The sequence below is a fragment of the Spiroplasma endosymbiont of Monopis laevigella genome (genome assembly GCF_964019975.1).
In the GTDB taxonomy this organism is placed as follows: Bacteria; Bacillota_I; Bacilli_A; order Mycoplasmatales; family VBWQ01; genus Spiroplasma_E; species Spiroplasma_E ixodetis_A.
In genome coordinates this window covers 57,672-115,342 of sequence record NZ_OZ026473.1, presented here as the reverse complement: position 1 = coordinate 115,342, position 57,671 = coordinate 57,672, and the positions used below count along the sequence as shown (strand labels likewise).

The 57,671-nt window shown below is 25.4% G+C and carries 66 protein-coding genes and 2 pseudogenes (1 of these 68 only partly in view); 15 read left to right on the top strand and 53 right to left on the bottom strand.

Annotation, left to right across the window (positions count from 1 at the left end; translation table 4 throughout):
• The 27 genes and pseudogenes from rpsK to rpsJ form a co-directional block, all read right to left on the bottom strand.
• Window positions 1-218, bottom strand: partial view of a 30S ribosomal protein S11 gene (rpsK, locus tag AACK94_RS00640; protein ID WP_252319229.1) — the 5' portion only. 175 nt of this gene lie to the left of the window's left edge; the window shows 218 of its 393 coding nt (coding positions 1-218); its start codon is at window positions 216-218; its stop codon lies beyond the left edge, outside the window.
• Between the two features lie 17 nt (window positions 219-235).
• Window positions 236-634, bottom strand: coding sequence for a 30S ribosomal protein S13 (gene rpsM, locus AACK94_RS00635; RefSeq protein ID WP_174480910.1), 399 nt, complete (start codon window positions 632-634; stop codon window positions 236-238).
• Between the two features lie 24 nt (window positions 635-658).
• The gene (rpmJ, locus tag AACK94_RS00630; RefSeq protein ID WP_174480911.1) at window positions 659-772 is read right to left on the bottom strand and encodes a 50S ribosomal protein L36; all 114 of its coding nucleotides are present in this window, start codon (window positions 770-772) and stop codon (window positions 659-661) included.
• A 21-nt stretch (window positions 773-793) separates the two neighbouring features.
• Entirely contained in the window at window positions 794-1,114 is a 321-nt protein-coding gene (gene infA / locus AACK94_RS07415; RefSeq protein ID WP_348774424.1) for a translation initiation factor IF-1, read from the bottom strand.
• Window positions 1,114-1,896, bottom strand: a complete 783-nt coding sequence (map, locus tag AACK94_RS00620) for a type I methionyl aminopeptidase (RefSeq protein ID WP_338975787.1) — start codon at window positions 1,894-1,896, stop codon at window positions 1,114-1,116. Before map ends, infA begins: the two co-directional genes overlap by 1 nt.
• Window positions 1,889-2,554: an adenylate kinase gene (locus AACK94_RS00615; RefSeq protein WP_281748525.1), complete on the bottom strand. Its 666-nt coding sequence runs from the start codon at window positions 2,552-2,554 to the stop codon at window positions 1,889-1,891. The genes map and AACK94_RS00615 overlap by 8 nt, the downstream gene beginning before the upstream one ends.
• A gap of 9 nt (window positions 2,555-2,563) precedes the next feature.
• Window positions 2,564-3,922, bottom strand: a complete 1,359-nt coding sequence (secY, locus tag AACK94_RS00610) for a preprotein translocase subunit SecY (protein ID WP_338975786.1) — start codon at window positions 3,920-3,922, stop codon at window positions 2,564-2,566.
• The gene (gene rplO / locus AACK94_RS00605) at window positions 3,923-4,366 is read right to left on the bottom strand and encodes a 50S ribosomal protein L15 (protein ID WP_174480916.1); all 444 of its coding nucleotides are present in this window, start codon (window positions 4,364-4,366) and stop codon (window positions 3,923-3,925) included.
• Between the two features lie 9 nt (window positions 4,367-4,375).
• Complete coding sequence (gene rpsE / locus AACK94_RS00600; protein WP_338975785.1) at window positions 4,376-5,080, bottom strand: 30S ribosomal protein S5; 705 nt, start codon at window positions 5,078-5,080, stop codon at window positions 4,376-4,378.
• Window positions 5,081-5,098: 18 nt separating this feature from the next.
• On the bottom strand, window positions 5,099-5,449 hold the full coding sequence (gene rplR, locus AACK94_RS00595) for a 50S ribosomal protein L18 (RefSeq protein ID WP_338975784.1): 351 nt from the start codon (window positions 5,447-5,449) through the stop codon (window positions 5,099-5,101).
• 30 nt (window positions 5,450-5,479) lie between these two features.
• Complete coding sequence (gene rplF / locus AACK94_RS00590; RefSeq protein ID WP_252319239.1) at window positions 5,480-6,034, bottom strand: 50S ribosomal protein L6; 555 nt, start codon at window positions 6,032-6,034, stop codon at window positions 5,480-5,482.
• Window positions 6,035-6,046: 12 nt separating this feature from the next.
• Window positions 6,047-6,451 carry a 30S ribosomal protein S8 gene (gene rpsH, locus AACK94_RS00585; protein ID WP_338975783.1) on the bottom strand — a complete coding sequence of 135 codons (405 nt, stop codon included), beginning with the start codon at window positions 6,449-6,451 and terminating at the stop codon, window positions 6,047-6,049.
• 13 nt (window positions 6,452-6,464) lie between these two features.
• Window positions 6,465-6,650 carry a type Z 30S ribosomal protein S14 gene (locus tag AACK94_RS00580; protein ID WP_174480921.1) on the bottom strand — a complete coding sequence of 62 codons (186 nt, stop codon included), beginning with the start codon at window positions 6,648-6,650 and terminating at the stop codon, window positions 6,465-6,467.
• A gap of 1 nt (window position 6,651) precedes the next feature.
• Entirely contained in the window at window positions 6,652-7,209 is a 558-nt protein-coding gene (gene rplE / locus AACK94_RS00575; RefSeq protein ID WP_174480922.1) for a 50S ribosomal protein L5, read from the bottom strand.
• Between the two features lie 21 nt (window positions 7,210-7,230).
• On the bottom strand, window positions 7,231-7,578 hold the full coding sequence (rplX, locus tag AACK94_RS00570; RefSeq protein WP_338974153.1) for a 50S ribosomal protein L24: 348 nt from the start codon (window positions 7,576-7,578) through the stop codon (window positions 7,231-7,233).
• Window positions 7,579-7,591: 13 nt separating this feature from the next.
• Window positions 7,592-7,960: a 50S ribosomal protein L14 gene (gene rplN, locus AACK94_RS00565; protein WP_174480924.1), complete on the bottom strand. Its 369-nt coding sequence runs from the start codon at window positions 7,958-7,960 to the stop codon at window positions 7,592-7,594.
• 21 nt (window positions 7,961-7,981) lie between these two features.
• Entirely contained in the window at window positions 7,982-8,260 is a 279-nt protein-coding gene (gene rpsQ, locus AACK94_RS00560) for a 30S ribosomal protein S17 (RefSeq protein WP_252319243.1), read from the bottom strand.
• Window positions 8,260-8,754: a 50S ribosomal protein L29 gene (gene rpmC, locus AACK94_RS00555; RefSeq protein ID WP_281748521.1), complete on the bottom strand. Its 495-nt coding sequence runs from the start codon at window positions 8,752-8,754 to the stop codon at window positions 8,260-8,262. The genes rpsQ and rpmC overlap by 1 nt, the downstream gene beginning before the upstream one ends.
• On the bottom strand, window positions 8,735-9,220 hold the full coding sequence (gene rplP, locus AACK94_RS00550; RefSeq protein WP_281748520.1) for a 50S ribosomal protein L16: 486 nt from the start codon (window positions 9,218-9,220) through the stop codon (window positions 8,735-8,737). The genes rpmC and rplP overlap by 20 nt, the downstream gene beginning before the upstream one ends.
• A gap of 1 nt (window position 9,221) precedes the next feature.
• Complete coding sequence (gene rpsC, locus AACK94_RS00545) at window positions 9,222-9,965, bottom strand: 30S ribosomal protein S3 (RefSeq protein ID WP_281748519.1); 744 nt, start codon at window positions 9,963-9,965, stop codon at window positions 9,222-9,224.
• Between the two features lie 16 nt (window positions 9,966-9,981).
• Window positions 9,982-10,314 carry a 50S ribosomal protein L22 gene (rplV, locus tag AACK94_RS00540; RefSeq protein WP_174480929.1) on the bottom strand — a complete coding sequence of 111 codons (333 nt, stop codon included), beginning with the start codon at window positions 10,312-10,314 and terminating at the stop codon, window positions 9,982-9,984.
• Window positions 10,315-10,326: 12 nt separating this feature from the next.
• Window positions 10,327-10,599, bottom strand: coding sequence for a 30S ribosomal protein S19 (gene rpsS / locus AACK94_RS00535; protein WP_174480930.1), 273 nt, complete (start codon window positions 10,597-10,599; stop codon window positions 10,327-10,329).
• Between the two features lie 14 nt (window positions 10,600-10,613).
• A complete protein-coding gene (gene rplB, locus AACK94_RS00530; RefSeq protein WP_338975782.1) occupies window positions 10,614-11,477 on the bottom strand; it encodes a 50S ribosomal protein L2 in 864 nt (287 codons plus the stop codon).
• 24 nt (window positions 11,478-11,501) lie between these two features.
• Window positions 11,502-11,795, bottom strand: coding sequence for a 50S ribosomal protein L23 (gene rplW, locus AACK94_RS00525; RefSeq protein ID WP_252319250.1), 294 nt, complete (start codon window positions 11,793-11,795; stop codon window positions 11,502-11,504).
• A gap of 1 nt (window position 11,796) precedes the next feature.
• Window positions 11,797-12,426 carry a 50S ribosomal protein L4 gene (gene rplD / locus AACK94_RS00520; RefSeq protein WP_281748516.1) on the bottom strand — a complete coding sequence of 210 codons (630 nt, stop codon included), beginning with the start codon at window positions 12,424-12,426 and terminating at the stop codon, window positions 11,797-11,799.
• Window positions 12,427-12,449: 23 nt separating this feature from the next.
• On the bottom strand, window positions 12,450-13,142 hold the full coding sequence (gene rplC / locus AACK94_RS00515) for a 50S ribosomal protein L3 (RefSeq protein ID WP_338975781.1): 693 nt from the start codon (window positions 13,140-13,142) through the stop codon (window positions 12,450-12,452).
• Window positions 13,143-13,257: 115 nt separating this feature from the next.
• A pseudogene (gene rpsJ, locus AACK94_RS00510) lies at window positions 13,258-13,560 on the bottom strand (30S ribosomal protein S10); the annotation flags it as partial.
• Window positions 13,561-14,038: 478 nt separating this feature from the next.
• On the opposite strand from rpsJ, the gene trmB reads away from it, so the two are divergent.
• A complete protein-coding gene (gene trmB / locus AACK94_RS00505; protein ID WP_338975780.1) occupies window positions 14,039-14,707 on the top strand; it encodes a tRNA (guanosine(46)-N7)-methyltransferase TrmB in 669 nt (222 codons plus the stop codon).
• Between the two features lie 55 nt (window positions 14,708-14,762).
• Here trmB and AACK94_RS00500 read toward each other — a convergent pair whose 3' ends face one another.
• Complete coding sequence (locus AACK94_RS00500; RefSeq protein WP_338975779.1) at window positions 14,763-15,710, bottom strand: ETX/MTX2 family pore-forming toxin; 948 nt, start codon at window positions 15,708-15,710, stop codon at window positions 14,763-14,765.
• An 819-nt stretch (window positions 15,711-16,529) separates the two neighbouring features.
• On the opposite strand from AACK94_RS00500, the gene AACK94_RS00495 reads away from it, so the two are divergent.
• A complete protein-coding gene (locus tag AACK94_RS00495) occupies window positions 16,530-17,009 on the top strand; it encodes a hypothetical protein (protein ID WP_338975778.1) in 480 nt (159 codons plus the stop codon).
• A 143-nt stretch (window positions 17,010-17,152) separates the two neighbouring features.
• Window positions 17,153-17,650, top strand: coding sequence for a hypothetical protein (locus AACK94_RS00490; protein WP_338975776.1), 498 nt, complete (start codon window positions 17,153-17,155; stop codon window positions 17,648-17,650).
• Between the two features lie 70 nt (window positions 17,651-17,720).
• Here AACK94_RS00490 and AACK94_RS00485 read toward each other — a convergent pair whose 3' ends face one another.
• Window positions 17,721-19,115, bottom strand: a complete 1,395-nt coding sequence (locus tag AACK94_RS00485) for a peptidase M17 (protein WP_338975775.1) — start codon at window positions 19,113-19,115, stop codon at window positions 17,721-17,723.
• 145 nt (window positions 19,116-19,260) lie between these two features.
• Between AACK94_RS00485 and pepF the strand changes: the two genes are divergently transcribed.
• The 3 genes from pepF to AACK94_RS00470 all read left to right on the top strand — a co-directional run bounded on the left by pepF (window position 19,261) and on the right by AACK94_RS00470 (window position 24,073).
• Window positions 19,261-21,099, top strand: a complete 1,839-nt coding sequence (pepF, locus tag AACK94_RS00480) for an oligoendopeptidase F (RefSeq protein ID WP_338975774.1) — start codon at window positions 19,261-19,263, stop codon at window positions 21,097-21,099.
• Between the two features lie 129 nt (window positions 21,100-21,228).
• Window positions 21,229-22,218, top strand: coding sequence for a GMP reductase (locus AACK94_RS00475; protein WP_338975773.1), 990 nt, complete (start codon window positions 21,229-21,231; stop codon window positions 22,216-22,218).
• 460 nt (window positions 22,219-22,678) lie between these two features.
• A complete protein-coding gene (locus AACK94_RS00470) occupies window positions 22,679-24,073 on the top strand; it encodes a hypothetical protein (RefSeq protein WP_338975772.1) in 1,395 nt (464 codons plus the stop codon).
• A 64-nt stretch (window positions 24,074-24,137) separates the two neighbouring features.
• Here AACK94_RS00470 and AACK94_RS00465 read toward each other — a convergent pair whose 3' ends face one another.
• On the bottom strand, window positions 24,138-25,379 hold the full coding sequence (locus AACK94_RS00465; protein WP_338975770.1) for a hypothetical protein: 1,242 nt from the start codon (window positions 25,377-25,379) through the stop codon (window positions 24,138-24,140).
• Between the two features lie 290 nt (window positions 25,380-25,669).
• On the opposite strand from AACK94_RS00465, the gene AACK94_RS00460 reads away from it, so the two are divergent.
• Window positions 25,670-27,304, top strand: coding sequence for a DEAD/DEAH box helicase (locus tag AACK94_RS00460; RefSeq protein WP_338975769.1), 1,635 nt, complete (start codon window positions 25,670-25,672; stop codon window positions 27,302-27,304).
• Between the two features lie 12 nt (window positions 27,305-27,316).
• Here the strand turns inward: AACK94_RS00460 and AACK94_RS00455 are convergent, their stop codons facing one another.
• The 3 genes from AACK94_RS00455 to AACK94_RS00445 all read right to left on the bottom strand — a co-directional run bounded on the left by AACK94_RS00455 (window position 27,317) and on the right by AACK94_RS00445 (window position 29,328).
• Window positions 27,317-27,703 carry a hypothetical protein gene (locus AACK94_RS00455; protein WP_338974171.1) on the bottom strand — a complete coding sequence of 129 codons (387 nt, stop codon included), beginning with the start codon at window positions 27,701-27,703 and terminating at the stop codon, window positions 27,317-27,319.
• A gap of 23 nt (window positions 27,704-27,726) precedes the next feature.
• Entirely contained in the window at window positions 27,727-28,347 is a 621-nt protein-coding gene (locus AACK94_RS00450; protein ID WP_281748496.1) for a ribonuclease H family protein, read from the bottom strand.
• 159 nt (window positions 28,348-28,506) lie between these two features.
• Window positions 28,507-29,328 carry a BspA family leucine-rich repeat surface protein gene (locus AACK94_RS00445; protein ID WP_338975768.1) on the bottom strand — a complete coding sequence of 274 codons (822 nt, stop codon included), beginning with the start codon at window positions 29,326-29,328 and terminating at the stop codon, window positions 28,507-28,509.
• Between the two features lie 691 nt (window positions 29,329-30,019).
• Here AACK94_RS00445 and AACK94_RS00440 point away from each other — a divergent pair.
• Together AACK94_RS00440 and AACK94_RS00435 are read left to right on the top strand one after the other, a co-directional pair.
• A complete protein-coding gene (locus AACK94_RS00440) occupies window positions 30,020-30,151 on the top strand; it encodes a hypothetical protein (protein WP_338975767.1) in 132 nt (43 codons plus the stop codon).
• An 82-nt stretch (window positions 30,152-30,233) separates the two neighbouring features.
• The gene (locus tag AACK94_RS00435) at window positions 30,234-31,235 is read left to right on the top strand and encodes a hypothetical protein (protein ID WP_338975766.1); all 1,002 of its coding nucleotides are present in this window, start codon (window positions 30,234-30,236) and stop codon (window positions 31,233-31,235) included.
• A gap of 57 nt (window positions 31,236-31,292) precedes the next feature.
• On the opposite strand, the gene secA is transcribed toward AACK94_RS00435, so the two are convergent.
• On the bottom strand, window positions 31,293-33,677 hold the full coding sequence (secA, locus tag AACK94_RS00430) for a preprotein translocase subunit SecA (RefSeq protein ID WP_338974175.1): 2,385 nt from the start codon (window positions 33,675-33,677) through the stop codon (window positions 31,293-31,295).
• 460 nt (window positions 33,678-34,137) lie between these two features.
• On the opposite strand from secA, the gene AACK94_RS00425 reads away from it, so the two are divergent.
• The 3 genes from AACK94_RS00425 (at window position 34,138) to AACK94_RS00415 (ending at window position 36,937) form a co-directional block, all read left to right on the top strand.
• Window positions 34,138-35,255 (top strand): IS3 family transposase gene (locus tag AACK94_RS00425; RefSeq protein WP_422397388.1). Its coding sequence is split into 2 segments (ribosomal slippage): window positions 34,138-34,408 and window positions 34,408-35,255, totalling 1,119 coding nucleotides; the frame shifts between segments, so codons are not numbered across the junction.
• Window positions 35,256-35,526: 271 nt separating this feature from the next.
• The gene (locus AACK94_RS00420) at window positions 35,527-35,742 is read left to right on the top strand and encodes a hypothetical protein (protein WP_338975763.1); all 216 of its coding nucleotides are present in this window, start codon (window positions 35,527-35,529) and stop codon (window positions 35,740-35,742) included.
• Between the two features lie 370 nt (window positions 35,743-36,112).
• Window positions 36,113-36,937 carry a hypothetical protein gene (locus AACK94_RS00415; protein WP_338975762.1) on the top strand — a complete coding sequence of 275 codons (825 nt, stop codon included), beginning with the start codon at window positions 36,113-36,115 and terminating at the stop codon, window positions 36,935-36,937.
• Between the two features lie 155 nt (window positions 36,938-37,092).
• On the opposite strand, the gene AACK94_RS00410 is transcribed toward AACK94_RS00415, so the two are convergent.
• From AACK94_RS00410 to AACK94_RS00395, 4 genes are all read right to left on the bottom strand, one after another.
• The gene (locus AACK94_RS00410) at window positions 37,093-37,314 is read right to left on the bottom strand and encodes an HMG-box domain-containing protein (protein WP_338975761.1); all 222 of its coding nucleotides are present in this window, start codon (window positions 37,312-37,314) and stop codon (window positions 37,093-37,095) included.
• Window positions 37,315-37,398: 84 nt separating this feature from the next.
• Window positions 37,399-37,629 (bottom strand): hypothetical protein, encoded by a 231-nt coding sequence (locus tag AACK94_RS00405; RefSeq protein ID WP_338975759.1) that lies wholly within the window; start codon window positions 37,627-37,629, stop codon window positions 37,399-37,401.
• A gap of 269 nt (window positions 37,630-37,898) precedes the next feature.
• Complete coding sequence (locus tag AACK94_RS00400; protein ID WP_338975757.1) at window positions 37,899-38,885, bottom strand: IS1595 family transposase; 987 nt, start codon at window positions 38,883-38,885, stop codon at window positions 37,899-37,901.
• 276 nt (window positions 38,886-39,161) lie between these two features.
• Entirely contained in the window at window positions 39,162-39,494 is a 333-nt protein-coding gene (locus tag AACK94_RS00395) for a hypothetical protein (RefSeq protein ID WP_338975755.1), read from the bottom strand.
• Between the two features lie 3 nt (window positions 39,495-39,497).
• Here AACK94_RS00395 and AACK94_RS00390 point away from each other — a divergent pair, with 3 nt between their 5' ends.
• The gene (locus AACK94_RS00390; protein WP_338976298.1) at window positions 39,498-39,806 is read left to right on the top strand and encodes an IS3 family transposase; all 309 of its coding nucleotides are present in this window, start codon (window positions 39,498-39,500) and stop codon (window positions 39,804-39,806) included.
• Between the two features lie 2 nt (window positions 39,807-39,808).
• On the opposite strand, the pseudogene AACK94_RS00385 reads toward AACK94_RS00390, so the two are convergent.
• The 4 genes and pseudogenes from AACK94_RS00385 to AACK94_RS00370 all read right to left on the bottom strand — a co-directional run bounded on the left by AACK94_RS00385 (window position 39,809) and on the right by AACK94_RS00370 (window position 44,960).
• Window positions 39,809-40,923, bottom strand: a pseudogene (locus AACK94_RS00385) (IS3 family transposase).
• Between the two features lie 22 nt (window positions 40,924-40,945).
• The gene (locus AACK94_RS00380; RefSeq protein WP_338975754.1) at window positions 40,946-41,323 is read right to left on the bottom strand and encodes a hypothetical protein; all 378 of its coding nucleotides are present in this window, start codon (window positions 41,321-41,323) and stop codon (window positions 40,946-40,948) included.
• 103 nt (window positions 41,324-41,426) lie between these two features.
• Complete coding sequence (locus tag AACK94_RS00375) at window positions 41,427-43,487, bottom strand: PTS transporter subunit EIIC (protein ID WP_338975753.1); 2,061 nt, start codon at window positions 43,485-43,487, stop codon at window positions 41,427-41,429.
• Between the two features lie 312 nt (window positions 43,488-43,799).
• A complete protein-coding gene (locus tag AACK94_RS00370) occupies window positions 43,800-44,960 on the bottom strand; it encodes an Mbov_0401 family ICE element transposase-like protein (RefSeq protein WP_338975594.1) in 1,161 nt (386 codons plus the stop codon).
• A 72-nt stretch (window positions 44,961-45,032) separates the two neighbouring features.
• On the opposite strand from AACK94_RS00370, the gene AACK94_RS00365 reads away from it, so the two are divergent.
• Entirely contained in the window at window positions 45,033-46,739 is a 1,707-nt protein-coding gene (locus tag AACK94_RS00365; RefSeq protein WP_338975551.1) for a hypothetical protein, read from the top strand.
• Between the two features lie 244 nt (window positions 46,740-46,983).
• Entirely contained in the window at window positions 46,984-47,226 is a 243-nt protein-coding gene (locus AACK94_RS00360) for a hypothetical protein (RefSeq protein WP_281749131.1), read from the top strand.
• A 3-nt stretch (window positions 47,227-47,229) separates the two neighbouring features.
• Here AACK94_RS00360 and AACK94_RS00355 read toward each other — a convergent pair whose 3' ends face one another.
• The 11 genes from AACK94_RS00355 to AACK94_RS00305 all read right to left on the bottom strand — a co-directional run bounded on the left by AACK94_RS00355 (window position 47,230) and on the right by AACK94_RS00305 (window position 57,664).
• The gene (locus tag AACK94_RS00355; protein ID WP_338975552.1) at window positions 47,230-49,245 is read right to left on the bottom strand and encodes a hypothetical protein; all 2,016 of its coding nucleotides are present in this window, start codon (window positions 49,243-49,245) and stop codon (window positions 47,230-47,232) included.
• The gene (locus AACK94_RS00350) at window positions 49,196-50,437 is read right to left on the bottom strand and encodes a hypothetical protein (RefSeq protein ID WP_338975553.1); all 1,242 of its coding nucleotides are present in this window, start codon (window positions 50,435-50,437) and stop codon (window positions 49,196-49,198) included. The genes AACK94_RS00355 and AACK94_RS00350 overlap by 50 nt, the downstream gene beginning before the upstream one ends.
• Window positions 50,438-50,582: 145 nt before the next feature.
• On the bottom strand, window positions 50,583-52,661 hold the full coding sequence (locus AACK94_RS00345) for a hypothetical protein (RefSeq protein WP_338975590.1): 2,079 nt from the start codon (window positions 52,659-52,661) through the stop codon (window positions 50,583-50,585).
• 65 nt (window positions 52,662-52,726) lie between these two features.
• On the bottom strand, window positions 52,727-54,367 hold the full coding sequence (locus AACK94_RS00340; protein ID WP_338975555.1) for a hypothetical protein: 1,641 nt from the start codon (window positions 54,365-54,367) through the stop codon (window positions 52,727-52,729).
• Between the two features lie 14 nt (window positions 54,368-54,381).
• On the bottom strand, window positions 54,382-55,566 hold the full coding sequence (locus AACK94_RS00335) for a hypothetical protein (protein WP_338975752.1): 1,185 nt from the start codon (window positions 55,564-55,566) through the stop codon (window positions 54,382-54,384).
• 17 nt (window positions 55,567-55,583) lie between these two features.
• The gene (locus AACK94_RS00330) at window positions 55,584-55,961 is read right to left on the bottom strand and encodes a hypothetical protein (RefSeq protein WP_338975557.1); all 378 of its coding nucleotides are present in this window, start codon (window positions 55,959-55,961) and stop codon (window positions 55,584-55,586) included.
• A 13-nt stretch (window positions 55,962-55,974) separates the two neighbouring features.
• Window positions 55,975-56,154 (bottom strand): hypothetical protein, encoded by a 180-nt coding sequence (locus tag AACK94_RS00325; RefSeq protein ID WP_338975558.1) that lies wholly within the window; start codon window positions 56,152-56,154, stop codon window positions 55,975-55,977.
• Between the two features lie 34 nt (window positions 56,155-56,188).
• The gene (locus AACK94_RS00320; protein WP_174480523.1) at window positions 56,189-56,347 is read right to left on the bottom strand and encodes a hypothetical protein; all 159 of its coding nucleotides are present in this window, start codon (window positions 56,345-56,347) and stop codon (window positions 56,189-56,191) included.
• 16 nt (window positions 56,348-56,363) lie between these two features.
• Window positions 56,364-57,125, bottom strand: coding sequence for a hypothetical protein (locus tag AACK94_RS00315; protein WP_338975559.1), 762 nt, complete (start codon window positions 57,123-57,125; stop codon window positions 56,364-56,366).
• Window positions 57,094-57,360, bottom strand: coding sequence for a hypothetical protein (locus AACK94_RS00310; protein WP_338975560.1), 267 nt, complete (start codon window positions 57,358-57,360; stop codon window positions 57,094-57,096). Before AACK94_RS00310 ends, AACK94_RS00315 begins: the two co-directional genes overlap by 32 nt.
• A complete protein-coding gene (locus AACK94_RS00305) occupies window positions 57,353-57,664 on the bottom strand; it encodes a hypothetical protein (protein WP_338975561.1) in 312 nt (103 codons plus the stop codon). The genes AACK94_RS00310 and AACK94_RS00305 overlap by 8 nt, the downstream gene beginning before the upstream one ends.
• Window positions 57,665-57,671: the final 7 nt, after the last annotated feature.

Genomic DNA, 57,671 nt, shown 5'->3' with positions numbered 1-57,671 from the left:
TTACCTGCAGCTTCAGCTGCTAACTGTGCTGAGTGAGGAGTTGATTTACGAGTTCCTTTGAAACCTACTGCTCCAGCACTTGATCAAGCAATAACATTACCATTAAGATCAGTAATAGTAACAATAGTATTATTAAAACTTGCTTTAATAAATGCTTTTGCTTTAATAAAATTAGGATTAACTTTAATTTTTTTCTTTACTGTTGTTTTTATATTCATTATTTTTTTCCTCCTAATTAACTTGCTTTTTTCTTGTTAGCAACCGTTTTACGTGGTCCCTTGCAAGTTCTTGCATTAGTTTTTGTTGATTGTCCTCTGGCTGGTAATCCTTTACGATGACGAATACCACGATAACATCCAATTTCCATTAATCTTTTAATGTTTAAAGACACTTCACGTCTTAGTTCACCTTCAGTTTTATATTTCTTTTCAATTAATTGACTAATTGAACTTAATTCTTTTTCTGTTAATTCATTAATTTTTTTAGTTTCTTCAATTTTTAGTTCTTTTAATATTTCTGAAGATTTGCTGCGACCAATTCCATAAATTCTTGTTAAACCAATTACTGTATGTTGATTACCAGGAATATTTACTTGCGCAATTCTTCGACTTGCATTGTTAGTATTTGATGTCATATTTATTTTTCCTCCTTAATATTTCTATCCTTGACGTTGCTTATGTTTAGGATTTTCACAAATGATTACATTACGTTTTTTACGTTTGATTGGTTGACATTTGTCACAAATTTTTTTAACTGATGCTTGTACTTTCATCATTTTCCTCCTGTTAAACTATTAGTTTTCTTTGTTTTCATCATCTTTATTTATCGGTAAATGTGTAGTAGCCATTCTGTTACGAAAAGTAATTCGTCCTTCAGTTAAATTATAAGTTGATAATTCAACTTTTACATGATCACCTTTGATAATTTTAATTTTATGTGTTTGCATACGACCCGATGGTCTTACAATAGGAGTAAAGTCATATTCATTCAACTTTACTTTAAATCTAGCATTAGGTAAGACTTCTATTACTATACCTTCACATTCAATAGTACTATCATTAGTTTTTTTTACTTTTTGAACTTTGGGTTTAACTACTTGTTTTGGTTTAGCCATTAATTACATTCCTCATTATTTTTTTGATTTTCATTAAGTATTGTTAGTACTTCACATCCATCATTAGTTACTAGGATAGTGTGTTCAAAGTGAGCAGTTTGTTGTTTATCAGCAGCAACTACTGTTCACTTATCACTTAAAACCAGAATTTTATCAGTTGTTGTTTGAACCATTGGTTCAATACAAATTGTCATTCCTGACTGCAATTTTATTCCGGTGTTGGGCTTACCAACATTAGGAATAGCTGGGTCTTCGTGGAGTTTTTTACCAATACCATGCCCAGTATATGATGTTGGTAAATAAAAGCCTTCGCTTTCTACATAAGTTTGAATGGTGTTACTAATATCACCAATTCTAACTCCTGGTGCAATAATTGCTATTGCTTTATTTAATGACTCTTTAGTCACATTAATAAGTTTTGCTTGTTCTGGTGTTGGTTTACCACCAACACACATTGTAAAGGCAGCATCTGCATGATAACCATTAACAGCAGCACCAGCATCAATTTTCACAATATCATTCATTTTAAAAGGTTTATCATTAGGAATGCCGTGAATTAATTGTTCATTAACTGAAACACAAATCGTGGCAGGAAAACCATGATAATTTAAAAAAGAAGGTATAGCATTATTTTCTTTAATAATTTGTGCTGCCACTTTATCAAGCATTTTACCAGTTATTCCAACTTTTATTATCTTTGCTAACTCTTTATGAATAAGTGCTACAACTTGACTAGCGGCTTTGATATTTTGAATTTCACTTTGACTTTTAATGCTAACCATTATTTTTATTTCCTTTTAATGATGATAAATATGATTTAATTTGTTTTTTAATATCACTATTATCTTGGTTGGCATCCACCGTTCTTAACAGTCCACGTTCTTGATAAGAATCTACCAATGGTGCCGTTGCTACTTTGTAAGTTTTTAAACGATTGATAATTGTCTTTTCATCACTATCATCAATTCGTTTAATTAATTTTACCCCATCATTATCACAAATACCAGTAATCTTTGGTGGTAGGAAATTAAGATTATAAATTGCTTTACATTGAGGACAAGTAACTCTTGAAGACAAACGTTTAATAACTGTTTCTTCATTAATATCTAGATACAATACCATTGAAAGCGTTTCATTCAAACTTGTTAATACTTTATCTAATGATGCTACTTGTGAAATTGTTCTTGGATAACCATCAAGAATAAAATTATGTTTAATATCTTTTAAAGTATTACTAATAATCTCGTTTGTAATCTCATCAGGAACATATTGACCCTTATTAACATAAGTTTGAGCTTTTTTACCTACTGGTGATTGTTTTGTGATTTCATCACGAAACAAATCACCAGTTGATAAATGCATTAAATTATATTGTTCTTTCAGAAACTGTGACTGTGTCCCTTTCCCTGATCCTGGTGGACCTAAAATAATTAAATTCATCGTTACCCCCTAAGACCATAAGTGTTCTTTAACATCTTTGTTTTCCTTATAATTTAAGAATGAATGTTGAGTAATTCGTCCCTTAATTTGTTTTGTTGTATCTAGTGCTACTCCAACCATAATTATTAATCCAGTTCCACCAACTGCTAATGAAGAAGGTAGATTAGTAAATTTAGAAATTAAAAATGGGGTTACTGCAACAGCAGTTAAGAAAAAGGAACCAATTGTACTTAAACGATTTAACATTCTTTTAATATAAATTTCTGTTTCCTTCCCTGCCTGAACGCCAGGAATATAAGTTCCTGATTTTTGAAAATTCTTAGCCATTTGTTCGGGATTAATTTGCACTTGTGCATATAAAAAGGTAAACATAATCGTCATTATAGCAAAAATACTAATTCCCGGTCACGACTGTAAAGATAAATAATTTCTAGCAAAATTAGCAAAACCACTATTTTGATCAACAATTTGCGCCACTGTCATTGGAGCAGTAATTAGTGCCGAAGAAAAAATAACAGGAATTACTCCAGCTGAGTTAACTTTTAAAGGTAAATAAGAACTTTTATCACCCTTTAAAGTTAAACCACTACCAGTTTGTTGAATTGGTAAGTGTCGCTCTGATTCACTAAAGAATACAACAACAAGAATAATCAGTAGGAAGGCTGCAAAATAAAGAGCAAATTTTAAAGCCCCTTGAAAAATAACACCATTATTAGTATCTGGTCCTACTCAATACTTAAAAGTTGAAGCTAAGTTAAATGGTAAATTAGCAGCAATTCCACCAAAAATAATTAGTGAAATTCCATTACCAATACCACGATTAGTAATCTGATCAGCCATTCATAATGATAACATTGTCCCTGCTAGTAAAATAGCTGGAATCAATACATAATAGAAAACTTCTGGTCCAGCTGCTCCCGATCCCGAACTTCAATCAACACTAATAATATGTTGAGATTGTAAACCAAAGATTGTGGCAAAACCTTGCATAATAGCAAAGGGGACAGTTAATACTCGATTCATTAACTCTAATTTTTTCTTACCTTTTTCTCCTGATTTAGCTCATCTTGTTAAAGTAGGGACAACATCAGTTGATAATAACTGCACAATAATTGATGCAGTAATGTAAGGTGACACTCCAAGTGCAAAAACAGAAAATCTGCTAATAGCACCACCACCTAACATTGAAATTAAATTAAAGAATTCAATACCACTACTATTACTGCTACTTAAATCTTCATTCAAAGTTACTCCTGGAACTGTAATAAATGCTCCAACACGAAAGATAAATAAAATAAAAATGGTAAATAAAATTCTAATTATAACTTCTTTATACTTTTTTATTAATTCACGGGTTGTTGTGAACACTTAGATCACCTGCGCTTTTCCTCCGGCTTGTTCAATAGCAGTAATTGCTGATTTTGAAAATTTATGAGCTTTAATTGTTTTTGGTGTTGTTAATTTACCTTTACCAAGAACTTTAATACCATCTTTTTTACTTCTAATCAATTTTAATTGAAATAAAAGTTCAGGTGTTATTTCATGCTCTTTAATTAAATCAATTTGTTCTAAGTTAATAATACTATAATTGGTTGTAGTAAAGTTAGTAAACCCTCGTTTTGAAATACGACGATATAGTGGTGTTTGTCCTCCTTCAAATCCGGGTCTTGTTCCACCACCGGTACGGGCATTTTGTCCTTTTGTCCCTTTACCAGCCGTTTTACCTTTTCCAGATGAAGTTCCTCTACCTAAACGTTTAATGTCTTTACGAGAACCTGGTGTTGGTTTTAAGTTATGTAATGTTGTTTCCATAATCCACCTCTAACCATTACTACGCTTAGTAGTAAGATTTTTATTTTTTATAAAATATTCTGCTGGTTTAACATTGCCAAGACCTACAATTGTTGCTCTAGCTAAATTAATTTTATTTCTAGATCTAAATGCTTTTGAATAAATATTATGAATACCAGCTAATTCTAAAATATCACGAGCAGATCCACCAGCTTTAATTCCGATTCCTTCTTTAGCTGGTTTTAATAAAATTTCACTTCCACAATATTTACCTTTAACTTCATGAACAATAGAATTACTGTTTTTAGTTATCGTAATTGTTGTTAAATTTTTGTGAGCAGCTTCAATTGCCTTTTTAATTGCATCAGGAACTTCATTGGCTTTAGATATACCAAAACCAACTACTCCTTTACCATTACCAATAGCAACAGCAGCAGAGAAACGCAATCTTCTTCCCCCAGTTGTTACTTTGTTAATTTTTCTGATTCAAATCACTTTTTCAATAAATTCACTTGGAGTTTTTGGTTTACGTTCAAAATTTTTACGTGGTTCACGAACTTTATTTTCTTTTTTATCGTGGCTATTTCTTGGTTGTGATGAATTAGTATGTCTAATTTTATTTTCATTACCAGTAGGATTTTTTACTTCTGCTTTAACAGAAGGTTTTGCTACTGATTTTTGAACTTCAGTATTTTCTTTATCATCAATAATTGTTTTTTTATTTTCTAAACTCATACTTTTAATTCTCCTTTTTTAGAATTCTAATCCAGCACTACGCGCTGCTTCTGCGAATGCTTTCACTTTACAATGATATAAATATCCACCACGATCAAAAACCACTTTTTTAATTTTTTTCTTAATAGCTAAATTAGCAATTGTTTCTCCAAGTTTAGTAGCAGCATCTATATTGCTTTTTGATGCTAAATCTTTAAATGTTAATGTTGATACACCAATAATTGTATTTGAAGCAGTATCGTCAATAATTTGAGCATAAAAACTATTATTAGATTTAAAGATATTTAAGCGTGGTCTTTCACTAGTACCCATAATTTTACTACGAATACGATAATGACGAACTTTACGAGCTTGTTGTTTATTAATCATTTTCTATTCTCCTTAAGTGCCAGTATAAGATTATTTACCTTTACCAGCAGCTTTTCCTTCCTTACGACGAATGTGTTCATTTTTATATTTAATTCCTTTACCTTTATATGGTTCTGGTTTACGGAATTTACGAATTTTGGCTGCAACTTCTCCAATTAATTGTTTATCAATACCACTAATTTGTAATACTGTTGGTTTAGGAGCAACAATGGTAATTCCTTGCGGAATTTCAAACTTAATAGGATGAGAATATCCTAATGTTAAATTTAAGATATTAGCTTGGACAGCAGCACGATATCCAACACCATTTATTTCTAATTCTTTCATGAAACCTGTTGATACACCAACTAACATTCCATTAATTAATGAATTAGTTGTTCCGTGAAGTTGTTTATTTTTTTTGTTATCATCAGGTCTTGTTGTAGTAATTGTTTTTTTCTCTTCATCAACGTTAATTTTAATAACATTTGGTAATAGTTTTTTTAAAGAACCTTTTGCTCCTGTAACAGTTAACAAGTTACTTGCATCTAGCGTTATTGAAGTATTTACTGGAATGGTAAGGATACGGTTACCAATACGTGACATATAGTTTCCTCCTTATCATACATAAGCAAGAACTTCGCCACCAAGACCAAGTTTTTTTGCTTGTTTATTTGTCATAATACCTTTTGATGTAGAAATGATTGCAATTCCATAACCATTTAACACACTTGGTAAGTCTTCACATTTTGCATACATTCTTAATCCTGGTTTAGATATTCTTTTTAAACCAAGAATTGGACTTTTACCAGTATGAACTAATAAAATTTCTAATTTAGGTTTGCTAGGATTTTCTTTAGTAACACGATATTTTTCAATATAACCATTTTTTTGCAAGATATCGGCTATCTTAACTAGTTGTTTTGAAGAAGGTACACTAACTACTCGATGTTTACTGCTATCCGCAGCGCTAATAGCATTACGAATAACTGTTAAAATATTACTTATTGGATCTGTCATCATAATTATATACCTCCTATCATGATGCTTTTCTAATACCAGGAATTTGTCCTTGGTATACTAAACCGCGAAAACAAATACGGCATAACATAAATTTACGAATAACCGCATGAGGACGGCCACACTTTTGACAGCGTGTATATGCTTGCGTACTAAACTTTGATTTACGGGCTTGTCTTACTTTTAATGAAGTTTTTGCCATCTTATGCCACCTGCTTTCCTTGTTTTTTAAACGGTAATCCTATTTTTTTTAATAACAATAATGCTGTTGCATTATTTGATGTTGTGGTAATAATTGAGATTTCCATACCACGAACTTTATCTACTTCTTCATAATTAATTTCAGGAAAAATAATTTGTTCTTTAATACCAACAGTGTAATTACCATTTTGATCAAATGCTTTAACTGATAAACCTTGAAAATCACGAATTCTTGGTAAAGAAATTGAGATAAATTTATCAAGGAAATCATACATTTTTTCGCCACGTAATGTAACTTTACAACCAATTGGCATTCCCGCTCTTAATTTAAAGCCGGCAATTGATTTTTTCGCTTTAGTGATAATTGGTTTTTGACCAGTAATTTTTGATAATTCAGATACTGATTTATCAATGGCTTTTGGATTACTACTTGCATCTCCAACACCAATATTAATAACAACTTTTTCAATTTTGGGTACTTGCATTATTGATGTAAAATTTAATTCTTTTTGCAATTGGGGAATAATAGTTTTATTATATTTTTCTTGTAAACGATTCATTTTTATGCTGTTACTCCTTTATTATCGTAATTCTGTTTCAGATCTTCGTGCAATACGAACTTTTTTGCCATCTTTATCAATTTTATACCCAATTTTTGTTACTTTTTTATCTTTTTTACCATCAAGGATCATTACATTAGAAATGTGAACACTAGTTTTTACTTCCACAATTCCACCTTCTTGATCATTTTGAGTAGGTTTTTTATTTTTCTTAGCAGTAATACCTTCAATAATAACACGATTTTTTTCACGAAGTACTTGGATAATTGGTCCGGTATGACCTTTATGCTTTCCTGCAATGATTTTAATTTGGTCGCCTCTTTTTAATTTAGTATCAAGACTAATAACTGGTTTCTTTTTGCTTGCCATTTATTTCATCCTCCTAAACAATTTCTTCTGCTAAAGAAGCAATTTTATTATAACCACGCTCTTTAACTTCACGAGCCAAGACACCAAATACTCTAGTACCACGTGGCGTTTTATCTTCTTTAATAATTACTACTGCATTATCATCAAATTTTACACAAGAACCATCATTACGTTTTACACCAAATTTACTACGTACGACAACTGCTTTAACAACTTGTCCTTTTTTCATTGCACTATTAGGTGTTACTGATTTTGCTGAACAAACAACAATATCACCAATTTTAGCAAATTTTTTAGTACTACCACCCAAAACTCTAATAACCATAACTTCTTTAATACCAGTGTTATCAGCCACATTGGCTCACGATAGATTTTGTAACATCTTTCTTATCCTCCTGGTTAATTAAGCTTTTTTATTTGTTTTAGATTCAATAATCTTTAACAAACGGAAGCGTTTTAGAGCTGAAAGTGGACGAGTTGAAATGATTTCAACCTTGTCACCAATTTTAGCTTGGTTAGTTTCATCATGGGCATGATACTTTTTAGTTGACTTAAAACTTTTATGGTACATTGGATGTCGTTTTGAAGTTTCAACAACAACAGTAATTGTTTTATCATTTTTGTCAGAACTTACAATTCCAACAAAAGTTTTACGTTGTTTGTTTGGAATAATATTTGTCATTATTCTTTGTCCTCCTTAGCTGGTGTTACAGTTTTCTTAACTGTAGGTTTTTTAGATGGTTTTTCTACTTTAGTAGCAGTAACTTTTTTAACTTCTTTGTTTGATGATTTTGCTTTAGTTGTTTTTTCAGTAACTTCTTTTTTAGCAATTTTATCTGATTCTTTAATAACTTCTGATTTAGTTATTGTTTTAACTTTAATATCTTTTTTATCATCAACTTTAGCAACTTTTTTAGTTTTTTTGCTTTCTTTATTTTCTTCTGGTAATACCATTTTATTAATATGTAATGGTTTGATTTTTTCACCATTATTAATTCTGATAGTTAATTCAGTTTTAATACGAGCAATATCCTTACGAAGATTATTTATCATATGCGGAGTTTCTAGTTTACCTAACGAACTTTGAATTCGTAAAGCAAACAATTGTGCACGAAGAGTTTCTTCGTCTTGTTGTAATTCTAAAGTTGATTTATTTTTAATTACTTGCATTTCCATTTGCTTCACCCAATTCTGTTGTTAAATTTTTAGCAACCTTTACTTCTTCTGTTGGTTTTATTTCTCTAGTAACAATTTTACATTTGATTGGCAACTTGTGCATTGCAAGACGCAATGCTTCACGTGCTGTTGCTTCATTAGGATATGATACTTCAAACATAACTGTTTTTGCTTTTACTACTGAGACTCAATGATCAATTGAACCTTTTCCTGAACCCATACGTACTTCCGCTGGTTTTCTAGTAATTGGTAAATGTGGAAAGATTCTAATTCAAACTTTTCCACCACGTTTCATGTAACGTGTCATTGCTACTCTGGCTGCTTCAATTTGTCTTTCAGTAATGTAAGAACCTTCTTCAGCACGAAGTCCGTAAGTTCCAAAAGCAACTGTTTTACAACCTTTTGCAGTTCCTTCATAACTTAAACGGTGGACGCAAGAGTGTTTATATCTCTTAGGTATAGCCATCTTACTTTACCTCCTTACGTGGTTGTTGTGGGTAATTATTTCGGCGATTGTTATTATTTCTTTGATTATATTTTGAAATAATTTCAGGTTGAGTTGAGTCAGTTCCTGATAAAATTTCACCTTTATATACTCAAACTTTAATACCAATTTGACCAAAAGTTGTTTTTGCCTCAGCAGTAGCATAATCAATATTACTACGTAATGTTGCTAGAGGAACACTACTTTCTGAATAACCTTCAACACGTGCCATATCCGCTTCACCAAGTCTTCCTGAAACACGAGTTTTAATTCCCTTTGCTCCAGCACGAAGTGCTTTACGAATTGCTAATTTTTGTGTTGTACGATGTGACATACGATTGCTTATTTGTTGTGCTAATGTATTAGCAATTGTTTGCGCATCAATATCAGGATTTTTAATTTCAACAACATTAATTCTAATACCTATTTTACGATTTTTAATTGTTTTACGAATTAATGTTGTTAATACTTCAATGTTTGAACCGCCTTGCCCTAAAACTGAACCAACACGAACACAGTGGATAAATAAGGTAATTTGTGATTTAGTTCTTTCGATTTCAATTTTAGAAACACCAGAAGTTTTTAAATGCGCAAATAGTGCTTTTCTAATTTTGTGGTCTTCTAAAATTCATTTTGCTAAATCTTCATTACTAGTTGCATATCAACGTGATTGTCAATCTTTATTGATACCATATCTTAATCCATTTGGACTAACTTTGTGACCCATATTACTTATTTACCTCCTAATTATCGCTAACCACGATAGTGATTTTGCTTGTTCTTTTTAAGATTTGATATGCTCTACCATGAGCACGGGGCATAAATCTTTTCATAGTTGGACCTTCATTTACAAATATTTCCTTAATACGTAATTTGTTGGCTTCCATTCCATAGTTATTAGCAGCATTAGCAACTGCTGAATTAATTAATTTTATAATTGGCTGTGCTGCGCGTTTTTTTTCATGAGCTAGAATTACTAGAGCTTTGGCAACAGCATTATCACGAACTAAATCGGCTACTAAACGCACTTTTCTTGGACTAATGCGTAATTTATCTAAATGAGCTTTTGCTTCCATAATTTCTATCTCCTAACGCTTTTTCTTGTCAGAACCGTGACCACCAAACTTACGTGTGGGTGCGAATTCTCCTAATTTATGACCAACCATATCTTCTGTTACATATACAGGTAAATGTGTTTTGCCATTATGTACACCGAATGTATGTCCAACAAATTGTGGGAAAATTGTTGAACGACGAGATCAAGTTTGAATAATTTTTTTTGATTTATTTTTATTTTGAGTTTCCACTTTGTTTAATAAATGACTATCAGCAAAGGGTCCTTTTTTTAAAGATCTTGACATATATTACTTTCCTCCTACTTTGTTGCATTTCTTCTTCGTACAATTAATTTATTTGATGCTTTTTTACTATCATGAGTTTTTAAACCTAATGCTTTTTTACCTCATGGTGTTACTGGAGCTTTTCTTCCGATTGGGGCTTTACCTTCTCCTCCACCATGTGGGTGATCATTTGGGTTCATAACACTACCACGAACAGTAGGTCTAATTCCTTTTCAACGATTTCTTCCTGCTTTACCAATATTTACTAAGTTATGATCATCATTTCCAACTGTACCAATTGTAGCTCGACAATTACTTAATACTTTTCTAACTTCACCTGATGTTAATTTTAATAATGTATACTTAGCTGTTTCATCACGACCAAGAATTTGAACACTACCACCAGCACTTCGTGCCATTTGTCCACCTTTACCTGGCTTTAATTCAACATTATGAACAACTGTTCCTTGTGGAATCTGTGATAATGGTAAACAGTTACCAACAGTAATATCAATTTTAACAGTATCACTGTTTTCACCACTTAATAACTTATCTCCTACTTTGATTCCTTTTGGTGCTAAGATATAACGCTTTTCACCATCAAGATAAGAAATAAGACAAATGTTAGCATTACGATTTGGATCATATTCAATTGTTTTAACTGTTCCAACTACATTGTCTTTGTTACGTTTAAAATCAATAATACGGTATTTAACCTTATGACCATTACCTTGATGCCTTACTGTAATTTTACCTTGATTATTTCTACCAGCTTGTTTAACTAAATTTACTAATAAAGATTTTTCAGGGCTATTACCAATAGTTAAGTTCTGTTTGTAATCCAGAACGGTCATATTACGTCTTCCTGCAGTAGTGGGATTAATTTTTCTAATTGCCATTGTTTTTTTCTCCTTCCAATCTCATTAGCTTTGTTCTTCAGAACTAAACAAACTTAATTGTTCACCAGGAGCTAATTTAATAAGAGCTTTTTTTACTGCCGATGTTTTTCCAACAAATCTACCAACAGTTTTAGTTTTTGGTTTACTATTAATAATATTAACGTCTGCTACTTTAACTTCAAAAATCTGTTCAAAGGCTTTTTTAACGTGACTTTTATTAGCTTTACGGTTAACAGTAAATGTATAGATACCTTCAGCCATTTGTTTATAAGTTTTCTCAGTTAATACTGGTTTTACTATAACTTCACTTAAATGCATATTAAATTAAAGCCTCCTCAACGATTTTAATTGCCTCAGTAGTAAACAATACTTTTTTAGCATTTAATAAATCGTAAATATTAATACTATTAGCAGCGATTGTTGTTGTTCTAGGTAAATTGCGACCTGATTTAATAACTGTTTCTTTATTGCTTATTCCTGAAACAATTAGTGTTTTATTGTTTGCTAATTCTAAAACTTTTAAAGTTTCTAACATAATTTTAGTTGAAGGTTTTTCAAAGTTTAATTCATCAATTACAACTATGTTTTTATTTTGGAATTTGGCAGCCAATGCTGATTTTATTGCCAATCTTCTTACTTTTTTTGGTAATCCAATTAAATAATTACGATCAGTATTTGGTCCAAAAACAATCCCCCCACCTTTTCATTGTGGTGAACGAATTGAGCCTTGACGCGCATTACCTGTTCCTTTTTGTTTTCATGGTTTTCTACCACCGCCAGCAACTTCAGCACGACTTTTAACAGCGTGTGTTCCTTGACGTTTTGTAGCATTATAACTTAATAAACTATCAAACTGCGCTTGCTTGTGGGGTTCAATTCCTCAAATTTTTTCGTTTAAAGTTAATTCGCTAACTTTTGTTCCAGCGTTGTTAACAACATTAATTTTCATTTTGCTATCCTCCATAATTAACTTTATTGACTATCAGTAACTTCGGTTGTAGTATTTTGATTTCTAACAACTAATGATACTGGGGTTTTGAGAATTGGTTTTTTAACTGCTTGTTTAATAACAAGCAAGCCTTGTTTTGGTCCTGGAACTGAACCTTTTACTAAAAGATAATTATTTTCTTTATCTACTTTAATAACTTCTAAGTTAGCAACACTACGTTTAACATTTCCCATTTGCCCTGGCATTGGTTGTGATTTAAACACACGGTTAGCATTAATAGAACCTGTTGAACCCATTTGACGATGTAAACCTGATCCATGACCCATTGGACCACGTGATTGATTATGACGTTTAATGCGTCCTGTAAATCCTTTACCTTTAGAAGTTCCTTGAACATCAACGAATTCACCTACTGTGAACACGTCAGCAACATTAATAAGATCTTTATGATTAAATCCGTTCATGTTACGAATTTCTTTCACGAAGCGCTTAGGTTGACTGTCGGCTTTTTTAAAGTGTCCGATTGTTGGTTTGTTTGATAAAGTAACACGAAGATCGAACGTTGCAAGTTGTAAACTACTATATTTGTCTTTTACATTTGTTTTAACTTGACTTACTACATTTGGTTGTACTTCGATAATTGTTACTGGAACTAGTTGTCCGTTGTTTAAGAAAACTTGTGACATTCCTAGTTTCTTACCTAAGATTCCTTTCATAATTTCCTCCTTGGAATATGTTGTAAATAATTAATATTTATCGATTTTAATAATTTTTTTTATTAATCTTTTTTGATACTTGATTTAAAGTTGATTTTTTTTCATCTTTAGATTCGATTATCAAAGAGATACTAACACTATTAGGGATAGTAAGTCCACTTAGAGCATTTAAAGATTTTGGTGATAATTGAGCACCAATAATTCTTTTGTGAGTTCTCTTTTCAAATTGTTCACGTGAATCTTTATGTTTATGCGGTGAACGAAGAATAGTGAAAATTTCTTTATGAGTTGGTAATGGAATTGGACCTACCACTTCAGCACCTTCTTTTTTTAACACATCTTTAATTTTCTGTGCTATTTGGTCAATAGCTGAGTGATCATAACTTTCTAAACGAATTTTTACTTTGTCTCCTATGATTGCCATTGGCTATATCCTCCTTAGAACGATTTTTAATAAAATAAAGAACAAAACATGTGATATAATGACAACTGATATCAGTGTATCAGCATTTATACATAACAATCACGCCTTGTAAGTATAACATAGTGTAATGGTAAAAGGGAATAGCAAAATACAAAAAAACAAAAAAAATAATGGGTTTTTTGCTCATAATCTTTTAACTATTAATTTAGTTGTAAAAAAATAAAAATTTTTATTAAAAAAATAATAAAATACCATTATTTTTTTATTATTTTCTTACTTTAAAAAAGTAAAAGGTAATATATAATTATAATATTTCACAAAATTTATTTAAATAAAAATATTACATGATATAAATATAATAATGAAATTCTTTTAGCAAAAGATATTTAAACTTCAATTTTGATATAATTCTAAAATTAGTAAGTTACACTTTTATAACAACTATGTTGATTAAATTAGAAAAGGAATTACAATGAGAGTAAGAAATAAGCCATGAGCAAAAGAATTTATTTTAATACATAATAATTTATGTATTAATGATCCCTATAATTACAAAGGGAAATGAAATAAAAAAATATTTCAAAATAAAAATCCAATCAATATTGAAATTGGAAGTGGCAAAGGAAATTTCATTATAAATCTTGCTAAACAAAATTCAAATCAAAATTATATTGCTATTGAAAAAAATATTTCTATTGTAACTATATTATTAAAAAAATTAATTGAAAATAAATTATGTAATTTAAAAAGAATTATAGAAGATGCCATAAATTTAAAAGATTTTTTTGCCAATAATGAAATTAATAAAATTTATTTAAATTTTTCTGATCCATGACCTAAAAAAAGACATTTTAAAAGAAGATTAACATACCAAAAATTTTTAGAAATATACAAAAAAATTTTAATAAAAAATGGTCAACTTCACTTTAAAACAGATAATAACAATTTATTTAATTATTCACTTTTAGAATTTCAAAAAAATAAATGAAATTTATTAGAATATACAATTAATCTACATCAAGATAATAATATAATAAAAAATGATGAAGCATTTATTAAAACTGAATATGAAGAAAAATTCATTAAACAAAATAAAAACATTAATTATTTATTAATACAAAAAAATAAAATTGAAGTTTAAACTTCAATTTTATTAAAAAAAGTTAATGATTAACTAAGATTATATTCATATTAAACTATAAAGATTTTTCATCAAATGTTACATTTAATTTTCCACCCTGTGAATCTCAAGAAATAGGTAAATTTAAAAAAACAGTTTTTGGGTTATCGGGATTATCTGTTGAAATAATTGAATAAGTGTTAGAACCAATTTTAAGTTGTTCTTTATAACCGTTATCAACTAAAAGTTTAATCAAATCTTTAATAGTATAGTCACTTTTACTTCATTGACCCGTTTGTGATCAATAATATGAAGAACTAATAGTATCAGTTAAATTTACTGAATAACTAATTTTCCCTTCATTATGATACGTTCCTTGCTTAATAGTATATAAAACTGTTCCTATTGAATGTGATTTTAATTTAAATGATTGACTTGGATTAGTTAATGTTTCACTATCACTAGTAGTTTTAGTTCCTTGTTGCTCTGAACCAAATTCAGCACTAGTTTCAACATCACTTTTACCAACTAAAGGAATTTTAAATTCAGCTTTAACTTTAACTCCAATTTTTTCTAATGTTTTTCAAGAAAAAGTATTAGTATTAGTAATAGTTTTAGATTGTGATTGAGTTTGATAAATTTGTTCGGTATTAGAACTATTAGTATAAATGTCTTGAAAAGAATCTACTATATTTTCATCTTTAGCAACAGTCTTTATTGGTTTTAAAGTACCTTCTTTGCCAGTAAAATATTTATCATATTCTTTTTGAATCAAATCCTTCATGGAAATTGGTATTTCATAATTACCATCTGCTACTCATCCATTTTTTGGAATAATTGTATTATTGATATCTTTAATAATATTTTCCATATTATCTGGTGGATATCAAGTAAGTCCATTCTTTTTTGTTTCATGTTTTATAGAAGTATCAGCAGAAGTACAAGCAACTACATTCGTTACTGTTACTGTTGAAAATCCTAAAATAGACATTAATGATAATAATTTCCTCATATTTTTGATCATATATTATTTTCCTCCTAAATATTTATACAAACATGTTTTGTGTGACCATCTTAATTAGCAGAACAAATAATGATTTAAAGATAAATGAATGATATACAATAAAATAGTTAAAGTCAAAAAAATTAATGAAATTATTTAAAATTAACATTATTTTTAACAAATTTTATCTTTTTATTCTTATATAAATAAGTAATAATTAATTATTTAATTTATACGAAAACTTATAATATTGATAATAGTAATCTTATAAATAACATTAAAAGTAAATATTGTATAAAATATTTTATTTGAATTTATTATAAAGATTAAAAAGAAAAACAAATATTTTAAGTAATTAAGGAGAATACTAATGCCATTATCATTAATAACTGAAACCACACCTTTATTACCACTATCAAATAATACTAGCACATGAAAACAAACTATTAAAATTGAACTAATGGATTTTACCAAGAAATTAAACATTTAGTTTCGGGATCGCTATGAATATCATCAGCTATTATTACAATTGCTAGTTTAAACATTATTAGTACTCAAGTAAATAGTAATGAGGATATAGATTTTAAAAAGGCATTTACTACTTTAATTAAATGAGAAGTACTTGGCAATACTACTATTTCACTCTTTGTTTCATTTCTAAAGAAATGTTTAACAAATTTCGGTAATAGTCAATTAGAAAAAACTTTATTTTATAAAGTATGAAATAAAATAAAAGATAAAGTATTTACTAATACTACTGAAATAACTAACCTTAATTTTGAGGAAATAAAAACTAAAATTAATATTCTTGAAACAAATAAAAATACATTAGAAACACAAATGAAAGAGTTTTCAAACTTATGTCAACAATTAGTTACAAAGTTTAAAACTCTTTTAAATAATAATACTGAAAATAATATTATATTAACCATTGAAGAAAACATTAATAACAATCTTAAAGCATATTCAATAATTACTAATGAATTAATAAAAATTATTGCTACTTTCGCAGTTTTCACTAGCGGAGTATCTTTTGCTAGTTCTATAAGTATTATAAAAAACGATATAGCCAATGATTTACCTTTAAATCCAACATCCTTTGTTAAAACTTTTACTGCTCTTGAAACTATTATTGTATCCTTTTTAGCATTAATAATTTTTAAATTAAAATTTAATCTATTTGAAAATGGATTAAAAAATATTAAACACTCATTATTATGACAATGCATTAAAAAAATTATTAATAAACCTACTGTTAGTGAAGCAGATATTGAATTAGAATATGAAAAAATAACTGCTTTAAAAGATGATATGATTTAAATTTTATTAAACTAGAATTTAATTTAAATGAAATACAAAAAATTTTAGAAATACAAACTTTAAATCCTAATAATGACTACAATAACAATATTTGTAAAAATATTAAATATTTATTTACTTGATTAATATCAATAGTATCTTCGATGACACTTGATAGTTATTTTGATATTATTACTGCTCAAATAAGTGCTAACAAAAAAATAGATTTTATAAAAGATTTAAAGCTACTAATAACTAAAGAAAATATAATAGTTGCAATAATAGCCCAAATTGGTTTTTCATTTAAACTTAATATTACTGATTTTTGTTGAGAAAGATTTAAAAATACATATACTTATCAAGTATTAAGTTATATATGTAATTTTCCTAAAAAATGTTATCAGTCTGTTTACTCAAATAATTCAATTTTCCAATTAAGTTCAAATATTACTGAAGAAAATTTAGAAAAATTAGTCAAAAATTATTATGAAAAAATTGATAAAAATATTAAAATCTTAGAAAAAATAAATATTAAATTAAATGATACTATTGATACAAGTAATCGATTAAATATTAATAAAATTAATAATTCTCAACTACCACCATTATTAAAAACACTACAAAAAATAGAATCAAATATTATTTCAATACCAATTAACTAAAAATATTGTCAAATAACTTTTTTATAAAATAAAAAAGGAATGATTGTTATGATTATTCCTTTTTATAACTTTATTTACTTGTACTATAATTTTTCATATATTGAACTAATGTTTTAATTAATATACCCATACCACGATCATTTTTATAAGCAGTTCCTGCAATATCTAAATGTAAAAATGGTTTATCTTCACTAAATTCTTTTAAAAATGCAGCAGCATTTGATGAACCACCATATGGATCTTTAGAAAGATTACTTAAATCAGCTATTTTAGATGAACGCATATTTAAAATATTTTGTTGATGAATTGGCATTCTTCAAATTTCCTCATTAGTTTGTTGTGATGATAAATCAAAATCATTAAATAATTTATCATCAGTAGCAAAAGCACCAGTCATATAGCTACCTAATGCCACTAGCATTGCGCCAGTTAAAGTTGATAATTCAATAATACGATTTGCTTTTCCTTTACGTAAAGCATATGTCATACCATCTGCTAATACCAATCTTCCTTCTGCATCGGTATTATTAATTTCTACAGTTTTACCATTCATTGAAGTAAAAACTGTTTCTACTAAAGTAGCATGACCACCAATCTTATTTTCTGTTAAACAAGCAACAGCGACAAAGTTTATTTTTAATTGTAATTTAGCAGCAGCAATGGCAGCATTACATACACTAGCTGCACCCGACATATCAAATTTCATACCTTTCATTGCTGAAGAAGGTTTTAGTGAATAACCACCACTATCAAAAGTAATTCCTTTACCAACTAATCCCAAAATATCATCGGCATGCTGTGGATCACCTTTATATTCCAAAACAACAACACGAGCATCAAAATTACTTCCAGCATTAACTGCTAATAATAAATTCATATTTAGCTCTGTTATTTCTTTTTGCCCTAAAACCTTTACTGATAAATTTTTAATACCTTTTGCTGCATCTTGAATTTTTTTTGCAAAAACTTCGGGATATAATAAATTAGGTGGCATATCTTGCAAATTACGTGCTAAATTAATACTTTCTCCTTGAATTTCGATCTGTTGTTGTGAAGTATAGCTAGGGAATTTTGCTGTTGAAACAACATTATATTTAACTTTTTTTTCTTCATTCTTTTTACTTTTTAAAGTATATTCTTTAAAAGTACCGAATCATAATGCTTCATATATAGTTTGTAAAAGTATACTTTCATTTAAATTACTCGTAACAAAAGATTTGACATCAATATCCAAATCTTGACTATTATTACTACTAAAATTTACAAAAAAATTATAAACATCATTACGAGTTAAACCTTTACTATCACCTAAATATAGGTAATAAGTTTTATCTTCAGAAATTAATGTTAATTTATTTTTTTCTTTAGCAATCAATTCATGAGGAACTTTATCAGCAAATACCGCTGTTAATTTTAATTTTAATTCAAGTTTACTACTAACATTAAGTAGAATATTTTTATCCATATTTTCACTCCTAAATGGTAATATTAAAATAATTACAATATATCTGAATTAATATTTTCGAAAATTACAACAAAAATAGATAAGTTAAACAATATTATTGTATTATTATTGTATTGTAATATTACCATAGAATGGAGCAAAAACTATGAAGCGTTCTGAATTAAATGAAAAAGATAAAAAAAAGTACTGCTGAGATTTTAAGCATTTATTTATTAATAATGAATCTTGAAAAAAAGCTTTACCTAAGTTTGATAAATTTGCCAATCAACTTTTAACTTTTAAAGGAAAATTAAATAATATTGATAACTTTAAAAAATATTTAGCAATTAGCAAAGAAATATCAATGTTAGGATCTAAAGTTGTACAATATTTACATTATGGAGATTTAGATCAAACTAACTTAGAATTGCAACAATTATCTAGTTTATTTGCGACTCAACAAAGTAAGTTATCGGAAAAATTAGCATGGATTGAACCAGAAATTAAAACTATTGGTTTACAAACTATTAAAAACTGGATTAATAATGATCCCTCATTAATGATATATAAACATGATATAGAAGTTTTCTTTAAATTTGAAAAATTTATTTTAAGTGAACACGATGAAACTTTACTTAGTAAAGTTAGTAAATCAAGAAGTGCTGCTGGTGGTTTATATGATAGTTTGGTTTATGCTGATAAACAAAAAACAATGTTTAATTATCAAAATAAAGAACAAGAATTAACACAAACTTTATATTTAGACATTTTAGAAAATAGTAATCCAGTAAAAGATCAACAATTAAGAATTGATATTTCAAAAAAATTTTATGAAGATATTAAAAATAAAAAACATTCATTAGCACAAGTTTATGAAAGTATTTTAGAAGTAGCTGTTGAAGAAATAAAAATTCGTAACAACGATAAAGAAAAAGATAATAAAAAACATTTAACTACTTTAGAATATAGTTTATTAAGTGATGATGTACCATTAATACTATATGAAAATTTAATAAAAACGGGACAGAAACACGCTATTTTAGTAGAAGAATTTTATAATTTAAAACGTAAATTTTTTAAATTTAAAAAATTTTATAGTACCGATACTAGTTTAAAAATGACAACAATACCAACCAAAAAATTCAGTATTGAAGAAGGTATTAATTCAATCAAAGAAATTTTAAGTATCTTAGGTGATGAATATTTAGAACAATTAAACTTAGCATTATTACCAGGTAGAATTGACTATTATGAAGACACAAATAAACGAACTGGTGCTTATTCAACAGGTGGTAATGGCGTAGAACCCATTATTTTAATGAATTGAGATGATACTATTAATTCACTTAATACACTAGCTCATGAATTAGGTCATTCTGTTCACACCCTATTTTCAGAAAAATATCAAAAATATCCAAATGCTGACTATCCAATTATTTTAGCTGAAGTTGCTTCAACAGTTAATGAACATCTAGCATTTTATTATTTATATAATAAAGCGTCAAATAATCAAGAACGCATTTACTTACTACAAACTCATATTGAAACTGTAATTGGTACTTTTTTTCGTCAAATTCAATTTGCTGAATTTGAATGAGAAGCACATAAATTAGTAGAAAAAGAAGTGCCATTAAACGCCGATATTTTGGCTGATTTATTTGAAAATACAGCTAATAAATATGGACAAAAAGCATTAGATAAATACGAAGAAAAAGCAAAAGGATACTCATGACCACGAATTCTTCATTTTTTCCACTCACCTTATTATGTTTATAAATATGCTACTTCAATTACCGTTTCTTATAAACTTTATGAAGATGTTAAAAATGGTAAAAAAGAAAATTTACTTAACTTTTTAAAAGATGGTGGCAGCAAATATCCATTAGATATTTTAAAAGATGCGGGTGTTGATTTAACACAAATTGATGTTTATAACCCATTAATTACTAATTTAAAGAAAATGATTAACCAATTATCAGACTTAATTAATAATAAAGATAATTAAATTGCAAAAAAATAATATATAATACTAATGGTGTTTTAGTCCTTTAGCATTTTATTTAAAACGTTATAAAATAATATGTACATATTTTGACTATTACAATTAGTAAAGACTAAGGAGAATAAATAAAAAATGAATGTGAAATTTGATTTTGAAGATATAAATCTAATTGCAAATAAAGGAATAGTTAAATCGCGAAAAGAATGTGATACCAGTGTTAAACTAAATGGTTTTACTTTTAAAATTCCAATTATTCCGGCAAATATGAGTGCTGTCATTAACCAAGAATTATGTATTTGATTGGCTAAAAATAATTACTTTTATGTAATGCACCGTTTTAATATCGATCAAATTAAATTTATTAAAAATATGCATGAACAAAAATTATATGCTTCAATTAGCATTGGTGTTAAAAAAGAGGATAAAGAGTTACTTGAACAATTAATCAAACTGAATCTAATTCCTGAATTTATTACTATTGATATTGCTCATGGTCATAGTAATGCTATGGAAGAAATGATTAAATTTATAAAAACTACTTTTACTAAAACAAATACCAAACCTTTTATTATTGCTGGTAACGTTATGACAAAAACCGCTGTTAAAGATTTAGAAAAATGAGGCGCTGATGCAATTAAATTTGGTGTTGGTCCAGGAAAAGCTTGTATTACTAAACTAAAAACTGGATTTGGTACAGGTGGTTGACAATTAAATGCTTTACAAGATGTTGCCAATAGCACCACTAAACCATTAATTGCAGATGGTGGTATTAGATGTAATGGTGATATTGCTAAAGCAATAGCTTTTGGTGCCACTATGATTATGGCAGGAAGTATTTTAGCGGGTTATGATGAATCACCTGGCAAAATTGTTACAATAAATGGTCAATCTTACAAAGAATATTTTGGATCAGCAAGTATTTTTAACAAAGCGGAAGCGAAAAATATTGAAGGTAAAAAAATACTTGTTCCATATAAAGGTTCAATTGCTGATACTTATAAAGAAATGGAAGAAGATTTACAATCTGCTATTTCTTATGGTGGCGGTAAAGATTTATCTGCATTAACAAAATGTGATTATGTTATTGTTAAAGGTACTATTAATAATGGTGATGATCGTTAATAACTTTTAATTTTTCTTTAAAAACAATTCTGGGTACCGAGAATTGTTTTTTATTAAAATAGAAGCAAATCAAACTGCCTATGATGATAATTGAATTCACAGTGATAATTGTTTAATGATATTAAAGAATCTAATAATTAAATTATTTTTAATATTTAAACTACTTTGTCTAAAACTTTTTTTCTGATTTTTCTGCCATTTTCTATCCCCTTTATTATCATTTATAGTGAGCAAAGGCTTTATTAGTTTCTTCCATATTTTTTTGCTTTTTAGTTTATATTCAATTTTATTTTAATAAAATATAATGAATTAAATAAACTTTATTTAAAATACCAGATAAAAATATATTGTGAAATACGTTTTATTTCTTTATAATAAATATAAAAATTAATATAAGTTTTTTAATCCATTTACTTTCATTTCAAAGTAAATGGTTTTTTATTTTGAAGGGGATGAAAAGATGATTAATACAGAAAAATTACCTTTATTAGAAACAAGTGCACATATTAATTATAATGGAATTAATAATTCAAATATGTCAATAAATCATAATGATTCATCTAGTACTGAAAGTATTATAACTTTAGATGATGATCAAATAACAAATGGAAGAGAAAATAATAATTTAAACAATTTATTATTTGATGGTGATTCAGTAAATACTATTGTTAATTTTAGCAATGATTGAAGGGATACTGATGATCGTTATGGTGGAAAAACACAGAAAAGATTAGATATTAATGGTAATTGAGAATATAATACGAAATTTATAACAGGTGATATTTTAAATGAAAAAATAGCAAATATTGATAATCAATTATATTTAATGAAAGAAATTATATTAAATGATGGCAGAGTTATTTTAGAATTATCAAATTTAAATGAAAATAAAAAAATTGAAACAAAATATAAAATATACAATAATGAAGAAGAAAGAGAATACAATAATAATTTAAATGACTTGGATTTAACTACTTTTTTACCAATAAATAAAGAAAAAACTAATTTTTTAAAAAAATTTTTCAGTTCAAAATATATGTTTTTACCTAATACATTTTTTTTAAATTTTGCTTTCGGATCAGTATTATTATTTGAAGCTAAAAATTATTTTCATAAAGAAAAGTTACCTGAAAATCTTTATCATAATTTTTGAGATGTATTAATGAGTGGTATTAGTGGTATTACAGTAATGAATTTATCGTATTTAAATTACAAACTTATTTCTTTAAAAAATAAATGAAAATACTTATCTTTTTCTTTAGTAATTGGTGGTATTAGTATTTGAGATCAATTTTTATATTTATATGTTAGCGAAGAAAATTTCAACTTCATCTCTTTTATAGAAAGAATAAGTATTTTTTTTATTAGTATTTTAATTGAAGAATTAATTTTTGATAAAATTGCTCAACCTTGCATTGAAAAATTATGACAAAATTTAAAAAATCAAAACTTTTCAAAAATTATTAAATATGGTAGTACTGTTAGTATGCTTCTTTTTGTATCAATTTTTAAAAATATATTAACTGGTCTTTATGGCGAAGAAAAAGAAATAAATTTAGAAAATATTAAAAAAGCACTTCCACTAACACTATTGACAGTAATTCTTGAAAATACTCTTACTTCTTTTTCTTTTTCTTATTTTGATTGATTTTGAACAAAAATTTCAATTGCAAAAGAAATAGCAACCAATAGTATAAAAGGAATAGAAAGATTTGCTAATCAACAAGCACAAAATTATAGTTTTAAAAAATTAATAAAACAATTTAATTTTCAACCATTTAATGCAAACTTAATAAATGAAAGCGAATCGATAGATCATCCAGATTCAAATCAACCATCTATCCAAGTTATGTAAAAGTAAAGTCATTAATTCATCTTTTGATGAAATATAAAAAAATAACACATTTTAGTTTAATATATTAAAAAGAAGAAGTAAACCCCCTATTATCGTTATATCCAATTTCATTGAAACAACGATTGGGATCCATTTCATTTCAAGATACAGCATGTCTAGATGTTGAAGGTTGAGATTGCATAGTTGCTTGACTTCTTAATCCAGAAATCTTTTGTTTAATTTCATATAATTTTGCAATTTTTTGTTGTTTAATTTCATTACTTCTACTATTATTAAAACGACCACAACTAATAATAACTCAAAATTTATTAGAAAAATTTCGCCCTCCTTTATCTGTTTCTAATTTTTGGATTTCTTTTTCTAATTTTTCTAATTGAGCTTGATATTGATTTAACGTTACTTCATATTTATATTTTTGAAATTGTTTATTCAATCAAATAAAAGGAGATTTTAATAATATTTTTATTTGTGTTTTTATACTTTGTGAATTATAAATTTGTCTTACTGTTGCAAGACAACCATTAATTTCGATATTTTTTTTATTTATACTAACATTTAATTTTGCAATTTTTTTATCTATTTTTGCAATATCTAAATTTCTTCTACTCATACTACGATTTAAATCGCAAATATTTTCCATCTTCAATTTTAATCTTATTTTTAATCTTGCATCTAAAACCTCTTTTTCTAATTTTAGATTTGGACATAATCATCAATTTTCTTGTTTTATTGAAAAAAATTTATTTGCTATTTCAAGTTCATTTCTAGCAATTTTACAAAATATTCTTTTTGTTTTGTATGTTCTTCTTTCTAACTTAACAGCTAATCTTGCTGTTTTTAATTTTAACTTTGATAAAATTAATTTTTTATTTAAATCATGAGCATTAAAATTTTCAATTTGATGTTCTATATTTGTTCCTTCAACTTCCAATACTCTTATTTCACTATCTAATTTCTCTTCTCGTATCATTTCTTTGGATATTTCTTCATCTAATGCTACTATGTTTTCTTTTCATTTTTTTATCATATATGTTGTTTGTAATTGTTTATTTGGTAATTGATTTTTTAATTTTAATATTTCTTCTCTATTTTTTTCTATTTGTTTTTGGATTTCATAAAGTTCATTAATATTTATAATCTTGTCTATTTTTTTAATTTGTTCAAAATGTTTTTTTCTTTCTTTTTCTAATTTTTGTTTTTCAATCCTTAAAACTATTATTTTGTTTTGTTTTGTTTTTATTACAGTATCTATTTTTTTGATTTCTTCTTTAAAAATTTTTGATTCCTTTCTAATTGCTTCTATCACTAACTTCTTCCTTTCTTTTTTATTTAATATAAAAAAAATCATTACTTTCTTAAAAAAATAATAGATTGAAAACTATATTTAGTTTTTCTTTTACATTGTATATAAATATAATAAATTTACATGATATATACATTAATACTATTTTCTATATACAATTCAATAACTTATAATTCTTTTAAAATAAATTATTAATAATCTAATATTTACTAACAAAAATAAATTATTTTTTAATTTATATTAATTTTATTATAATATTTAATATCATATACAAACACTAAAGTAGGTTAATAATGTTAGAAATCATAAGTCTTAATAATAAACATATTACAATTAAATTGAAAAAAAATAAAAAAGAAATTTTAAATTCACTAGGTATTATTGATATCAATAATACTAATGAATTTAAAATATTTAATACTCCGTTTGCTCTTGAAATACTACTTAAATATACAAATAATAATGATAAATTAAAACAAATATATGAACACTCACTAATATCATGAAAAAAAATCCAACAAGAAAAAAACTTAAATGATTATCCAGGTAATCCTAAACTAAGAAATTATCAACGTGTTGATGTTGCAATTTTAAAAGCAAATAAAAGATTTGGCTTATTTAATGAAATGCGAACTGGTAAAACACCCACCATTTTAACAGCATTATCAGAAATGAAAACTAATAAAATATTATTTGTTGTTCCTAAGTCAACTATTTTATTAACATGGGTTCCCGAAATTAAAAAATGAACTACCTATAATTGTATTACTATTAAAGATGATATTACTAAAGTGCGAACAGAAAAATATAATCAATTTAAAAATAGTAATAATTGTATTTTAGTAGTTTCTAAAAACACTTTTAAAAATGATATAAAAAATAAATTATTAACTAAATTTGATTTTACATTAGTTATTGATGAAGCACATTTTTTAAGAAACTACAAAACTGCACAAAGTTCAACAATTTTGGAAGTTGCAAATAAAGTATCATCAGTTTATTGTTTAACTGGTACTCCCGCCAACAATCATCCTAGTGATATTTTTGGTATATTAAAAATTATTGATAATAAACTATATAAAAATATTGATTATTGAGATTTTGTTGCTCGTTACTTTGGAATAATTAGAAAACGTATTACTAATTTTGTAACTATTAATATACCAAAACCAAATGTTAAACCACAACTAGCAGCAGAATTTGATTATTTAGTTAAAAAAATATCAATTATGCGTAAACAAATTGATGTACGTAATGAAATGCCAAAAATTATTAAAAATGATTTAATTTTAACTATGCCCAAAGCACAAACTGCAATTTATTGTGATACTCTTGAAACTATGAAACAAGAATTATTTTATAATAAAAAATCTAAAATAACTTTTTTACAAATATTTACCAAATTAAGAACTATTTGTTCAACACCTATTAATGAGGGAATGAAAGAATTAGGAGCAAAATTTAATTGATTACTAGACTACTTACATGATAATGAAAATGATTCAATTATTATTTATAGTAGTTTTAGTGATAAAGGAATTAACATTTTAAGTAACATTTTAGATAAACATAAATTAAATCATCAATTAATTACTGGTAAAGTAAATCATGAACAAAGACTTAAAGCTATTAGTGATTTTCAAAGTAAAAAAGTTAAAATTATTTTATGTAACATTAAATCTACTAATGTTGGTATCACATTAGATCAAGGTGATGTTATGATTTTTCTAGATCGTGAATTAAACCCAACCGAAAATGAGCAAGCTGAAAGTCGCTTTTTTCCAACTCAATTAAACGATAATAAAACTAGAGAAATTATTAATTTATATTGTGCTAATACTATTGATTTAAAAATTAGAGACATCCTTAATAATAAAATTGATATTAATAAAGTTATTAATGATCAATGTATTAAATTTTTTGAATAATTTTTATTATATTTAATAAACTAAACGAGGATTAAAAACAAGATCTGCATTATTATTAGGAATGAATTGTTCATCATTAATTTCAAGAATATATTCTTGCAATAAAGGCGCAAATTCGTTTGAAGATTGAAAAGAATGAGTGTTATCAATGATTTGTTGACTTTCAAAAAATTCTCTATAATCACCATTATCTTCTCCATCATTTAAACAACAAAAAAGACCTGAAATAAAACCAAAAAGAGCACCAGCAAAACACCCTGAAAACACTGTTACAGCTGAAGTAATATCAAATTCAAAAATATTTTGTTCTCTTTTTTGATATAAATCAGAAAGAGCAAACAAACTACCTCCAATAATATTCCCTAAACAACTTGCTAATATTATTTTTTTATTAATCATGTTATTTACCACCTTTTTAATATTTAAATTATTGGTTTAGATATTTTTTTTAAATTAAATGCTTTTCAAGCAAGAGCATCTGCTTCATCATTATATATATCACCACTATGACCTTTAACTCATTTAAAATAAATATTAACATCTTTTGCTATTTTATCATAAAATGCTTTATATGCCTTTGTTTCTACTTTAGTAGTTTTTCATTCACCAGTACATCATTTACTAATTCCAACATAATCATGACAAATTAAAATTGATTTTATATTATTTTCCAAAGCTAACTGCATTGCCTTTTGTGCACCCATTATTTCTCCAGCAACATTTCTTAATTTTGCTCAATTTTCATCATCAAATTTTTCATAAAATATATCTTTTTTGTCATTATTTAAGAAAACAAGTCCATAAGAAAATTGATTAATTTCTTCTTTAAAACTACCATCAGTATATGCTATTACTTCATATTTATAGTGATTTTCAGATTTTATTTGAATTTTATCATCTAAATAATCTTGAGCTTCTTTTTTAGTTGCAAATTTTTTATACTGAGCACCAGCAAAACCTCTAATTTGTATTTCACATTCATTCCAGTTTTCAAATATTCCAATGACTCTACCTTTTTTTACTGCATAAAATTTACTTGCCATAATTATGACTCCTCTATTGTTTATTTTAATTTTACAATAATATTAAATTTTATCTAATTAAAATGACAAATTAAAGCAAAAATATTGCTGATGCTAATTAGCAAGTGACTTTACTAATTAAATAAAATGACACAAAAAAATATTTATTATTTTAAAATTTTAATTTTTAAATTTGGGTCATTTGTTAGGATCGTTTTCAAATCCTGAATTTTTAGCAAATCATCCATGTCATAATACTTCATTTACATTTCATTTTGATAAGTCTTGATTAAATAACGAAGCTTTATAAAACATATAACCCATATCCACCACTTTTGAAGTATCTCACTTTGAAATATCTTGATTAAATGCTACTGCTCCAGCAAACATACAACGCATGCTTGTAACATCATTTACAATTCATTTTGAAATATCTTGATTAAATGATAAACAATTTCGAAACATATTATTCATATTTGTTACATTATTATCATAGAGTAAATTTGTAATATTACCATTAAATAACGAAGCACCATAAAACATTGAACTCATATCTCTCACATTAATTATATTTCAAGATAAATTTTGATTAAATGATAAAGCACCATAAAACATTGCATGCATAGTTGTTACATTAACTACATCTCAGTTTGAAATATCTTGATTAAATTTTTTTGCTCCAGCAAACATCGAACTCATATTTGTTACGTGTGCAATATTTCAACTTGATAGATTTTGATTAAATGATGAAGCATTACTAAACATATAACTCATATCTACCACATTTGATGTATTTCATTTTGAAATATCTTGATTAAATTCTCTTGCATCCATAAACATATTTTTCAAAGATCTAATTTCTGATGGTAATTGATCAGATACTTTTTCTATTGTTACTGGCATTTTAACAACTTGAATTATTCCTTCTCGATTTTGAAAAAATCCAATTTGAATAACCTCTTTGCTATTTATATTTGATAAATCTACTTCACTCGTTTTCACTTGTTTTCCATCTTTGTCAATGTAAATTGTATCTTGCTGAATTTTATTATCTAAAAGTTGAATTTTTTGTGAACTTGTATTTAAGATAACATTAGTTAAATTACCTGTAATTGCTAAAATACTTAATTGTTAATAATGATTTCATAATTAATCACCCTCCAAGTTTTCTCCAATAACTTCTTAAAGTTTAAGAAGATAAATATATTTTAGTATTTTTTAAAAAAATAAATAAACAATAAATTATAAAAAACAAAGCATTACAATTATCTTTAAATTTAAATTAAATAAAAAGTTATCAATGTACTTGCAAAATGTTCACCGATAACTAAACTATTTTTAAATTGAAACTATTTTTTATTATTAAATTAATAAATAAAATAAAATACCGGCACTAATGATATTGCAATTAATAATGATAAATATTTTTTCATAAATTAATCCTCCTCAATTTTTACCAATAACTTCTTAAGTTTAAGAAGATAAATATATTTTACATACTTTTAATTATTTTTTAACACTTTTTTCATAAAATTGTATACTAATAACTTATTAACTAAATCTATTGCACTATTTAAAATAATATAAATTTTAATATATAAAACACTTAAAATATAAAAAAATAATTAATAAAATGATAAAACAGAAATCATGTAAAATATATAATATAAATTTAAAGGGGGTTAATTAGATTATGCCAATTATTACAACTAAATGCTATATTTCATCATGTGAGAAAGAATATACATTTGACTCTTTATATTGCAGTGGTAAATGTTATCAACAAGCATTCAATAATACAGTAACAAAATATACACAAAAATAATAAGTTAGTTTTGGAGAGATATTATGAAAAAAGAAAAATTAATAGAACTGATTAACAATAAAATATTATAAGGTTTTTAAAAATGAAAAAAAAGATATTTAAAGAAACTGTTGATGATAATTATTCAACAAAGAAAAGTATTAACTATTATAATAATTGACTTATTATAATTTTTTCATGATTAACAAGTATAACTTTAATAATTAGTTGAGTTTTATGAATTATTTTCTTTAAAAGAGAAACTACTGATTTATTAATCCTTATTGATAATTTAATCACTAAGAAATTTTTTAAATTCAATTTAACTTTTCCAACTCTGACAATTGCAGTATTGGCCTTTGGCTTCATAATTTTAGGTATTGTTGCTTTTCCTTTTATCTTTTTAAAAAATAATGACTTTATTTCTCTAATATTAACTAGAATTATGTTATGAATATCATTATTTTTTATTATTGGATCAATTTTATTTTTTTCCTTTGGTGGATATGCTGCTTTTTATAAATTTGCTTCTGTGATAACTATTCGTAAAAAACTATTTTTCATTATTCCATGAGGATTAGAATTTTTTTATTTTATAGTTTTAATAATTTCTTGTATATGCTTTATTAAAAAAAGTAGAAAAAAGAAATATATGTCACTAGAAGCAAAAGCACTATATTCACAAAATGAAATTAATCAAAACATAACTTCTTCAACAAATAATAATAATAATGAACAAGCAATATGAACGCCACAACAAATTGAAGAAGTATGAAATAAAGGAGAAATTATCAATAATTTTAATCCACAATTATACCGTCGAGATTATGCGGGTGCCTTAATGTTTTGACATAATTTTATTGCACAACCGAAGCTTAATGATCCAATTGAAAGTTTAAATTGAACTATTATTTATGAACGTCCCACCACAGCAGATGGAACTAATTATATTAAAAATTTAGTACCCATGAATAATAATAATGCTGTTACTAAAGGTAATAATTTCCCCCATTGAACAACTTCAGTCACTTATGACAGTAAAAAAAATAAAAACATATTTAAAAAGAAGTCATGAAAACATAAAGAAAAAAATCAAATAGAATAAAAAAACATATTTAAAAAACTAAGTATTTTAATACTTAGTTTTTTAAATAAAGATTAATTATCCAATTTTAGTTTTAGTTTCAACATTACTTGCTAATACTGTATCCAATACATCTTGACCACCACGAACCTGATGTTGTTCTGGATCAATACTATGTAACATAATAATAACTTGATGAGCAACATTGATTTTCATACGATTAAATAATTTTGAAGCTTCCTCAATATAAGCTTGTAAGGGATTTAACTGCGCATAACCACGCAAATGGATTCCTGCACGCAGTTTGCTTAAAGCATCAATGTGATTAGTTCAATATTGATCAAAAGTTTGTAAAATAACACTATTTTCAATTTGTTTTATAATAACATCATTTAATTTTTCTCTTTTTTCAAGATAAAAATTATAAGATTTTTCAACAATTAAATCAATATTTTCTTCAATACTTAATCGATTTAACTTTTCTGCAATTAAATCATTAGGTTTAATTAATTTATTTTCAATACCTTTAACTAATTCATCATAATCAATAAACTGTTCTCTACCAACAACTTTATTAAAAATATTTAGTAAATCACGTGCTACTGTTCTGTGCATATTTTTGATTAAATCTAATAAATCATCAGCAAGTAAAATATTATCACGTTGATGATATGTGGCTTCACGATGCTGAGCAATAACATTATCATAATCTAATAAGTTTTTTCGTGCATCAAAATTCATACCTTCAATTTTTTGTTGTGCTCTAGTAATTGATCTAGTTAACATTTTTGATCTAATATAGTCTTCACCTAAACTTGCAAAAGCTTTTTTTAATTTTTCACCACCAAAACGTAACATCAAATCATCTTCAATTGAAACATAAAATCGTGAAAATCCAGGATCACCTTGTCTTCCGGCTCTTCCACGTAATTGATTATCAATTCTTCGTGCTTCGTTTCTTTCAGTACCTAATACAGCAAGGCCACCAAGTTCAATAACACCCTTACCAAGTTTAATATCTGTTCCACGTCCTGCCATATTGGTTGCTAAAGTAATTGATCCTTTTTCACCAGCTCTAGCAATAATATCAGCTTCACGAGCATGATTTTTAGCATTTAAAATCTCATGCTTAATTCCTTCCAAAGTTAACATATTAGCAATTCGTTCTGATACATCAACATTAGCAGTACCAATCAAAATTGGTTGTCCTTTAGTATGTCGTTCTTTAACTTCTGCAATTAAAGATTTAAATTTAGCATTTAATGAAGCAAAAACATGATCGGGTTTATCTTCTCGAATAATTGGTTTATTAGTAGGAATCTTAATTACTCTCATATTATAAATTTTTACAAACTCTTCTTCTTCGGTTTTAGCAGTTCCTGTCATACCACTTAGTTTATTATATAAACGGAAAAAGTTTTGATAAGTAATAGTAGCTACTGTTGTTGTTTCTTGTTGAATTGTAACATTTTCTTTAGCTTGTAAAGCTTGATGAAGTCCATCACTATATACTCTACCAGGCATTAATCTACCAGTAAACTGATCAACTAGCACAATTTCACCATCTTTAACAACATACTCTACATCTAATTTGAAAACATGATTAGCACGAAGTGCATTTTGAATATGATGAAATAATTCCGAGTTATCAATATCAAATAAATTTTTTAAATTAAACTGTTTTTGGGCTTTATTAACACCCGTTACTGTTAATGCAATTTGACGTGATTCTCAATCAATTTTATAATCTTCAGGTATTAAAGTTTTTGCAAAAACATCTGATGCTTGATATAAAGGAGTACGATTTTTTGAACCACCAGAAATAATTAAAGGTGTTCTTGATTCATCAATTAAAACAGAGTCCGCCTCATCAATGATAGCATAATTAAGCTGACGTTGAACTTTTTCTGGATAAACCTTAACCATATTATCACGCAAATAATCAAAGCCTAATTCTGAATTAGTTGTATATGTAACATCTTTTAAATACGCTTCACGTTTTTGATTAGTAGAATGATCACGAAGACTAACGCCAATAGTAATTCCCAAAAATTCTAAAATTGGTCGATTTAATTCGGCATCTCTTGCTGCTAAATATTCATTAACAGTAATAACATGAACACCTTTACTACTTAAAGCATTTAAATAAATTGGCATCACAGCAGTTAAAGTTTTTCCTTCACCAGTTCGCATTTCAGCAACATCGCCATTATGAAGAACAATACCACCAATTAATTGAACAGGATATGGATGTAATCCACTAATTCTTCGTGCTGCTTCTCTAATTGTCGCAAAAGCTTCAACTAAAATATCATCTAAAGTCTCACCTTCTGCCAATCTGGTTCTGAATTCAACTGTTTTATTTGCTAATTCTTCATCTTTAATTTTTCTCATTGTTTCATCAAGGCTAATTATTTCCTTAACTTGTTTATTAATTTTTCGTAAAATTTTACGATCTCACATAAAGTAAATCACCATTTTTTTCTTTATTATTACTTATACTTATTATTACTTGTAAGGTAATAAAATCTTTATTATTTTAACATAAAAAAACTTAGAAAACTTAGTACCCAAAAAAAAATTGTATTTATATTATATTTTTTTCTTTCTCTTCGAAGTTAGAAAAAATAATTTACTATAATTATTTTAATTACTATAAAAAACTTGATTATTATATGATTTAATATTACTTTTATTAAAAGATTCCTAGTTAATTTCTGATTTTGTAAGTTCAATAAAATTAATTTTAGATTCTAACATTTTATTTAAACTATTTTCATTAAAGTTGTCTTCTTCTTTTTTTAATTTACTTTTTTTTGTAAGTTGATTTTTATTTTTTTTAAAAATTGGATGGGTTACACTTTATTGGACACTAATTACATAGACAAGTGAACAAATTAGTTAAAAGAAAGGAATTATAATTATGGTCACTATTAACTCATATTCAGATGAATTTAAAAAACAAATAGTAGCTTTATATCAAAGTGGCAAATCAGTATCTTGCCTTGTTAAAGAATACAATGTTACAAGAGCAGCTACTTACAATTGAATTAAGCAATTTACTAATTCAGGTAGTTTTAAAACTAAAGATAATCTTTCAGATTTAGAAAAACAATTAATTCAAGCAAATAAAGAATTAAAACAGTTACGAATGGAAATTGATATTTTAAAGCAAGCAGCACTAATAATAGGCAGAAAGTAGAGATTATTGCAAATAATAAATCTAAATATAAAATTCGCACAATGTGTCATTTTTTAAAACTCTCTAAATCAACATATTATTTTAATTTAAAGAAAAAAAATAAAATTCAAAATAATATTTATGAACAAACTGTTATTATTGCTTTTAAAGAAAATAAAGAAGTTTATGGTACTAGAAGATTAAAAGTCATACTAGCAAACCAAGAAATTTATTTATCACGCAGAAAAATTAAAGAAATTATGAATAAGCATAATTTAATATCAAAATACACTAAATTATCATTCAAAAATTATCATAATAAAGTCAATGATAGTCAAATAACCAATCTTGTTAATAGAAACTTTAATAATAGAATTAAAAATGAAGTTATTGTTAGTGATTTAACTTATGTTCAAGTTAATGGTAAATGAAACTATATTTGCCTATTAATCGACCTATTTAACCGCGAAATTATTGGACATAGTGTTGGAGTTAAAAAAGATGCATCATTAGTATATCAAGCATTTATGCAATCAAATCACTGTTTAAAAGATATTGAAATATTTCATACTGATCGCGGTAATGAATTCAATAATAAAACTATTGATAAACTTTTATTAGCTTTCAACATAACTCGATCTTTAAGCAAAAAAGGATGTCCTTATGACAATGCTGTTGCTGAAGCAACTTTTAAAACTTTCAAAATTGAATTTATTAATGATAAAAATTTTACATCATTAATCCAATTAAAATTAGAATTATTTGATTACATCAATTGATATAACAACATAAGAATTCACAGTACTCTAAACTACCTAACTCCAGTTAGTTATCAAAAACAAATGTCTACCAAAAAATAGTCCTAAAAAGGGCTGCCATTCCAAGTTCAAATATTGAACCAGTAAATGTCAATAATTTTGATTCATCTATACGAAATACAGTAAACCAACAAGAAGCACATCCTAAAACAAGTACAATATATCATTCAAATTTCATGTTATAGTTTATTTTATTTCAAATCACTATTCTTTATTATTTTTTACACATTTTTTGTTTTAAAAATATATACTTTTTGTGTTAATATTTTAAAGGTAAAAAAAATATTCAAAAATAATAAAGGAGAATATAAATATGTGAAGATCATGTAATGAATGAAGTCAAGACAGAAAAGATGCTCATAATAAAAAAGCCGATGAAGTAAACAAAGCTTGAGGAGAAAGTAAAGAGAAAGAAAGACGAGAAAGAGTTGCTAATGCTCTTGGATTTGAAAAAGATAAATCAAAAGTAAACAGTGAAGCTTCAACAAGTAAAAGTCAAAGTTCTAGTAGTAAATCACAAAAAATGTAAATATTTTAAATACTTCAAAAATGCACAATTGTGCAGTTTGCTTAACAATTTTATTTGTATAATTTTAATGAAAATATTTAAATTAAATAAGTGTTAAAATTTAAAATAAAATTGTTATAATTAAATTGTTCTTATTTTTGTATAGAACAAAATAATTATAACAAATGAATATAAAATTTAGATAAACATAAATTCAAAAATTCCAAATAACCCCTAAAACTTTAGTTCCAAATTTTTATTTGCTAACTTTTTTTGTATAATTTAATTAAACTTAATATAAGTTTTTAACTCATTATTTTATTTTAAAAGTAAATGGGTTTTTTTATAAAATTGAAATAAAAATAAGAAGAGGAGAGGTATGAAAAAATATATGAATACAGAAAAAATATTAGAATTAGTTAATTCAAAAGAAATAAATGATTGAATGAATCTTTTCAAACAAAAAATCGAAAAAGAAGAAATAAAAAATTCAGAATATATGAAATTATATAATAAAAATTATAATTTAAATTATAATTTTGAATTTCTTGAAGAAGAAAAAATATTAAATATATTAGAAGAATTAGAAAAAAAAATTAGAAAAAAAGAAAATTCAAAAAACAAAATTGCAAAAAAATATCAAAAAGCAACTGAAAAAATAAATGAAAAGTTAATGCAACAATGTGAAAATATAATGACTGAAAAAAAGAAAAAAATCAAAACATTAAATTTGATTAAAGAAGAACATTTAGAAAAGATTAAAAATTTAGAATTAAAAAGATGTGAATTACTAAAAAATAGTGATAAAAATGAAATTTTTTTATCAAAAGAAGATAGAGAAATACGAAATCTAGAAAATAAAATATGAAAGAAAGTATTAGATGATTATTTTCAAGATAAAAACCATAGAATTCTTAAATTAAATCAATATGAAAATTGATTTGGTGAATTTAAAATTAAATCACTAAAAATACAAATAGAAGACACTATTTTCGAAAAACGTTTAAAAACATTGTCAGACATAGTTAAAACATTATATCTTGATGTATCTAGAGACAAATCTTTTTTAGAAAGTGAAAATATAAAAACAGATGATTTTGAAGAAATAAGTCTAAATTCTTTTGATGATGAAGGTATTGGAGAATGAATAAATTCGATAGATATACAAAATCAACCTTCAATAAGTGGATATAAACCAAGTTCATCACAAATGTAAAAATAAGAGATTGCAACAGCAATCTCTTATATCTTTAAAATTAATTTTAAGGCACCAAATTTGCTCATATACAAACGATTTAAAAATTTATATGGTTTAGTATTAAAAAAATAAACAGCCCTAATTTAGGGCTGTTTAGAATGAATTTAAGATAGTTATTTTTGTATTTCACTTTCATATCTTTTTTTATCTTCTAGTGCTAAATTTTGATATTTAGATTTCTCTTCGCTTGTCATTTCTTTTCAATGATTACCAATAAGTTTGGCAACTTCTGCAACTTTTGATTTAAGTTCTGGTTTTTGTTGAATAATCTCTGATCTTTTTTCTTTACTAAAAATCATATAAGCATTCATTGGTCTTTTAACTTTATTTGACATATAAATATCCCCCTAAGTTTTCTTAATATAATTTTACATGATTTATAAAATATTTTTTCACATATTGGTTTTTAGTAAAGAAAACTATCCACGATTACAAGTTTTTGATTTAGAATTTTTCAATAAATCAATCTCATTTTTAAGTTGTTGAATTTCTTGTTGTAAATCTTTATTTCAATTAGTTAGTTCATTCATTTGTTTTCTTATTTTTAATACTTGGCTTTGATTAATAATACTATTTTTAAGTTCTAAATATTCTTTTAATTTTAATGTTATAGAATTTGCTTTATAAGGGTTACTTTCAATAATTTTCATTAATTTACTTGATTTATTCAAATAAATAGGTTTTCTAGTATTATAGTCAAATCAAAACCCTAATACTTGATTTTTTATAATATTTCTTAAGTAAATTGGCCTTATATAAGAAATTTTGTTATTTATGGTTAGTGTTCCTAAATCATGATCACTAGGTTGAGTTGATAATAACTGTATAACTATATAAGGCTTTTCTCCCTTTATGTACTATTTTAATTTTATCACATAAATGCTGAGAAAAGCCTATCTACGGACTTCTCCCCACATTTTTAAATCAAACATAGCATTACAGTTTCAAAACTAGGTATCTTGTTGAATTTATATGCAGCTTCTTTAGCATATAAATGAACATGATGTTTTGCAACTTTGATATGTGTTTTAAATGTTCTTCTTATATGTTTTCAAACTGATTCAATTTGGTTGGTATTTACACCAATTTTTGAAACATAGCCATCTTGATGGTTAACTGTTTCATGCTTAGTGAAAACTGATTTAAAATCGCAATATCCTTTTCAAGAATCAGTATATACAAGACATTTTGAAGAAATGTGGTTTTTTGCAAACTGCAAAAGATTTTTACTCTTTGCGTTTTTCAATACTTTCACAATTAAATTATTGGTTGTTTTTTGATAAATGCCAACAATCAAGGTTTTATTCACCAAGGATCTTCCTTGTTTTTTAAAACCCATATGTGAAAGATACATTTCATCAATTTGAAATGTACCTTCAACAATAAATTGAGGTTTTTGTTTTGCAATACGTGTTCTGATTTTATGAGTCATTCTTCAAGCAGTTTTCAAAGTCACTCGCAATTCTTTTGCAATATCTGTTGATGGAATTCCATGTTTGGTGTTTATTCATCTAAAGATAAGATAAAACCAAGATGTTAAAGATGTTTGTGACCTTGAAAATATGGTGCCTGTGAGAATGCTAAATGTTTGATTACATTTTAAACATCTCATTCTTTTTAAATCAGAAGTATTCAAATTAAAACTAAAACACCTAATACATTTGTTTTCTTTCAAATTTGCTATATATGCAAGACATTGCTGTTCAGTTTGAAAAGCATTGTTGAATTCATTCAGTTTCATTATTACCTCCACAAGTACATGTGGGGAGAAGTCCGCTATATAATTAGGATGGGAACTTAATACAATTCCTGGCCTTTTACTTTGTATTCCATTATGTTCATCTCCTGGAATACAAACAAGAATTCCCATTCCTTTTTTATATGATTTGTAATTATTCGATTGCATAATATAATTCCAATCTATGTAATTGTTTATTCCTTAGTTAGTGATATTATTGCATTCCTAATACTTATATGCTATAACTTAATTGTGAGTACGATAGTAATATTGTGCAAGGGAGTATATCTCTCGTAACTGCCTAATTATTTCTGATTAGGTAATTTTTTTATATAATTTTTGCAATAAGTTCTTCATAAGCTTGTTTTTGACGTCAATAATAAGGATTTGTTCAAATACTACTTTAGTCACAATTTCAATTTCTCAACTCAAGAAATTTTTAAATTATAAAATTATTAATTCATTTTTCTCAAATTCTTCAACTAATAATTCAATAACTTCTGCAAAACTACGATTAGTATTTTTTGCTAATTTTTTGATTTTTTTTACATAATCTGATTTTATATAAATGGTTTTATATTCTTTTTTGATTTTTTGTTTCTTTTGAAATTTAACAGCAAAATCATTGATATCTCTTTGAACTTCGATATTATTTTTAATTGATTTTTCAACTTTATTTTTAGATTTAACATCCACATTTTTAATTATATCTATGCTGGGGTTGGTACCTTCTGCATCATAATTAAAAAGTAAATTAGAATTATTTGCATTTTTCATTAAATTATCTCCTTATCTTTTAAAGAAAATAAAGAAGTTTATGGTACTAGAAGATTAAAAGTCATACTAGCAAACCAAGAAATTTATTTATCACGCAGAAAAATTAAAGAAATTATGAATAAGCATAATTTAATATCAAAATACACTAAATTATCATTCAAAAATTATCATAATAAAGTCAATGATAGTCAAATAACCAATCTTGTTAATAGAAACTTTAATAATAGAATTAAAAATGAAGTTATTGTTAGTGATTTAACTTATGTTCAAGTTAATGATAAATGAAACTATTGGAATGGCAACCCTTTTTAGGACTATTTTTTGGTAGACATTTGTTTTTGATAACTAATTGGAGTTAGGTAGTTTAGAGTACTGTGAATTCTTATGTTGTTATATCAATTGATGTAATCAAATAATTCTAATTTTAATTGGATTAATGATGTAAAATTTTTATCATTAATAAATTCAATTTTGAAAGTTTTAAAAGTTGCTTCAGCAACAGCATTGTCATAAGGACATCCTTTTTTGCTTAAAGATCGAGTTATGTTGAAAGCTAATAAAAGTTTATCAATAGTTTTATTATTGAATTCATTACCGCGATCAGTATGAAATATTTCAATATCTTTTAAACAGTGATTTGATTGCATAAATGCTTGATATACTAATGATGCATCTTTTTTAACAACACTATGTCCAATAATTTCGCGGTTAAATAGGTCGATTAATAGGCAAATATAGTTTCATTTACCATTAACTTGAACATAAGTTAAATCACTAACAATAACTTCATTTTTAATTCTATTATTAAAGTTTCTATTAACAAGATTGGTTATTTGACTATCATTGACTTTATTATGATAATTTTTGAATGATAATTTAGTGTATTTTGATATTAAATTATGCTTATTCATAATTTCTTTAATTTTTCTGCGTGATAAATAAATTTCTTGGTTTGCTAGTATGACTTTTAATCTTCTAGTACCATAAACTTCTTTATTTTCTTTAAAAGCAATAATAACAGTTTGTTCATAAATATTATTTTGAATTTTATTTTTTTTCTTTAAATTAAAATAATATGTTGATTTAGAGAGTTTTAAAAAATGACACATTGTGCGAATTTTATATTTAGATTTATTATTTGCAATAATCTCTACTTTCTGCCTATTATTAGTGCTGCTTGCTTTAAAATATCAATTTCCATTCGTAACTGTTTTAATTATTTATTTGCTTGAATTAATTGTTTTTCTAAATCTGAAAGATTATCTTTAGTTTTAAAACTACCTGAATTAGTAAATTGCTTAATTCAATTGTAAGTAGCTGCTCTTGTAACATTGTATTCTTTAACAAGGCAAGATACTGATTTGCCACTTTGATATAAAGCTACTATTTGTTTTTTAAATTCATCTGAATATGAGTTAATAGTGACCATAATTATAATTCCTTTCTTTTAACTAATTTGTTCACTTGTCTATGTAATTAGTGTCCAATAAAGTGTAACCCATCCATAATGCAATTACTAATACCATTACCACTGTTAAATCTTTAAATATATTTACCGCATACAATAATTTTCGAAGTTCAAAACTAATTTTTTGATCAGTTTTATCAATAACAGTTAATAATATTGAAAGAATTATTGAAAATATTGATAAAAACAATGCTAATATATCCATAATTCTAATTTTTTGTGTACATTTTAATTTAATATATTTAAATAAATCTTTAACAACAATATTAACATCAATTGTTAATGTTAAATTTTGTATATTTGTTTGTATTTCTTCATACCTAGCTTCTTCTAACTTTTCTTCTTCATCATCAAAAAACATAGTTTTCCCTCCATCCTATATTATAATTTTAACATTATCCGTAACTAAAACTAAAAAAATGAACAACTCAAAAAGTTGCTCATTTTTATATTTTAGTAATAGTTTATTTTGGAGTTCAAGTTTTTAATAAATCATTTTTAATATTACCTACTTGTGGCCCATAAATTACCTGAATAGCTGTACCTTTTTTAAAGATACCAACCGCACCAGTTGATTTTAAAATATTATCATCAATTTTAGTTTCATCAAAAACTGTAAAACGCAATCTTGTAGCACAATTGTCTAATAATTTAACATTACTTCGTCCACCAAGACCTTTAAAAATATTTTCTAACATATCATTATTTTTATCTTTATTAGTATCAGGTGTTAATGTTTGTTTCTTTGTCATTTCTGCTTGTAAAGTTTTATGAATAGACTCTGCACCATCAAGATAGGTAATTTCAACTTTATTGGCAATTACTTTAATATTTTTAGTTCCACTTAATCTTAATAAAGCTTTTGAATAAATATTTGCATCTTTTAAAGTTGCAACTAATACTTTATCTTTAGCGTTAACATCAATGATATTTAATGCTCCACCAAGTCCAAGTAATAAATTTTCTACTTTTGTTCTACCTTTTTTTGAAGACTTATCTAAAGAACTTTCAACACTTTGTAAAGCTAAGTTGGTTGCTAATTCTCCTTCTTCACGACCTAAAGTTTTGTAATTTCTTCACTTAATAATGTAATAGAACCCAAAGAAATAAGCAGGTGCCATAATTAATCCAGTAACAAATACTCAATAGAATCCTGTTTCTTTACCAAGAATACTTGGTAATATTCCAAAGAAAGAAAAATCAATAAATCCAGCAGCAAAACCTTGACCAACAACTATATTTAATAAATACGCCATCATAAAACTAATTCCTGCCATAAATGCATGGAAAACAAAACATAATGGTGCTACAAATAAGAATGAAAACAATAATGGTTCTGTAACTCCTGTTAAGAAAGAAGTTAGAGCAGCAGATCCTAAAATACCACCAACCATTTTTTTATTTTCTGGTCGTGCTAACATTCACATAGCAAGTGCTGCAAAGGGATAGCCATATTGCATATATGCAAATCGCCCACTCATAAACATTGTTCCCGGTGTTTGATTCATGTGTCCTACTGCATTAGAAGCAAATTGTCCAAAGAAAATATTGTACGCTCCAACAAAATGATCACCAGATTCATTAATTCAATTTCCACCAATTCCAGTATATCAGAAAGGCGCATATTGAACGTGATGCAATCCTGTTGGTATTAATAAACGCTCAGTAATTCCAAAAAACATTGCAATAAATGCTCCACCAACTGTCGGATGAAAATTATCACCAGTTAACTGTCCATCAGTAAGTTGACCTGTATTCATACCAGCTGCTAAGCCATTACCAATTTCTCTAAAAGCAATTAATAACATTGGTCAAATAAAGAAAAAAGCTAATCCCATTCCTATTCCAACAAAAACAGCTAAAATTGGCACAAAACGTTCACCACCAAAAAAAGCTAATACTCTTGGCATACGAATATTGTATGAATGATTATGAACAATTGATACTAATCAACCAACAAGAATGCCACCTAAAACTGAAGTATCAAACGTAGGAAATAATCCTAAGACAGAAGAAAATAAACCAGAAGATTTACCACTTTCTGGAGTAATCTTTGCACCTTCACCTAAACCTCATGGATCAAACCCCAACATTCCTGTTTTAGGATTTCAAAAAAACATGCCACTAATAACTGAAGTCATAACAATAAAAGTAATAAATCCAGAAAGAGCAGCTACACCTTTACTAGCTTTTGCAAAACCAAAAGCAATAGAAATAGCAAAAATCAATCCTAAATTAGCAAAAACAACGTTTCCGGATGATTGCATAATTGAAAAAATATTAATAATAGCAACAAGACTATCATGATTAGGCAATTGCTTTAAAGCACTAGCAACTCCACCACCAATTCCTAACAATAAACCAGCTATTGGTAATGTAGCTATTGGTAAAACAATGGCTCTTGATAAGTTTTGCATTTTACCAAACATTTTGCCACCTAATTTATTGAAAGTTCCTTTAAAAGTAAAACTAGGATTTTTCTTATCCTCAGGAGATGTTTGTTTACTATGAAAAAATTTACTCATTTTCTCACCTCCATTCTATATTGTTCTATACAGATGAGAATTTTATTCTATACAGATAAAAATATTATATATATAATAGTAAAAACAACCATAAAATAAATAGGGAGCGTACCGATGTTGTCAATAATATTCAAATTTGTCTTTAAATTATAAGATTAGACGAGAATCAATATGCAATTGTATGTTAATCTTAACACTTGTAAAATATTAGTCAACAATAATACTTACTTTTATAACTCAAAAATTCTTATTAAATTTTACTTTAATAAGTTTTATTTTATTTTTAGTTATCTTTAAATTGAAATGGTTAATTTATAATAATTGTATTGCTGTATTTATTTGATAACATTTAAAATTAACCATTTTGGTATACATATCAATGTTATAAGTTCTATCACCAATCATATGCTTTAAAATTTGTTTAATATTAGTTTCAGTAAAGCAACCAATATTTTCAACTAATGCTTGATTTAATACGCCATCTTTTGCATTAACAAAATAACCAACTTTTAATTTTTTATATTGTAAAGTCAATGATTGTAAAAAATCAATTAATTCATAATATTGACCTTTGGAAAATAAATTTATTGCATTTTGATAGTGTAATTTAGCAATTTTATTTTTTCTTCTTCCAGCCATTATGCCAAGAAATAAAACATGAAAAGCATGGAATTTATCTAAAATAAATTTAGCATTTAAAATTGTAGCAGTTTTTCTAATTCATTTTGCACTATCTCCACAAACTATTAAATTTGCTTGGTCAAAATTTTCAAAAAATAAATTACCATATTTTTCAATTAATTTGGCAGTTTTTTCAGCACCAATTTCTGTTTTTGATACTCTAATTTTACATACAGCTCTTTTATTAATTAATTTTCCATTCTTCTTTTTACCAGTACAAAATACTAATAATCTCATTGAACATTTTTTACAATTTTTAGTATTATGTTTTTCATTAAACTTAAATTTTCTATGTCCATCATCAATATTTACATATAAATTTTGATATGGTTGTAATGGTATTTTGAGGATATTGGCTTTTGGTAATTGAAACTTTTTATATGTTCTACAAACTGTACTATTACTTATTAAACCTTCAATAAAAGTATCACAAACATCATGATACTTTTTACCATCTGCAAAATATTTCAAAATTTGTTTAATAACATTAGGTGCAAGTTTACTATATTTTTTAACACCAAGATAATTATCTAACAATGAAAGAAATTCCATTTTTTGTGTTTTTGGGTTATAATATGTACAAATACGTCGTTTATAAGTTAATAAACCTTTTTTTGTTTTTAATTTTCTTTTTCTAAATCTATATGACTTATATACAGATTTATCACATGCATTTCATAAATAATCATCTATTTTTTTAAATAATTCTTCTGTTTGTTGTAAATTTAATTCATCTTGATTAAAATTGTGTTTGTCTCAATCAAAATGATTTACAAATGGTAATATAAACATTTTTAATGTTCCTTTCAAAATTTTATTTGTTAATAATTTAAGTTTAATTTTTTTTAAAAATAAGGAGTAAATATGGCTTTTATCACTAGTTATGTACAATTAAATAAAAAATATAATCTTAATTTTAGTGATAATAATTATGGTTTTAGTTGGGATATTTTTAAAGAATTTGTTGGTGATGAATGAGCAGAATATTTTACTACCAATTGTTTTTATCGTTTTGTACCAACAGCACGTGGAACAAGAAAAACTTGAAATTGTTTAGCATTTGATTTATTTATATGTTGTAATTTTAGTGATAGTAGTGTTCAAGAAGTAAGAAGATATGAAAATACTCATAGTGAAACTACAATTGGTGCTTTAATGAATGTTTGTCAAGTTTTATTAGATACATATAATATTAATTTATTACCTAATAATCCACATGGTATTAAATGAAAAATAACTAAGGATGGTGGATGTATTATTTTTCCTAATAATCAACAAATTGACTTTATTGGTTATGCTAATGGTAATAAGATTTTTGGAAAAGAAGCCGGTGGTTCAAGTTTTTTAGGTTCAAGAACAGATGAAATTATTATGGCAGAAGAAAAAGAAACACTAACAGAAAAGCAATTAACATATCGATATGAACGTTTACAAAACTCTATGTTTAGAAGTAATCGTATTAAAGTATCAAAAGAACCTATTAAAGAATGAAGTTGAACGTTTATTGATAAAAATATATATAGTCCTAATTTTGGAAAAAAAATTACTAGCTATTTTTATAAAAGTTTCTTTATTACTTTTACATGTAATCCTTATGATAAATATCATCCATTTTATTTAAAATACTGTACGCCATTTTTACCATTAAATGATAAAGTGATGGAAAATCTTAAAAAAAATGGCAAAATTTATTATGAAAATCAAGATATGTTTAGTGGTTTAGGTTTATTTGTTTTAAGATTTACTATTCAACCATTTTGAAATAAATTACCAGATATTCAAAAAAGAACATTATTAGAAATGAAAAAAAGTAATCCTGATGAATTTAATACTGTTTTTTATGGTTTTGAATTTTTAGATAGTGATGCAACAATTTTCCCATTTCAAAAAACTGTAAAGTGCTGACAACCATATGATTTAAAAGAATTTTATAATTCAAAAAAAGATATGTATAAATTTGATTTTTATTCAGTTGGTGTGGATTGAGCAACTGGTCATAAAGACCATACTGTATTTATAGTAGTGGGTTTTAAAGAATATAATAATACTGGTTATTATGATGCTTATATTATTTGTGAATTAGTAGTTACTCCAAATGATTTTATAAATGAAAATGAAAAAATTAATGCTTATGTTAATGAAATTTTAGGATTAATTGATAATTTTGAAAATTTTGAACAAGCAATTTATTTTTATGATGATAAAGCACGAACTGCCATTGATTGATTAAATCAAAAATTAATAGATGAACATAATACTATTTTAATCACACAAACTGCTATTAAACATGCTTCAAATTTAAATCAAGAAGCAGGATTAACTAATAGAGTAGTTTGAATGAGAAACATTATGAGTTATGGAAACTTTTATGCAAATAAAGATGATTTACCAAAGACTACTCAATGTTTAGAAGAATTACGTTATGACCAAACCAAAACTAACATTCCTGATAAAAATATGTATCAAGACCCGTATGATGGATTATTTTATGCATTGTATCCATATAAAAATGTAATTAGGGGTAAAAATAATGCTACTGTGAAAAAAAGCATCTTCACATTTGCCATATAATAAACAACTACAATATCATTAATAGTATAGGTATCACAAAATAAACGCCTTTTATTTAGGCGTTATTTTGCGTTTAAAAACGTACTTGTAAAAATAATCAAAAATAGTACAGTTTATAAGTAAAATCAAGGAAAAAAGGAGTAATTTAATATGAAAACATGAATAAAAGCAAATTTAAGTAAAATAACATTAGCATTAGCACTAACTGGTGCTACAACTGGAACAATAGGATTAATCATGGGAGGTGCTTACCCATAATCTTAGTGGACTTAAATATTATTTAAATTCATATAAAAAACCTATAATGGGTGTTCAGAAAATATGAATGTCTGACATTCATGGTATTTCAGTTTCTATAAAAAGTGAATTTAAAATATACTTTGCTGATAATCCTAAAAAAACAAAATTTTATAATGGTGGAGATACTATTGAAAGAATAGATATACCATGAGATGGCAATTATCCATATGGTTATTTTAATAAATAACATTTAAATTTCTAAATTAATATAAGAAATATTTTCATTATATTTGTCAAATAAATTAATATTAGTTAAGTTTATTTCTTGTTTGTCAGTTATTAAAATTAAATAATAATTACCAGCACCAAATATTCCACTAATTTCAATCCGATTTAAATTATTAATTGGATTTTTAATTTGCAATTCAAATTCATTTTTATTATCAATTTGTAATATCTCTTCATAAAATTCTAATTTAGAAAATAATTGAGATTTATTTGAACCATATAAATTTAAAGCATTCTCAATTTTATTGTTACTAATAATTACTCTTGTAAAGTATTTTCCATATTCGCCATTTCCTAATGTTCAATCTGCTGGAATTAATGACGGAATATTATTGCTTTCTAATTCATTTGTAATAGATAATCAATTAAATTGATTATCATCAAGTTTAAATAATTCATTTTGACTAATATCATTATTTTTTAATTTAATATTATTCATATCTGTAAAATCAAAATATTCAGATTTTAGTATTACTTTTACATCTTTATATTTTCAACTATTATCCTTATTAGAATGTATAGGATTTGATTTTAATTCAAAATAATAAGGTAATAAAATTTTATTATCATCATTTAGACCTTTATTTATTGATAATGTTGAATAAATATACTTTGATAACATAATAAATACTTGTTTAAATATTTTAACTTGTTGCAAATTTATGTAATTTGGATAATCAAGTTCTCATTTTCTAAATAAATTAGTAATAACTTCATCAGGTTTTTGACCTGAGAATTTATCACGTAATTTTGCTATTTCATTTTTATCATCATAATCTGCGCCATCAAAATTACGATTATAATTATAGGTATAACTTAGCATATCTAATAATAATTGTTGTAAGCTATCAATAGTTGGTGCATCTTTAATTTCAATTTCAATATCATTAAATTTATTATTAGTTGCAATATAACTATAAAATTGACTTTCACCTACAAAATCTCAAACTTCTTTATCCTTTAATTCTTTTTGACTTTTTAATGGTCATTTACCACCTAAAACATTACTAAACTCATATCCTAATCAAGCATGAGTTATTCTTGCATTATTAATAACTTCTCTTCTTGTTACAGAACCACTACTAATTTTAATTAAATCTAAAACTGATTTTTCTTGTCCGATAAATTGTTTTGCTAAATTTCAAGGTAATATTTGCTCACTAAATCATTGTTGTAAAATTCTAACTTTTGGTTGAGTTTCAATAGGCATTGATAACAGCGGAAATGCTATCTTATTTTTAACAAATAACTTTGGGTATACTTCCATATTGTCAACTTCACCAAGTACCTTTATATTGCCAAAAATCATGCTTCTAGGGGCTTTAATTTTTAAACCAGTAACTTTTGTATCTTTATCTAATGGTTTTTGTAATTTAATAATGATTGGATAACCATCTCTTGTTTTAAAATCTTTAATTTTAATAATAGTTATACTTTTAGTACTTCTAGTTTTTGGATTTTGATAAGGTTGTGAATAATTATTAATTATATATAAATTATCAATATTATTTTCAGTTAAAGGTTCATTTATACTAACTGCACATAACTTAAATTGATTTAATAAATTTATTTCTTGAAATATTAAATTTTTAATATCAGTCATACTATATTCAATTGTATTATCATTAATATTAGTACTTGCTCTTTGATTTAATTGCATAGTAAAATCAGATGTTTCAACAGCAGTAGTTTTTAATACTTTATCAATATCAATAAAACCTATTTTAATAGTATTTGCTGAAAATTTTAAACTATTATTTTCATTATTTTTAAATAAACGTTCAATTTCATAAATATATATCGTTCTTTTTTTAAATTCATCATATGCTCTATTAATATCTGGGTCACTAGTAGCACGCATCATATTAGTAAAGTCATAAGGAATGTTATCAATTAAATAATCATTTTCTACTTCTGCTTGATTAAGTTTAGTTTGTTTCTGTGGAAATTTCGTTTGTGGTTTGTTGTTGTTTTCCATTGTTCTCTCCTATTAATTGGTTATTTTCGGGATTAAATAATTTTAATTTAACTGTTAAATTATTAATTTCTTGATCATCATTAATATTAAATGTTTTACTATTTAATAAATCTTTATCTACACTTACTAATATTTGAATAAATTTAAGAATATCAATATTAAATTGTCATAATTTTTGTTCAATATAATTAATAGTTGAAATATTTACTGCTGTACTTTCGGGAACTGATTGTTGTGCTGATTTCTTTTGACTTGGTATATGAATACCACAACGTTTAAATATTTCATTAACATTTCAATCATATATATCAGTTAAATTTTTACCTTTAAAATTACTATTTGTCATATTGATATTTTCGTTTTGTTCATTATTATCTCCACCGCTTTTAAATATGTAATTTTTAGTAACTAATGTTCTTACTGCGTCTTCTATTAAAGATTGAACATTGCCATAAGTTTGACTAAATATAAATTTAGGTGAGTTTAAAATAGTATCTAAAACAATTTGTTCATAAATAACATCTAATGCTTTAATTTTATCCATTACTTTATTACAATCTGCTAGCTCATTTGCTTTATTTCTCATAATTGCTATTGGTATATAGTTAATATTTAGTGTTTGTTCTTGTGCTAAATTAGGGTTATTAATGAATGATTTAAAATCTAATGGAAATTGTTTTTTATTATCACTAATACTATAAATTGCACGATTAATAGTTATTTGTTCATTATTTAATGTATAAACTTCAAATAATCTTACCATTTGTGCATTTTGTTCATAACTATCATAAAAAATAGTACATTCAATTAATTTACCAGTAATATCATAAACTCTTTGTTGTATATCTACTACTTGAAAATATAAGTCATCATTAGCAATATAAATTAAATAAGCACTAATTCCTAATTTACTTAATTTAAAAATTGAATTTCAATTTTTTCTGTAAAATTCTTGTTGAATTAAATATTGTTTAATAGTTTCATTATTAATATCTAATGGAGCATTATATAAATTAGCATTATTTTCTGCTACAAAATCAGTGAAATAAGTTTCATGGTTAAAATCATTAAAACCAAAATAATTTAAAATTGAAGCATGAGTACTTTTATTTTTATTAGTTAAAAATTTTACTTTTTCATTTTGATTATCACTAATATTACTTTTTTCTTTTCTTTTAAATAGACTTAACATAATATTCACCACCTTTTTTTAAAATATTTGATTAATTTTTAATACAATTTTTATAATAATAAATATAATTAAACCTGCTGTTGCTGATGATAAAATTACTCCTATTAAACCTAAAATAATTTTTATAATTTTAAAAAACATAATATTATTCCTGTAATTCTTCTAATTTTTTAAAAATATAATCTCTACCCATACCCCGCATTATTCTATTATTATAAATATTAATTTCAGTATCCGCATTAACATTATTATTTGATATTCATAAACTACTTTTTAAAACATTTGTATCTAATTGATAATAAAAATTAATTATTTGTCAACTATAATTTTTATTATTTTCTTTACTAGTATAATCACCAAAACTATAATATATTCTATAATGTGTTTTATCTTTAAATATATATTCTATATGTGTAATATTATTTTTATCTACTACGACTTTACCTACTTCTTTTCAATTTGAACCACTTGGACTGGGTTGTGGTTGTTTTTCTAATATTTCATTAATTGCTTGTAATAATTTTTTATTTTGAGTTTTTAATAATTTATATTCATTATTTTCTAATAAATCTTTACAAAGTAATGAATTTTCTTCATCATTTAATGCAATTTCATTTGTTTCAGTATTATATTTAAAATAATCATTTGAAAATTTTTTATCTTTTATTTTTTCTTTTAATTCATTAATAGCACCGGCAATAGTTTTATCAGTAGTTTCTAAATTAGGAATTTCTGCACTAATAGCATTTATTTGAAATGCAATAGGAAATTGTGATTTTACATCTTCTAATTTTTTATCTACTTCTTCTTTTTTATAATAATCAGATAAATTAGGAATTTTATTATTGATTTCATTAATTGCAGGAACTATTTGTTTAGAAACTTTTTGTAAAGCATCATCATTGATATTTTGCTTTTTATCTAATAAATTATTAGTTTCTAGTTTTGTGTAATAATCATGTTCAGTACTTTCTTCTGTTATAAATTCAGTTGGTGTATCTATTCCTTGATATTGATATATTTCTTGTATATCACCAATTAAATTAATTTTTCCACGTTCAGGATAGGAATTACCTCCACCACTAAATTTTTTATTTCTATTGTCATAGTAAATAGTTCCAATATTTAAAATATTTTCATTTTGTATTTGTTCTTTATAAGTCATGGAATCAACATTTAACAATTCAAATTCATGAAAAATATTATTTAAATAAATTTTAATTATTTTATAAAATTTCATAAAGTTATTTTCTGTTGAATAGTGATAACTGATTTTAATAAAATATCATTTCAACATTTCTATATTATTATTTTCAACTTTTTTTCATAAAGGACTAGTTTCAATATTAAATCAATTATTTTTGATATCATCAATGTTTTCATTTGTTTTAGTTAATTCACTATTTAATTTGGTAATTTCATTTTCATTAGTAGTAATTCGTTTTTGTTGTTTAGCAGAAAAATCACAAGTTGGTGCATGAGTAAAATCACCAATTTGCGGATTATTTTGTAATGCTTCTGGTGGTAATGTTCCAATTTCATCTGGTCAATCTAAAATCATTGTTTCAGTTTCTTTATCATAACCAGTTGCAACATAACCTTTATTAACAAATTTACTAATAGGACCTCTATATATTTCATTTTCATTATCATCAACTAAATCATCATATAATTTAATTTGTTTTAATAATGTAAATTCTTTTTGTTCTTTAATTAATTCATCAACTTGATTTCTAGTATAAAATGCTTTTAAGTCAATTTTTTCAACATCTATTTCATCATTATTATAACTTGAAAATATTTGTTTTAATTCTGTTAATCTTGCTCATATTTTCATTCTACTAGGTGCTAAATCTCAAACATTAATTGTAGGAGTACTATTTGCACTAAATTGATTACCATTATTAAATTGAATAGTAGCATCAACATTAAATTCAATTGGTGTACGATTAAATACTCAATGTTCAACCATAACATAAACCATATCTCTTAATGTTTCTTTAATTAATTCATCTTTAAAACTATCAAAAGGAAATTTAGATAAAATAAAATCAAGATAAGCATTAATATCATTTTGCGCGCGAATAGCAAAAGTTATAAATCAATCATTAATATTTGATCATGTTTGTATATATTGTTGTGGAGTTTCTGTAATTTTTCCAGTTAATGGATATCAGTTATTATAATTTTCAAGACTGACATCAGTTCAAAGTTTATTAATCATAATTTATCATTCCTTAAAAAATGCTTGTTTATAATGATGAGTATGTTTTTTTGTTTTTTTATGTGTTATATGTTCAATTTCTTTTTGTATTTTATTTTTTTCTTACTTTTTGTTACAACTTGACTATATGCAAACTTTTCTAAATGATGTAATAATCCAGTACCAAATAAAGTATTAACACTAAATTTTAAACCAACATTTTTAAATGATTTGTTAATATTTTCAATAGGATTATTAATAACATTTACTACTTTATGATAAGTTCTAATAGTTCTAAATATTTCTCTATATACTTTAAAACTATCTCTAATTACTTGTTGCACCACTGGTGGAGCAAATGCTATTGCTTTTAATCATTTATTTTGATTAACTCCATAACCAATGTATCAACCACTATATCAACGATATCAATGGAATGGATGTATTTGAGTAACAAAAGTTTTTGCTTTAAGAATACTATCAACAACTGTAATTGGGTTATATTTAGGATTGCGATGATAAATAGTAATTGCACATTTATCTAATGACAAAGGTTGAATTTTACAACCCATAAATACTGGTGAATTTAATGGAATTAATTGTGCGTGTTTAATTGCTCTTTTTTCTGCACTAGTAAATAAATCAGTTGCTTTTTCTTTTAATTTCTGAATTTTTTCAAATACTTGTTTTTCTAACTTTTCAAATTTTTCTTGTAATTTATATATACTTTCTCGTATTTTTTCAAAATATGGTGTATCTTTTCAAAATTTATTTAAACCTTTTTTTAAATAAAATCTAATATCAAAATATTTAAAAGTTTGATTTGCTTTTAAAACAAGTTGATGAATAACATTATTTTTAAAATTAAATTTAATAGCATTAGCACGAATTTTTTGTAAATCTAAAATTAAAGTTTTTCCATATCTATTTTCTGTATGTATTGTATGAACTAAATTTAATCAATCATGTTGATTCATTTTTAATACTTCTTTTAAATCAGTATTAAATTTTTTTAAAAAGTTATTTGCTTTTTCAATATCTTTAATTTTAAATTTAGGAGTTAATTGTGGACTTAATTTTATTAATGTATTTTGTAATAATAAGTGTTCCATTAATTTTTCTGTTTCTAGTTTTTGAAAATTATTCTTATATTGTCTTTCAGCAACATATCCTAAATCTCGTAATACTGTTTCACGATTAGGAGTAAAACTATACTTCATTAAATAACGTTTATTACCAATAATTTTATCTGTTAAAATTTCTTTTCCACTTACTTGACTAATAATTTCTTGTAAGTTTTTTGCTTCTTTAATACCAACTTGTTCTAATGTTTTAGTTTTTTGTGCTAACTTAATAAATTTAGTTGTACGATAACCACGACTAATTTTATTAAGTCCAGCAAATGCTGGTAATATATTAAAAAAAGTATTTAATGGTGTTACATTTCCTTTTAAATAATCATAAACTTGATTAATAGTAAAATCAGTTAAAAATTCTACACCAACAGCACTAATACTAGCAATTAAATCACTTGCACCTAATCCAAGTGCTAAATCTTCACTTAAACCACCAGTAAAAGGAGCAAGTGCTACTACTATAACTTGTACACCAATCATTTCTAAAATTTCTCATCATAAACTTTTATGTTCTTGTTGTTGACTAATTCTGGTATGTTTGGGTTTATTTATTTTTAAGAGTGTGGCTGTATTTGCTGTACCAATAGGCATAATTAATGTCCTTATTATTTAAGAGTTATTTTTATAGGATTTGTTGAACCTTGATAATTTGCATCATTAATATCTGCAGTAATAATTACATATAAATCTCCTGCTTTTTGATTTTGATTACTTACATCAGTTTTGCCTTGTGCATCACTAAAATATTTAATATTTGCATGTACTAAATCTAATGCTGGATTCAAACCAGTAATTTCTCTTGCATTTTTTATTGCTGTATCTAGTAATTGATTTTTTCTATTCGTATTAGCAGTAATATCAGTTGTTAAAATTGTAAGTTTACTACTTAAATCTGTTTTAGTAATAATTCCACATAGCATTCAACGTGATGTTGTTTCTTTTTTTGACATATAAGGAATTGATTGACCTAGTACTTCACCACCAACTTTATATGCTCTACCAAGTTTGCCATCAGCAATTTCTTGAACATAAACAATTGTTTGTTGTAACATATATCTTTTCATTGCTCTTGGTGTTGCTAAAATAAAAGGTATAATTTGTTTTTTATTTTCACTATCAGTAAATGTCATATAATCATCCATTACAATTTGACATAATACACCTTTTATATATAAATCATTACCATTTAATCTTAGTTGTTGAGCAATTTGGTTATCTGTAATTAAACCTTTATTATTAGCCAAATAAACAATAGTATCATAAAGATTATTTGTAATAAAGAAACGACAATTTGCACTATTTCTTAATTGAAATAAAGTATTTCAAGCAGATAATATTGCCTGTATATGTCCTGTTGGTGATGTGTCACTAATTATTACTTTAGTTCCGTTATCGCTAATTACTTGTATATCATCAGTTGCTAATTTATCTGCTAAATCATTAGCGACTTCATATTGCATACTTTCTAATAAATTTTGTCCATTTTCAGCATTTAAGTCAACTGCTGCAATAGTTTCACCAGCAACATATAATTTTTCAATTATTTTTGGAATAGTATCAGTTTGTGCATAAGTTACATCTATTCTTTGACTTTTATCATTTCATGCAATAACTTTAATTGATGGGTCTTTCGGAACTTTAATAATAAATTCTATTTTAGTAGAATTAACTATTTCAATAGGAAAAAAGTTTGCTCATGGACTATTTGATTGTTTGAAAAATTCAATAAATTCTGGTGCTTCAACTAGTTTTTCTGTATTATTTAAGTTTGTTTGAATATTAATTGCCATTTTTATTTTCCTTTCTGTTATAAATTATTTTTCTTTTTATAATCCAATAAACTACTTTTTATTGAATTCGATTGATTTGTTAATATTGTTTCTTGTTTACCACCTGTATTAATTGGTTCTTTAAATACTGGTTGTTCTTTAATCATTTTTTTAATAGTGTCTTCTACTTTTGAATTTTCTATATTACTTGTTTTAAATTTTAAAAAATCATAAAATTCTTTTTTAACTTGATATTTTTTAAATATATTAAGCATTTCTTTTTCTTTAATTTCTTCATTAAGTTTATTTAACTTATTTTCTAATTCAACAATCTTAGTTTCTTGTTCTTTTTGCAAATCATTATTTTCAGTTAAAGGTTCAGTTGTTTCTTGAACATTAGTTTCATTTTCTAACATTTACATTACACCTTTATTTATTAATTTTTTCATTTAATTTTGCTAATTTTTTTTTATGTTTTATTACTTTATTATTTGCTCGAACATGTTTTGGAGTTGTAATAAATCGTTTAAATCAAACAATTAATTCTCTGCAAATTAATGTTCCTACACTTGTTCCAATAATGATTAATTCATGCAATAATTCTTTCATTTCAATATTTTCCTTTCAATTATTTATTTTTTAATTATTCGTCAAATTGACCACCATTAATTCTTTCAACCATTGACTGATAATTACTTATAATAGTTACTAATAAAGAAATTTCTTTATTTAATTGTTCCATCCTTTCTTTATGTATTTTTATTTCGTGATTATAATATTCAATTAATTTTTCTTTATTCATAAATTACTCACCTCCTTTATAAACTGTCATAATATGTAGTTGGTCTATATACTGGTGATATTCTATCTACAACATCATTAATTAATCTTGCATTTTCACTAGTAAATGTTGTTTCTTGCATTTCTTCAACATGATTAGTTGTTTCCATTGGTAGTAAATTATGGATAATTTCAGATGCACCAGCAATAATAGTCGGAACTGCATAAGCATTCATAAAATCATTATTAATACCCATAGCAACACCACTACTAATCAAACAACCACCAGTTGCCATATTTGCTATTTTACGTATAGTTTCAAATTTACTTGGTATTAATTCTGTAATTCCAGCAACCAAATTTGCAATACCATATGAATTTAAAGATATATAAGTATCTCAATCCATTAAAGATTGGTCATTAACATTATTATTAGTTACTGATAATGTTAATGCTGGTCATGGCGGAGTTTCTGTAGTGGTTGTAGTTGGGGTGATAGGATTTATTGTTTCAGTAAATTTACTATAATTTGCTAAACCAATTGTTCCTAATCCTAATGCTATTTTTTTACTTGAATTTAATAGTTTACTTTTTAAATTTGGCATTTGATTTAAATTTCATATATCAATTCCTAATTTTTTAGAAAATAATAAAGCATTTATACTACCTAATATTGGATTACCAATAAGTTGACCATAGTATGCAGAAGTTCCTATCATACCAAATAATGGACTTGCTCCAGTTCTTATTAATTTTAATAAATTGTAATTACTTGATTGTACAGTTATGTCATTTGGCATTTTCTTCTACTTTCTGTTTAATAAAAACTTCTATTCAACCTTGATAATTAAAGTTATCTCCAACTAAAATTGCAGTATTAGCATGTGGTTGAGAAACAATTAAATATTTAGCAATAACATTGGGATATTTTCATAAAATCAATGCTTTTATATCATTACTATCTGTTAAATCTTTGGGATTTGGTGAAAATATTTCTATTTTATCTTCACCAAATAAATCTTTTAATTTAATCATTATCAAATTCTCCATTTTCAATTCTTTCTTTTAAAGAAAAGACATATTCTGTATAAGTTCTATGTGGATTTTTATCATTTATAATTTCATCGATATCTAAAATTAATTTTTCTTTATATTCATTAATATATTTTTGGGCAATTTTTCTTCTTATATTTTCAACTTTTATCATATGTTTATCACAAAAATATCTTACTTGAACATTATCTTTATCTAATTTTGTTGGTAAATTATTACAATTTGTTATATGTTTACCAAGTTCATTAACTTCACTAAAACAACATGGTATATTTTCTTTATTCATTATCAAT